Consider the following 45,249-nt stretch of genomic DNA (forward strand, 5'->3'; position numbering starts at 1 on the left):
TACTGCACTCGTGAGGGTGTGGGAGAGTAGGACGCCGCCGAACATTCTTTCCCTTCGGGGCACCTGGTTTATCCGGGTGCCCCGAAGGGCTTTTTTGCGTTGATGGCCCGGCGGAACGCCGCGGCGGCGTTCCTAGGCCAGTTTCTCGGCCAGCGCGCGACCCAGCAGGGTGCCGGAGAGCCAGGCCGTTTCCACCTTCGGCGAACCCCACGCGTCGCCGGCCACGCCCACCAGGTCGTCGCCGAGGAAGAACGGGGCCGGGTTGGGGGTGGTCGGGGTGGCGAAGGTCCACCGGTGCACGTGGACGCGCGCGGCCGCGGGCAGGGTCAGCAGCTCGCGCACCGCGCCCTCGATGTCGGCCGCGGCCTCCGGGGCGTCGGCGACGAAGCTTTCCGCGAACTCGTGGCCCGTGTGGGCCACCAGGACCGGCGCGCCGTCCCCGCGCCTGCTGCCGTCGTCGAAAACGGCGCGCAGCACCGGGTGGTCGTTGACGAAGACGCCCTTGAAGTCCTCCCAGGAGCGGTCCGGGTACTCCAGGGTCGCCACGAGCGCCGGACGCCAGCCCTGGCCGTCCACGGCGTCCCGGACGGCCGTCAGCCGGGGGTCGAGGAGGCGCGCGGCCTGCGGGCCCGGCATCGCCAGCACCACGGCGTCGACCGCGGTGCCGTCGACGCGGGGGCCGGGCTCCACCCACTCCACGGCGGACCGCACCCGGACGTCCAAGCCGGACGCCAGGTGCTCCACGAGCGACCGCAGGCCACCGGGCGCCGCCCACCGGGCCGGACCCGTGGTGCTGCTCCACCCGGAGCCGTCGTGCACCGCCAGGGTGTCCGTCCACTCGCGCGCGAGGCCCGCCTCGCGCCACTGCGCGACGACCGCGGCGAACCGGTCGTCCGACACGGTGAAGTAGCCCGCACCGATGTCCGCCCGCCGATCGCCGTAGCGCTTGCTCGCCATCCGCCCACCCGGCACGTGCCCGCGCTCGAGGACGCGCACAGCGACCTTGGAATCGACCAGGGCACGGGCGCACGCCGTTCCGGCGACACCGGCACCCACCACTACGACACTCACGGCCACCCCTGCTCGGTGAACGGTCACCGTCCGGCCGCGCCACACCGCTGTCCGGCTGACACCGGGCGGGCGTGCGGGTGACACGACCGGAGTGATCTGGTGATCACTCCTACGTTAGTCCCATGAGCAATGGGTTGTGGGAGGTCGCGGTGCCGTGGCGAGCGCGAAGACGCCCGGGCAGGCATGCCCGGTGCAGACCGCCGGGTCCGTCGCCGTGGGCGCCCGTGGTGCTGGCCGCGATCCTCCTGGTTTCCCTGATCCTCCTGCTGCTGACCTACGTGTAGGTCACTCGACGGGCTCCAGCGAGCCGGTCGGGAACCGCTTCTCGTTCCGCTCGATCTTCGCGAAGGCCGCCTCGACGAGGTCCACGTCGAGCTTGTCGGCCAACCGCACCAGGTAGTGCACGACGTCCGCGAGTTCGTCGCGCACGTTCCACGCCAGCTCCGGGTTCGCCATCGCGTTCGCCGCCTCCTCGGGCGTGAGCCACTGGAAGAGGTCCGTCAGCTCCCCGACCTCCCCGGACAACGCCATCACCAGGTTCTTCGGCGTGTGGTAGCGGTCCCAGTCGCGGGCGGCGGCGAAGCGGCGCAGCGCGTCGCGCAGGTCTTCGAGCGAGTTCATACCCGCACTGCTACCACACGCCGTTCGCTGGGCCGCACACCGCGCACCCTCTTGAACGCCGTGCTGAAGGCGAACCCGTCGCCGTACCCGACGGCGCGGGCCACCGCGTCGACCGTGGCGCCGGGTTCGTCCAGCAGTGCCGCGGCCAGGTCCATCCGGTACTCGGTGAGGTAGGTGAGCGGCGGCGCGCCCACGAGCGCCGTGAAGCGCTTGGCCAGCAAGGCCCTCGACACGCCGGCGACGGCGGCCAGGTCGGCGACCGACCACGCCCGGCCCGGTTCGTCGTGGACGGCGCGCAGGGCCGGTCCGACGACGTGGTCGCCCAGCGCGAGGTACCAGCCGGGCGCGTCGGCGCGGGTGTCGAACCACTCGCGCAGCGCGAACACGAGCAGCAGGTCCAGGATGCGGTCGAGCACGGTGTCCTGGCCCGGCCGGTCCTTGGCGATCTCCTCGGACAGCAGGTCGAGCGCGGGGCACGGCCCGTCGGCGCACGGCACGACGAACGCCTTCGGCAGCGCGTCGAGGAGCCGGTGCGGCACGCTGCCGTCGACCTCGTAGCTGCCGGTGATCACGGTGGTGTCGCCGCGGTCGGCGAGGCCGTAGGTGCGGGTGCCGCGCGCCCACCGCGCGCAGTCGTCGCGGGCGAGGTCGGCCTGCGGCGGGGTCGCGGGGTCGTCGGCGAGCACGAACCTGGTGCGCCCGCGGACGAAACCGACGTCGCCCGCGGTGAGCCGCTGCGGCTCGTGGCCCTCGGCGTGCAGCCAGCCGTCACCGCCGACCACGACGACGACGGTCAGCACCGCGGTGGGCGCGAGGCGCAGCGACCACGGCGGCGACGCGAACGAGCGGCACAGGGTCGCGCTGCGCGCGTGCACGCCGCGGAGCAGGTCGGTGAGAGCGTCCACGTGGACGATTGAACATGGAGTCGCGGGTTTCGACCATGGGCGGTCCGGATCCGCGTTGGTTTCCTTGGTGCATGACGATTCTGGTGGTGGGCGGCACGGGCAAGACGGGTCGCCGGGTGGTGGCGGGGTTGACCGACGTGCGCGCGGTGTCGCGGTCCTCGGAGCCGAGGTTCGACTGGTACGACCGGGACACGTGGGCGCCGGTGCTCGACGGGGTGTCGGCGGTGTACCTGGTGCCGCCCGCCGACTCGCTGTCCGACGCCGAGGTGAAGGCGTTCGTGCCGCAGGCGGTGGCGGCCGGCGCGCGGCGGATCGTGCTGCTGTCGGCGCGCGGGATCGACCCGGCCGACGGGCGCGAGGCGGCGGTGCGGGAGTCCGGAGTGGACTGGACGGTGCTGCGGCCGACGTGGTTCCACCAGAACTTCAGCGAGGACATGTTGCTGCCGCAGTTGCTCGCGGGGGAGATCACGTTGCCGGGCAAGGGGAACGGAGCTCATCCGTTCATCGACGCGCAGGACATCGCGGACGTCGCGGTGGTGGCGCTGACCTCCGAGGGGCACGCCGGTCGGGTGTACGAGCTGTCGGGTCCGGAGGCCTTGTCGTTCCAGGACGCGGTGGACGTGATCGGGCGGGAGTCGGGTCGGATCGCGAAGATCGTGGACAGCCCGCCGGAGCCGTTCACCGCGTCGTTGGCCGGGTACGGGTTGTCGGCGGAGTACGCGCAGGTGCTGACCTACTCGCTGCTGGCCATCCGGGAGGGTCAGGACGCGCACGTGTCGGACGTGGTGCCGCGGGTGCTGGGTCGGCCGGCGCGCTCGTTCGGCGACTACGCGCGGTCGGTGGTCGGCGCCTGGGCGTGATAGCCGGGTACCGGGGCGACGCCGGGCCTGGTCTCGCCCCACGGGCCGGCGTCGGGTGGGCGCGGCTGCTCCTCGACGGCGCGGGCCGGCCAGAGGGCGTCGCGCCAGGCGTCGAGGAGGCCGGCGACGCCGCGCTTGCGCTCGGTGCGGGTGACGTCCTCGGGGTTCGCGGGCGCGTGCGGCCACCACCGGGCGGCGGCCGCGGTCGGCCTGGTGGTGGCCTTGGCGCGGGCGGCGATCCGGCGGGTGAGGAACGCGGTGATCGGCTCGGTGGCGCCGTAGGTGGTCAGGAGCCACTGCTGGCCGGCGCCGACGATCCGGACGACCGCGCCGCGTTCCACGACGGTGGTGCTGGTGTTGGGCAGTCCCCACCGCGTGTGGTCGGTCATCGTGCCGGCCTCGACGAACTCGACGCGGTGGAACGGGATCACCAGTCGGGCGGGCGCGCGGTCGTCGCCGGGTGGGGCCAGCTGCTCGTAGAACAGCGCGCGGCCGCCGACCCGGAGCCTGCTGCCGTCGCGGGTGGGCAGCACGACCTCGACCGGGGAGCGGGCCAGTGCCGCGGAGCCGAGCGGGGTGACCAGGCCGCGCACCCGCCACGCCAGCGTGGTGGCGACGAGGACGGCCAGGAAGACGGGGTAGGAGTGGAAGGTGTAGGGCAGGGCGGCGACCAGGACGGGCAGCCACCACAGCTCGGGCTTGCGCCACGCGTACCCGAACAGCGCCACCGCGAGCCAGACCGGCCACGCGGCGGGCGTGCGGAGGTCGACGTCCGACAGCAGCGCCGGCGCGAGCAGCGCGGCCACGAGCACCGGCACGGCCACGGCCCAGCGGGCGAGCGTTCCCAACACACCCGTGACGCTATCGGGTGACGGCGGTCAGGGTTGCCACACCTGGACGGCGCGCACCACGAACGGCGCGTCCGGGACGTAGGTGCCGTGGCCGGGGTAGGTGGTGAAGTCGGCTTCGGTCGAGCACGTCGGGCCCTGGTACACCGTCACGTCGCGGGTCAGCCGGTTGACGAACGAGCGGGCGGGCGCGGCGAGCGGCACGCAGCTGCCCGGGTTCGCGGTTTCCACGTCGAGCACCTGGCGCGCGCCGGTGTAGGAGGGGCCCGTCCAGACGCAGAACTCGCCGCGCTCGCAGCCGTCCTGCTGCGCGGCGGCGGTGCCGGTGGACGCGAGCGCGCCGACCGTGATCGCCACCGCGCCCAGCACCGTCCGAGTCGACATCCCGATCACCTCCACGACCGCCAGGGTCGGGCTTCTCCGGCCGCTGTGGGCGCGCGGCCGTGCCGGTTCACCCGATTGTGTGGGCGCGTCGCGCGTCCGGCCAGTCGGGCCGGGTCAGGTCCGGCGCGGTGGCCCGACGTGGGCTGGCCAGCGCCGGGGCGCCGTCACCTTGGCGTCGTTGTCGAAGTGGGCGTGCACGTCGTGGGTCCGGGACTCCGCGCGGCCCAGGGCCTCGTCGGTGTAGCCGCCGGCGTACAGCTCGTCCTCGCCGTGCAGGCGGACGTGGACGAAGTCGGCGGTGAGGTGGGTCGGCCCGGGTAGCGGCCGGCGGTGTCGGCGACGACCAGGGCCACCCGGTGCTCGCGGAGCAGGGCGGGCAGGCGGCAGCACGGCGAAGAACGACGTCAGCGGGTCCGGGTCGAACGCGGGGGTCGGCGGCAGCTGCCACCGCACGGGCCCGAGCTTGGCGCCGAGTTCGAGCGCGCCCGAGGCGAAGAACGTGCGCACGGGCTCCTCGGCGTCGCGCAGGCGCTTCATGTGGGTGATGAACCGGCCGCCCTCGACCGCGGACACGAAGTCGTCGGGGGTCGCCGCGTGCCAGGCGCGGAAGTCGGCCGGCGTTTCGAGCGAGTGGAACGTGCCGTTCGGCTCGACCGAGTCGACCCGGCGGGACAGCTACTCGAGTTCGTGCCGGTGTGCCGGGCCCTCGGGGTAGAACACGCCGCGCCGCGGCGGGTACACCCAGCCCGAGGTGCCGATCCGGATCACCCGGCCGTCGTGCACGGGCGGGTGCGCGGCGCGAGTCACGTCGACGTGGACTTGACCTCCGGTGGGGTCCGGGGTGGATTGGGCACATGGACCAACAGGCTGTGGCCGCCTACCTCGACCGCATCGGGGCGACGCGGGCGGACGGGGTGCGGGAACTGCACGGGAAGCACCTGGCGGCGGTGCCGTTCGAGAACCTCTCGATCCACCTGGACGAGCCGATCGAGCTGACCCCCGACGCGGTGGTGGCGAAGATCGTCGACCGGGGCAGGGGAGGTTTCTGCTACGAGTTGAACGGCGCGTTCGCGCAGTTGCTGCGGGCGCTGGGGCACGACGCGGTGATGCTGAGCGGCAAGGTGCTGGGGCCCGCCGGGTTCGGGCCGCCGTTCGACCACATGGCGCTGCGGGTGGGCGACCTGCTGGTGGACGTGGGTTTCGGCCGGTTCGCGGTCGGGCCGCTCGACCTGGCGAGCCGGGAGGACCAGCTCGACCCGGCCGGGGTGTTCCGGCTGGTGGACACACCCGAGGGCGACGTGGACGTGCTGCACGACGGGGTGGTGCAGTACCGGCTCGAACTCCGGCCGCGCGCGCTGGAGGAGTTCCGGGCGGCGTGCTGGTACCAGCAGACGTGGCCGGGGTCGAAGTTCCGGGAGGGCGCGATGTGCTCGCTGCCCACCGACACCGGGCGGATCACGGTGGCCGGGTCGAAGCTCGTGGTGACCGACGGCGAGGTCAAGCACGTGGAGGACCTGGACGACCAGGGGGTCATCGACGCGCACGCGAAGTACTTCGGGATCCACCTGGACCGGGTTCCGCGGTTGGCGTGAGGCGGTCCGCGAGGGCGACGGCGTCGTGCGGCGCGGCGCCGTCCATCGTGTTGTCGAAGTACGCGAACACGTCGCCGTCGGCGGCGAGTTCCCGGATCCGGCCGGCCCAGCGGGTCAGCGCCACGTCGTCGTAGTGGCTCCGGTACAGCTCGCGGTCGCCGTGCAGGCGCACGTAGCCGAAGTCGGCGGTCGGCCGGTCGGGTTCCGGCCACCGGCCGCCCGACGACGGCAGCACGAGCGCGATGTTCCGGTCCCGCACCAGGTCCACGAAGGACTCGTCGGCGAAGCCCGGGTGCCGGGGCTCGACGGCGTGCCGCAGCGGGGGCAGGGCGTCCAGGAACGCGGTCACCCGGTCGCGGTGGAACGGCAGGCTCGGCGGAAACTGCCACAGCACGGGTCCGAGCTTCGGCCCGAGTTCGCGCACGCCCGAGTCGAAGAACTCGGCCACGGTCTCGGCGGCGTCGCGCAACCGGCGGGTGTGGGTGACCTCGCGGTGGCCCTTGACCGCGAACACGAACCCCTCGGGCGTGCGGTCGCGCCACGAGGCGTAGTCGGCGGGGGAGCGCAGGCCGTGGAACGGGCTGTTCAGCTCGATGGTGGTCAGGCGCCGGGACAGGAACTCCAACTCCAGCCGCTGTTGCAGCCCGCGCGGGTAGAAGTCGCCGCGCCACCCCGGGTGGTGCCAGCCTGAGGTGCCGATCCGGATTTCACCCACGGTGACGAGGTTGCCCGTCGGAGTGACCGTCAAACCGGGGTCAGAAGCCGGCACCGTCCAACGCTCCGGAGACCACGAGGTCCACCCGGACCTGTTGCGGGTCACGGGCCAGCGCCTCCGCGCACGGGCACTGCGCCAGGTCCGCGCCGCACAGGTACACGCCGAGCACCCGCAGGCTGCGCGCGGTGTGCCGCAACCGCGCCGCGCCGCGCAGGTGGACGTGCCCGTAGACGGCCTTCGCCAGCTGGTACGGCGCGCCCGGGCCGAGGTCGACGCACGCCTGGCTGTCCAACTGCTCGGCCACGTGCGCGATCGGCCGGCACCCGCACGACCGCACCGCCCGCACCAGCCGCTGGTCGAGCCGGGACACCAGGCGGGCGGCGACCTCCTCGCGCCACGACCGGTCCGCGCGCAGGAACGCCACCAGCTCCTCCACCCGCACGGGGTCGTGGTGGGCGCGGCGGACACGGGCTCTGCGACGTGCGGTCATGATCTCAAGATCAGGGTCGGGCCGCCGATGTGAGCGGCACTCACCCGGCTGCCGGGTCGTGACACTCGCTCGCAGCAACGTGCCCGTGACGCAGCGCGCCCGGCCACCGCGGTGACCGGGCGCGCGTCGAACCGGAACCGTCAGGCGGGGACCGACGCCACGCCGGGCGCGAGGAACCGCTTGCCGGTGACCTTCTCGGCAATGCCCGAGCGGTCCAGGTACGGGGTGATGCCGCCGAGCCAGAACGGCCAGCCGGCGCCTAGGATCATGCACAGGTCGATGTCCTGCGCCTCCGCCACCACGCCCTCGTCCAGCATGATCCGGATCTCCTCGGCCAGCGCCTCCAGCGCTCGCGCGGCCACCTCGTCGCCGGTGAGCGGGTGATCGCCGAACTTCCAGAGCGCCTGCACCTCGGGGTCGACGGTCTGCGCGCCCGCGGCGTCCCACTGCCACACCGCGGTCTTGCCCGCCGCCACGAACGCCTTCATGTTGTCCGACACGGCGAACCGGTCCGGGAACGCGCCGTGCATGGTGCCGGCCACGTGCAGCGCGACGGCCGGTCCGACCAGTTGCAGCAGCACCAGCGGCGACATCGGCAGACCCAGCGGCTCGGTGGCCCTGTCCGCGACCTCGAAGGGCGTGCCCTCGTCGATCGACTTCACGACCTCGCCCATGAACCGGGTCAGCAGCCGGTTGACCACGAACGCGGGCGCGTCCTTCACCAGCACCGAGGACTTCTTGAGCTGCTTGCCCACCGCGAACGCGGTCGCGAGCGTCGCGTCGTCGGTCTGCCCGGCGCGCACGATCTCCAGCAGCGGCATGACCGCGACCGGGTTGAAGAAGTGGAAGCCGACCACGCGCTCCGGGTGCTCGAGCCCGGCGGCCATGTCGGTGATCGACAGCGACGACGTGTTGGTCGCCAGCACGGCCTCGGCGGAGACGAACTCCTCCACCTCGGCGAACACCTTCCGCTTCACGTCCAGGTCCTCGAACACGGCCTCGATGACGAAGTCCGCGTCCGCGAAGGCGGCCTTGTCCAGCGAGCCCGACACGAGCGCCTTCAACCGGTTCGCCTTGTCGGGCGACACCCGGCCCTTGCCCAGCAGCTTGTCGACCTCGGCGTGCACGTAGCCGACGCCCTTGTCCACCCGCGCCTGGTCGATGTCGGTGAGCACCACCGGCACCTCCAGCCGGCGGGCGAACAGCAGCGCCATCTGCGAGGCCATCAGGCCCGCGCCGACGACGCCGACCTTGGTCACCTTGCGCGCCAAGGACTTGTCCGGCGCGCCGGCCGGCCGCTTGGCCCGCTTCTGCACCAGGTCGAACGAGTACAGCCCGGCGCGCAGCTCGTCGCTCATCACCACGTCGGCCAGCGCCTCGACCTCGGCCGCGTAACCGCGGTCCAGGTCGTTGTCGCGGGCGATCTCCAGCAGTGCCAACGCCTTCAGCGCGCCCGGCGCGGCGCCCTTGGTGCGGCCGTCCACGATGGACTTCGCCCGGGCGACGGCCGCGTCCCAGCCGGCGCCGCGGTCGATCTCCTTGCGGGAAGGGGAGATCTCACCCCGCACCACCTGGGACAGCCAGCGCAGCGACTGCTCCAGGTAGTCCGCCGAGTCGAACAGCACGTCCGCGACACCCAGGTCCAGCGCCTGCTTCGGGGTCAGCATCCGGTTCTGGTTCAACGCGTTCTCGAAGATCACGGTGACCGCGGCGTCGGGCCCGATCAGGTTCGGCAGCAGCTGCGTGCCGCCCCAGCCCGGGAAGAGGCCGAGGAACACCTCGGGCAGCGCGATCGCCGCGGCGTTGGACGCCAGCGTGCGGTAGTGGCAGGACAGCGCCAGCTCCAGGCCGCCGCCCATCGCCGCGCCGTTGACGAACGCGAACGTCGGCACGGTCGACTCGGTGAACCGGCGGAACACGTCGTGGCCGAGCTGCCCGATCGTCACCGCCTGGGAGCGCTCGGACGCGCCGCCCACCGCGGTGAGGTCCGCGCCGACGGCGAACACGAACGGCTTGCCGGTCACCGCGATCGCGACCGGCGACGCGGCGGCCGCCTCGTCGAACGCGGAGTTCAGGCTCACCAGCGACTGCGGGCCGAACGTCGACGGCCGGGTGTGGTCGTGCCCGTTGTCGATGGTGATCAGCGCGACCGGGCCGGTCAGCCCGGGCACGGTGATCAGCCGGGTGCGCGCGAGGGTCACGACCTCGTCGGGGAAGAGGGCCTTGGCCTCGTCGGCGGTCAACGTGGTCACTTGGCTTCTCCGTTCCAGTGGGGGTTCTCCCAGATGACCGTGCCGCCCATGCCGATGCCGATGCACATGGTCGTGATGCCGTAGCGCACGTCGGGCCGCTCGGCGAACTGCCGCGACAGCTGGGTCATCAGCCGCACGCCCGAGGACGCGAGCGGGTGGCCGATCGCGATCGCGCCGCCCCACTGGTTGACCCGGGGGTCGTCGTCGGCGATGCCGAAGTGGTCCAGGAACGCCAGCACCTGCACGGCGAACGCCTCGTTGATCTCGAACAGGCCGATGTCCTCGATGGACAGCCCGGCCCGCTTGAGCGCCTTCTCGGTGGCGGGCACCGGTCCGACGCCCATCACCTCCGGCTCGACACCGAGGAACGAGTAGCCCACGAGCCGCATGCCGATCGGCAGGCCCAGCTCCCGGGCGGTCTCCTCCTCGGCCAGGATGCAGCCGGTCGCGCCGTCGTTGAGGCCGGCCGCGTTGCCCGCGGTGACCCGGCCGTGCGGGCGGAACGGCGTCTTGAGCTTGGCCAGGTCCTCGACGGTGGTGCCGGGACGCGGCGGCTCGTCGGCGGTCGCGAGGCCCCAGCCGTGCTCGGCGGAGCGGGTCGCGACCGGCACGAACTCCGGCCCGATCCTGCCGTTCTTCACCGCGTCGGCGTACTTGGCCTGCGAGGCGGCGGCGTAGGTGTCCGCGCGCTCCTTGGTGATGGCGGGGAACCGGTCGTGCAGGTTCTCCGCCGTCGAACCCATGACGAGCGCGGACGGGTCCACGATCCTGTCGGACAGGAACCGGGGGTTGGGGTCGACGCCCTCGCCCATCGGGTGCCGGCCCATGTGCTCGACGCCGCCCGCGATCACCACGTCGTAGGCGCCGAACGCGATGCCGCTCGCCGAGGTCGTGACGGCGGTCATCGCGCCCGCGCACATCCGGTCGACCGCGTAGCCGGGCACCGACTTGGGCAGACCCGCCAGCAGCGCGGCCGTGCGGCCGATCGTGAGGCCCTGGTCGCCGATCTGGGTGGTGGCCGCGATCGCGACCTCGTCCACCCGGTCCGGCGGCAGCTCCGGGTGCCGGCGCAGCAGTTCGCGGATCACCTTGACGACCAGGTCGTCGGCACGGGTTTCCGCGAAGATCCCCTTGGGGCCGGCCTTGCCGAACGGCGTGCGCACGCCGTCCACGAAGACCACGTTCCGAACGCGTGCCGGCGCTACTGGTGCGGCCACGGCGTCTCCTCCGCTTGTGGTGACGTTCTGTCCCGACCGCGTGTGGCGTCCTACCGATCGGTAACCCCAACTCTAGTCCCTGTTACTGGTCGGTAACCACCGAGGTCGCCCTGTCGGGTGTGTCACAGCGCCACCGGATGACCAGGAACACCAGGAACCCGAAGGGGGACAGGATGATCGTGCCCAGCAGGAGCGGGCCCATCACCAGCGGGTGCACGCCCAGCCGCCTGCCCTCCCGGTACATCCACGCCCCGATCAGCAGGTCCCACGCGATCACCTGCGCCCACACCGCCGACGCGCCCCAGGACGAGCCCAGGAACTCCCGGAGCTCGCCGAGCTCCGGACTGCTCATGGTGGCCCACAGCTCCGGGAGGTGCCCGGCGACCAGTCCGGTGTAGAGGACCAGCGGCGGCACCGCGATGAGTGGCGACGAGGCGATCCGGAGCGTGCCCGACCAGGTGGGCGCGAAGATCATCAGACCCCAGAACGGCACCGTGAGCCAGAAGGTCAGCTCGAACAGGAACCCGGTCACGCCGCCACCGCCTGCTTCCTCCGCAGCCCCACCAGCACCGCGCCGGCGGTCCAGCCGACCACGACCAGCGCGCCCAGCAGCGTCGCGGTGTCCGGGCGGAGCAGGGCCTGGCCGCGCAGAGCCTGCCAGGTGACGAGCGCGGTCAGGCCGAGGTAGCCGATCGACACGCCCCAGATCAGCCGCGTGGTCGCGCGGCCGGCGAGCAGCAGCGCGATCAGCGGGATCACCTGGAGGGCGTGGATGCCGACGAAGTGGCCGATGCGCAGGTCGCCGCCGTCGGTGGCCCAGCCGGTGACGGCCATCGTCGGACCGCCGTCCGGCACGCCCACCACGTGCGAGCCGAGGATGCCCTTGGCCGGGTCCTGACCCGGCGGGACGTTGCGCGGCATGAACATGCCCAGCGCGAGGCCGATCAGGGCGACGAACAGGCCGAGTCTGATCGCGAGGCCGGCCACCCGGTCGGCGAACGGGGTGAAGACGAGGATGAGGGAGATGACCAGGTGCATCAGCCAGACCGTCACGATCGTGCCGGCCATCGCGTTCCACAGGGCCTGGTCGAAGGGGGTCGCCACGTTGAAGTGGCTCTGCTTGCCGCGCACGACCTGGCCGACGATGATCACCATCTCCACCGTGCCGCCGAGGGCGATCAGCGTGCCCGCCCACCGGGCGGTGCGGGTGAAGCGGGTGACGAACGTGAGCATCCAGGTCAGCGTCACCGCGTACAGGGCGAGGGACACCGCGAACTTGAACGGCTTGAGCCAGATCGGGTCACCGAGCAGTGTGCGGTCGTCGGCGACCAGGCCGACCACCGAGGCCAGCGTCAGGGCGGTCATGAGCAGCGCGAACAGCATCAGGGGCGGGTGGGACCGGAACAGGCGGACCATGGCGTCTCCCAGTTGTGGATAGCAGCACTTTCTACTATCGGATAGCTACAGTATCCATACTGAGGAAGCTCTCAGGGAAGGAGGGCGTGCCGTGCGCATCGCCGAACTCAGCCGCCGGACCGGCGTGCCCGTGCCGACGATCAAGTACTACCTGCGTGAGGGCCTGCTCCCCGCGGGCGAGCTGACGAGTCCGAACCAGGCCCGCTACGGCGAGGCGCACCTGCACCGGCTGCGGCTGGTGCGGGCGATGGTGGAGACTGGGGGCTTGTCGATCGCCGCCGTCCGGGACGTGCTCGGCGTGCTGGACGACCCGGACAAGTCGCTGCACAAGGCCATGGGCACGGTCACCGCCGCGGTCGCGCCGCCCAACCTGGACGACTCCGACGAGGTCGCCCGCGAGCAGGTGCGCGAGTTCCTGGAGTCCCGGGGCTGGCACTGCAACCCGAAGTCGTTCGCCTTCAAGTCACTGGTGAGCGTGCTGACGACGGCGCGCGAGGTCGGCCACCACGAGTTCTTCCGGCAGCTCGACACCTACGCCGAGGTCTGCCTGCGGCTGGCGGAGGCGGACCTGGACTACGTCTTGGGCGCGCCCAACCAGGACGCGGCCTTGGAGGGCGTGGTGGTCGGCTCGGTGCTGGGCGACGCGGCGGTGGCGGCCGTCCGCAGGCTGGCCCGCCGGGAGCTGTCCTCCCGCCTCACCGCGCCGGAGTGCTGACCGGGATCGGGCCCGGCGACGTGCGGACGTCGCCGGGCCCGCGCCGGGTCTAGTCGTTGTCCCGCAGCACGCGCAGGGCGTTGCGGCCGGCGAGCTTCGCGCAGTCCGCCTCGCTCCAGCCCCGGTCGAGCAGCGCGCCGATCAGGTTCGGGTAGGTCGACACGTCCTCCAGGCCCGTCGGCAGCTCCTTCACGCCGTCGTAGTCGCCGCCGAGGCCGATGTGGTCCACGCCCGCGACCTCGCGCGCGTGCTCGACGTGCGCGACCACGTCGTCCAGCGTCACGGCGGGCGGCGGGTTGCGGGTTTCCCACTCGGCCGCGAACCGGTCGCGGGCCTCCAGGTCGTTGTGCCGCTCGCCGGCCTGGGCCATCGCCTCCTTCAGGTTCTCGTCCCACTGGGCGAGACGCGGCGACACGAAGGCGGGCACGAACGTGATCATGCAGACGCCGCCGTTGGCGGGCAGCCGCTCGAGCACGTCGTCCGGAACATTCCGAGGGTGATCGGCCACTGCCCTACAAGAGGAGTGGCTGAACACGATGGGCTTAGTCGACACGTCCAGGGCGTCACGCATAGTGGTCGGCGCGACGTGCGAAAGATCGACAAGCATGCCGATCTCGTTCATCACCCGAACGACGTCGCGGCCGAACGCCGTGAGCCCTCCGTGCACGGGCTCGTCGGTCGCCGAATCGGCCCACGGGGTGTTCTCGTTGTGGGTGAGGGTCATGTACCGGACGCCGAGCCGGCGCAGGGCCCGCAGCACGCCCAGCGAGCCGTTGATGCTGTGGCCGCCCTCGGCGCCGAGCAACGAGGCGATCCGACCCGAGGCGAACGCCGCCTCGGCCTCGTCCGCGGTCGTTGCCAACGCGAGGTCGTCCGGGTTCTCCCCGATCAGCCGGTGGACCAGTTCCACCTGCTCCAGCACGGTGGTGACGGCTGCGTCGCCCGCCAGCCGGCAGGGGATCCACACGGACCAGAACTGGATGCCCAAGCGGCCCTGCCGGGCGCGGGCGAGGTCGGTGTGCAGTCCGGGAACGAGGGCCCGGAGGTCGATTCGGGACGCGTCGAACGCTACGTCGACAGGCGTTGACTTTTCACCGATTTCCCGGCCCGCCACCCGGTCCCGGAGTGCCCACGGGAGGTCGTTGTGACCGTCCACGAGGGGGCTCCCGGCCAGCAGTTCCGCTGCACGATCTCGACCTGTGGTGCTCGCCACCCGCAACTCCTCTGTGTCGTCATGAGCGGAACTCGCGTTACCGCCCCTATCTGATTGTCATCCGATCGTGTGACAACGGAGGCCCGCAGTGACGACTCATTCGCGATAGATACCCGATTGATCGTCCCGTAGACCCGCTTGGGCGGCTACGCTGCCCCAGACGACACCACTTTCGGTCGATCAGTGGCGCGGCTGATTGGCCGAAAGTCCCGGTGCCGGTCGGGGGGCACGACCGACTCCAGGGAGGTAGTGACGTGGCTGCCGTCGGCTTAGGTCAGGCCGTTCGTACCACGCCAGCCGGCACGTTGCCGGCGAACATGGTCCCGCACCCGCGGGAGGAGCTTTTTTCGGTGTTGGTGGTCGACGACCACCCACTGCTGAGGGAGGCGATATCGGCTCGGCTCACCCAGATGGGAGCCGGGACAGTGCATGAGGCGGCTTCGGTCGCGGAAGCTCGGGCGCGGGCTCTCGCCACCGGACCGTGTGATCTCGCGATCCTCGATCTGGGTCTGCCGGACGGAACCGGCATCGACCTGGTCACGGAACTCCGTGCCCAGGGCTGGCCCCGCATCGTGGTCCTCGCGTCCTCCGACGACCCCTACGCGGTCAGGTCGGCCTTCCAGGCGGGCGCTCAGGCGTACCTCCTGAAGTCGGCCTCGCCGATGGTGGTCACCGACGGAGTGCGCAGGGTCCTCGACGGCGGCGTCTACGCGGACCCGAGCGTGGCTCCCGTGCTCGCCGCGGGAACGCGCGTGCCGGGCACCGACAACACGCCGCGGGAACTCTCCGCGCGTGAGGTCGAGGTCCTCCAGCTGGTCGCCGATGGCCAGAGCAACAAGGAGATCGGCGAGGCACTGAGCCTGTCCGCGCTCACGGTGAAGTCTCACCTGTCGCGGATCGGGCGCAAGCTGGGCACCGGGGACCGGGCTCAGATGGTGGCGCTGGCCATGCGTGCCGGCGTGATCCGCTGAGCAGGTCAACACACTGAACCGGCCGAACACACCCGCGAGTGGTGCGTTCGTCGTAGGGTCATCCGCCGTGGATGTATCCGCCGACGAGCCAACCGAACCAACCGGAGCTGATCCGGTACCACTGACGGAACCCGCTGACGGGGTTCCGCCCGTGGTGGCCGACGCCCCGTCGCTGCAACGTGCCGCGGAAGCGCTCGCGGCGGCGACGGGACCGGTCGCGGTGGACACCGAGCGAGCCTCGGGCTACCGCTACTCGCAACGTGCCTACCTGGTGCAACTGCGCCGGGAAGGCGCCGGGACCGTGCTGGTCGATCCGATCGCCCTGGGTGGTCGGATCGACCCGCTGATCGCGGCACTGGACGGGACCGAGTGGGTGTTGCACGCGGCGTCGCAAGACCTGCCGTGCCTCGCCGAACTGGGCTTGAGTCCGAGCGCGTTGTTCGACACCGAGCTGGCGGGCAGGCTGGCCGGTTTCGAACGGGTGGCACTGGGCACGCTCGTCGAGCGCCTGCTCGGCTATCGACTGGAAAAGGGGCACGGCGCGGCCGACTGGTCGCGCCGTCCTCTTCCGGCCGACTGGCTGAACTACGCCGCGCTCGACGTGGAACTGCTGGTCGAGCTGCGCGACGTGCTCGAACAGGAACTCAAGCGGCAGGGCAAGCTGGAGTGGGCGCTCGAGGAGTTCGAGGCGGCCAGGCTGGCTCCCCTGCCGCGTCCGCGCGCCGAGCCGTGGCGCCGGACGTCCGGCATCCACAAGATCCGCAGCCCGCGCCAGCTGGCGTCGGTGCGGGCGCTGTGGGAGGCCCGGGACTCGGTGGCCCGCGAGCGCGACATCGCGCCCGGCCGGGTGCTGCCGGATTCCGCGCTGGTCGAGGCGGCCGTGCGCAACCCCCCCGACGAGGCCACGCTGTCCGCGCTCCCGGTGTTCCGGGGCCGGGCGCAGCGCCGGATGGTGGGCGTGTGGCTGGGCGCGTTGCAGAAGGCCGCCGCGCTGCCGCGCGCCGAACTCCCCGAGCCGTCCCAGCAGCACGACGGCCCGCCGCCGCCCAACCGCTGGGCGGACAAGGACCCGGCCGCCGCCGCCCGACTGGCCGCGGCCCGCACGGCGCTCGCCGCCGTGGCGGAGGCGAACACCCTGCCGGTGGAGAACCTGCTGCTGCCCGACCTGGTGCGCCGGACCTGCTGGCAGCCGCCGGCGGACACCTCGCCGGAGAGCGTGGCGGCCGTGCTGCGCGAGGGCGGTGCGCGGAACTGGCAGATCCGGCTGACCGCGTCGGTGCTCGCGACCGCGCTGGACACCCCGCCACCGCCGGAGCCGGTCAAGAAGGCCGAGCAGGTCAAGAAGTAGGCGCTCGCTCCGGCACCCGAACGCAGGACCCGGGGTGCCGGAGCGCCCGACCCGCACGCAGGACTCGCGTGACCCGACCGGACGACTCGCCGGTCCCGACCGCGCGACTCGTGGTGCCCGGGTGGAGGACTCGCCCGGCCCGACCGCGCGGCTCGCGGGTCAGCGGAGGGTGGAGATGCCCACCGGTGGCAGGCCCACCGCGGTCGCCATCAGGTCGTAGAAGGCCTGGGCGTGCGGGGACAGGTCCGCGTCGGCGGCGGTCCAGGAGGCGCGGAGTTCCAGGTCGTCGGTTCGCGCCGGCCCCGCGATGTCGCCGAAGCGGGCCGAGGAGGTCTGGGTGACGGTGCCGCCCAGGGCGCGGAAGGCCGCGCCGGTCTCCTCGAGCGATTCCGCGAGCCAGGACCAGCCGACCTCGGGCAGCAGCGGGTCCGAGGCCAGTTCCGGGTCGACCTCCACCCGCACGTACGCCACCACCCGGAACACGCCCGACCACGCCTCGACGCCCTCGGGGTCGTGCAGCAGCACCAGCCGGCCGGTGGACAGCTCGTCCCCGGGTCCGGTCACCTCGGCGGTCAGCGCGTACGCCCACGGCGCGAGCCTCTGGGGCGGTCGCACCTCGGTCAACTCCAGTTCCGGCCGGACCCGCACCGACCGCAGGGTCGCCACCGCCCGCCGGAACAGTTCGGGCTCCGCCGCCACTCCGGTCACACACGGACTGTATGCCTCGAACCCCGTCGGGTGAGGCACGGCACGCCGGTACCGGAAACTGCGCGCATCGCGCCCGTGGGACGATGAAAGGGACATGAGCGACTACACCGAAGCCCCGCTGCTGGTCGCCGCACGCGGTGGCACGCCGTCCCGCACGCCGGTCTGGTTCATGCGCCAGGCGGGTCGTTCGCTGCCCGAGTACCGGGCGCTGCGCGCGGGCACCGCGATGCTCGACGCCTGCTTCGACCCGGACCTGGTCCGCGAGATCACCATGCAGCCGGTCCGCCGGCACGACGTGGACGCGGCGATCCTGTTCTCCGACATCGTCGTGCCGCTCAAGGCGGCGGGCGTCGACCTGGACATCGTGCCCGGCACCGGTCCGGTGGTCGCGAAGCCGGTCGCCGACCGGAACGACGTGGACGCGCTGCCCGACCTGGCGCCCGAGCAGGTGCGGCCGGTGGTGGACGCCATCGGGCTGCTGCTCAAGGAGCTGGACGGGGTGCCGCTGATCGGGTTCGCGGGCGCGCCGTTCACGCTCGCCTCGTACCTGGTCGAGGGCGGCCCCAGCAAGAACCACGAGCGCACCAAGGCGCTCATGCACGGCGACCCCGACCTGTGGCACGCGCTGCTGGACAAGCTCGCGGGCGTGACCGGCGCGTTCCTGCGCGCCCAGGTCGACGCGGGCGTGCAGGCGGTCCAGCTGTTCGACTCGTGGGCGGGCGCGCTGTCCGAGCGCGACTACCGCGAGTTCGTGCTGCCGCACTCGACCAAGGTCCTCGAGGGCATCCGCGAGGTGCCGCGCATCCACTTCGGCGTCGGCACGGGCCACCTGCTGCCCGCGATGCGCGAGGCGGGCGCGGACGTGGTCGGCGTCGACTGGCGCACCCCGCTGGACGAGGCGGTCCGCCGGCTGGTCGAGGCCGCGCCGGACGCCCCGGCGCCGGTCGTGCAGGGCAACCTGGACCCGGCGCTGCTGTTCGCGGGCCTGCCCGCGCTCGAGCGCGAGGTCGACCGGATCAAGGCCGAGGGCCGGGCCGCCGCCGGGCACATCTTCAACCTGGGTCACGGCGTGCTGCCGGACACCGACCCGGACGTGATCACGAAGGCCGTCGAACTGGTGCACCGGGCGGGATGAGACCGATGCGCGTCGCGGTGGTGGGTGGCGGGATCTCGGGTGTGGCCGCGGCGCACCGGTTGCGCCTGCTGCTCGGCCCGACCGCGACGATCACCGTCGTCGAGCAGTCCGACCGGCTCGGCGGCAAGCTGCGCACCGCCCAGGTCGGCGGTCGGTCCTACGACCTGGGCGCCGAGGCGTTCGTGCACCGCAGGCCCGAGGCCACCGACCTGATCACCGAACTCGGGCTGGCCGAGCGGATCGCGCACCCCACCGGCGTCGCCGGGAGCATCCGCGCGGGGGGTGACGTGCGCGCCATCCCGGCGCACACCCAGATGGGCGTGCCGGCGAGCGTCGAGGCGGTCCGGGCGGTGCTGTCGGAGGAGGGCGCGCGCCGGGTCGCCGCGGAGCCCGGGCTGCCGCCGATCAGCCTGTGCGGCGCGGACGTGTCGGTCGGCGCGCTGCTGCGCGAGCGGTTCGGCCCCGAGGTGGGCGAACGGCTCGTCGGTCCGCTGCTGGGCGGCGTGTACGCGGGCCGCGCGGACTCGCTCGGCCTGCGCGCCACGCTGCCCGCCCTGGCCACCGCGCTGGACTCGGGCATCGGCTCGCTGCTCGCGGCCGCCGCCACGACGCTGCCCGCGCCGCCGCAGCCGAGGTCGCCGCGCGCGCCGGTGTTCGGCACCCTCACGACCGGGCTGTCCACGCTCGTCCAAGCGCTCGTGGCGGCCGCGAAACCCGAGCTGCGCCTGGGTTTGCCGGTGCGCAGGCTGATCCGGCGGGCCGGCGACTGGCGGCTGGAACTGGGCACGCCTTCGCGTCCGGAGTTCCTCGACGTGGACGGCGTCGTGCTGGCCGTGCCCGCGCCCGCCGGGCGCAAGCTGCTGGAGCACGTGGCGCCGCGCGCGTCGGACGGGTACGGCCGGGTCGAGCTCGCGTCCATGGCGGTCGTCGCGCTGGCGCTGCCGGCGGGCACCGTGCTGCCCGAGCGGTCCGGCGTGCTGCTGGCCGAGCACGAGCGGCACGCGGACGGGACCCCGTTCAGCGCCAAGGCCTTCACCTACTCCAGCCGCAAGTGGGCGCACCTGGGCGGCGAGCCCGTGCTGGTGCGCGGCAGCGTCGGCAGGCACGGCGACGTGCGGTCCCTCCAGCGGGACGACGAGGAGCTGGTGGCCGCCGTGCGGGCGGACCTGGCCGAGTTGACCGGCATCACCGCACCGCCGGTCGACGCGGTGGTCCAGCGCTGGGGCGGCGGACTGCCGCAGTACGGCGTCGGGCACCTGGACCTGGTGCGGGACATCGAGGACGCGGTCGCCGCCGTGCCCGGACTGGCCGTCGCGGGCGCGACCCTGCACGGAGTCGGCATCCCCGCCTGCATCGCCACGGCGGACGCCGCGGCGGGCCGGGTGGCCGCCCACGTGCTCGGCCGGGTGCGCGTCGCCGAGTGAGAGGATGAGGGGCATGGCCCGCCTGAACTACACCGAGCTCAACGACACCATCCGCTACACCATGTGGTCGGTCTTCCGGGTGGAGTCCGGTCGCCTGCCCGACGACCGCGGCCCGGCCGCCACCGAGGCGCAGGAGTACCTCGACGGCCTGGAGTCCAAGGGCGTCGTGGTGCGCGGCGTGTACGACGTGGCGGGGTTGCGCGCCGACGCCGACTACCTGATCTGGTGGCACGCCGAGGAGATCGAGCAGCTCCAGGCCGCCTACTCCGGGTTCCGGCGCACCGCGGTCGGCCGCGCGTCGACGCCGGTGTGGAGCCAGGTCGCGCTGCACCGCCCGGCGGAGTTCAACCGCAGCCACGTCCCGGCGTTCCTGGCGGGCGAGGAGCCGCGCAAGTACGTGTGCGTGTACCCGTTCGTCCGGTCCTACGAGTGGTACCTGCTGCCCGACGAGGACCGCCGCAAGATGTTGGCGGACCACGGGAAGGAAGCCCGCGACTACCCGGACGTGCGCGCCAACACGGTGGCGTCGTTCGCGCTGGGCGACTACGAGTGGATCCTGGCGTTCGAGGCGGACGAGCTGCACCGCATCGTGGACCTGATGCGCCACCTGCGCGGCACCGAGGCGCGGTTGCACGTGCGCGAGGAGATCCCGTTCTACACCGGCACCCGGGTGCCGGCCGCGGAACTCGTCACCTCCCTGCCCTGAGCCGCCGGCCGTCCACAGTGGATCGGTCCACTGTGGACGGCCGGTCCGGTCAGCCCAGTCGGTAGGTGTGGATCACGGTGTGCGCGAAGGTGTTCCCCTTCGTGTCCGCGCCCTTCACCCGCAGCGAGGCGAACGCGCCGGGCCGGTCCGGGTTGCGGACCAGCGCCGTGCGGCCCGCGACCGGGACCTTCGACCACGTGGCGCCGTCGTCGAACGACACCTCGACGGCCACCTCGCGCACCCTGCCCGCGGTCGGGCTCTCCTGCTGCTCCACCACGAACGGCACCGCCAGCAGCCGACCCGCCGGCGTCGCGCCCGTGTCGGTCAGCTTCGGCGTGAACCGCACCACCGACAGCGGGAGCGGCGTCGCCCGGCCGGTGCCGGGCGTGGTGTCGGAGCGGAACGTCCACTCGCCGGTCACCTTCGTGGCGAAGTCGGACGTGCCCGCCACCCGCTCGCCGCCCGCCTCGATCCGGAAGTCGCCCGGTCCGGCCGGGACGGTGAACACGCCGGAGGCCGGGTTCGAGGCCTCGCGGACCTTGACCCCGTCGCGGTACAGGGCGGTCCGGGCCGCCGTGACGTCCGCGCCGCCCGGGTGGCCGTCGCTGTCACCCCACAGCGCCATGCCGAACGAGATGGTGTCGCCGCTGCGCGAGAGGTACGGGTAGGCCTGCTTCGGCAGCGTCGGGCCGTAGTTGGGGAAGTTGTACCGCTCCCGGTACTCCCGGCCCGGCCGCAGGGACTGCTCGCCGCTGCTGAACTGGAACGCGCCCGGACCGTTGTCGGCGAACCGGAGGTACGCGCTGATCCACTTCGTGCCGGTGGTCAGGTGGTCGATGGACGCGGTGCGCACCGGCGCCACCCACGACCAGCCGCCGTCGCCGTTCGCGAGCGGGTTGAAGGCGTGGCCCTGGTTGGCGGTCGGCGAGCCGTAGGAGGTCCGCACGGTCGCCAGGTCGCGCCGGGCGGGTGCCCGGGTGAACCCCTTCGGCACGCCCTTCTCCTGCCACGCGAACCGGTACGCCACCGACGCGTCGCCGACCGGTGTGCCCTCCGCCTGGAGGCCGACGACGGTGGTGACCTGGTCCGGGACCGGGCCGGTCGAGCCGAACGACGTGCCGGCGAAACCGTCGGGCAGCAGCGTGCCGAAGCTGTGGGCGTACCCGCCGACGCGGCGCGTGACGGTGAAGTCGCCGAGCCGGGTGATCGCGGCCGGGTCCGGCACGGTGATCTTCACCGGTGCGGTCGAGCGGGCGTCGACCGCGGTGGTGGTCGGACCGCCGACGGTCAGCGCCGGGGCGAACACGAACGCGGTCCCGGTTTCCGGCCTGCCCAGCTGCGACTGGGCGAAGTACTCGCCCTTGGGCACCCGCACCGTCACGCTGCCGTCCTCCTCGTAGGGGAACAGCACCTGCGAGTTGTCCAGGCCCAGCACCAGCGTCGTGTAGTCCCGGGTCGGCCGCCCGTCCGCGCCCACGTGGTTCAGCGTGAGGTCGTAGCTCTCCACCTCGCGGGTGATCGAGACGGGGGTGCGCACCGCGGCGGCGCCGCTCGCCACGACCACGCCGGAGTACGCGCCGTCGAGCGCGGCCTTCCGGGTGTCGCCGGTGACCGACACCGTCGCCTCGCCGCCCGCGGGCACCGTGACCGACGACGGGCTCACCGCGAACACCGACGCGGGCTTGCCGTCCGGTCCGGTCGACTCGACGGTCAGGGTCAGCCCGAGCGGCGTGCCGCCCGGGTTGCGGTAGGTGATCACCTTGCTGACCGGCACGTCGTCGGTGTGCGGGTACTGCTGCACGCCGAGCCCGACGCTCACCGGGTCGGCGGTGACCGCGGTGGTGATCGCCTTCGCCAGGTCGATCCGGCCCGCGCCCTGGTCGAACGCGGTCGCGCCGGCCGAGGGCTTCGCCGAGGCGGTCAGCGCCGCCTTGATCCGCGCGCCGGTCCAGTCCGGGTGCTGCTGCGCGAGCAGTGCCGCCGCGCCCGCCACGTGCGGTGTCGCCATCGAGGTGCCCGAGAGCGCCACGTGCGTCGGATCGACGGGGTCGCCGATCGTGCCGGCGCCGGACTTGGCCGCCACGATCCCGACACCGGGCGCGGTCACGTCCGGCTTCACCGCGTCGTCGCCGGCGCGCGGGCCCCGGCTGGAGAACGAGGCGACCGAGTCGTCCCGGTCGACCGCGCCGACGGTGAGCGCGGCGTCCGCGCTGCCCGGTGAGCCGACTGTGCCCGGCGCGCCCGAGTTGCCCGCCGCGACCACGAACAGCGTGCCGGAGGACGCGGACAGCGCGTTGACCGCTTCCTCCAGCGGGTCGAGGCCCGGCCGGTCGGCGCCGCCGAGGCTGAGGTTCACCACGTCCGCGCCCTGGTCGACGGCCCACTGGAGGCCCGCCAGGATCCACGACTCGGCGCAGCCGCCGCTGAAGCACACCTTGCCGTCGAGCAGCGAGGCGTCCGGCGCGACACCGCGGTACTTCGCGTCCCGGCTCGCGATGGTGGCCGCGACGTGCGTGCCGTGGCCGACGGAGTCGGTGTTGTCGGGATCGGTGGTGAAGTTCTTCTCGGCGATCTCCCGGCCCGCGAGGTCGGCGTGGGCGCCGTCCACCCCGGTGTCGAGGACCGCGACCTTGACGCCCTTGCCGGTGTACCCGGCGTCCCACGCGGCGGGCGCGCCGATCTGCCTCGTGCTGCGGTCGAGCGAGGGCTGCCGGAGGCCGTCCAGCCACACCTCGCGCACGCCGGCGTCGGCCAGCAGCGCGTTCCACGTCGCCGTCGCCCGGGACTTCTCCGCCGTGGCCGCCACGGCGCCCGCCGCGGGCAGGTCGGCCGTCACGCTCGCGCCGGCGGTGCGGACCGGACCCGGCGCGCCCTGCACGATCAACGGCACCGAGTCGCGCGCCGCGTCGTCGTAGCCGGCCTGGACCAGGCCCGTGACGTCGAACAGCCGCAGGTCGACCCGACCCGCGGCGAGCGGTCGGAGCGCGTCCTCGGGCACCACGTGCAGGTGGCCCTCCCGGGTGAACGTGCGGAACCCGATCCTCTCCCGTCCCGGGCCCGGTGTCAGCGAGCCGACCCGGGCACCGGTCAGCGCCACCCGGTCGCCGGTGATCAGCGTGACGCCGACCGCGCCCGGTGTGACCTCGTCCGGCGTGGCGGCCGTGCCCGGTGCCGCCGTGCTGACCCCCGTGCCACCCGTCACGAGCCCGATGGCCAGGATCGTCGCCCCCCAGGCGACTCTCCGGCCGGAATTCGCAGAACCCAACGCAGACACCTCCCGAATCCGGTGGTTCGCGCGTGCGCGCCGTCGGAAGGGCGCCGTCGGCTCCGGCGGCGGCGGTGTGAACCCGAGGTGATCTGCCCCCCAACACAGTCGACGCTAACCACCCGTGCGGGTGAGGACAGCGGCTCTTCGGGGGCCTGGCGCGTTCCCGGACGGCCCAGCGCGGTCACGGTGTGCCGCGAGTACCGCCGTTGGGCCGAAAGGCCTTGTGCCACAACGAATCGGTTGGCTGCCGGGCGTTGCGGGGCGGTGCGCCCGGTAGTCCGCGCGACGGGGCCGGCGCCAGTCGAGACGGGTTCGGCCGTCCGGGTGGAAAGGTCGGATCGTCCCCGACCCGCCCGGTCCGCCGGATTCCGCGCGGGCGCGCTTCCCGGTGCCGCGGGCACGGGTGCCGCGTCAGCCGCGGAGGTTCGCGCGTCGTGTGCCGCGACGGGCGTGGACGGCCGGCCTGTCGCGTGGAGTGTCGGCGCCCGGCCTGTCGCGTGGGGAGTCTGGTGCTCGGCGCGCCGTGCGGTGGGCAGGTGCCTGGTTTTCCTCGCGGTGGGCTGGGTGTCGGGTGCCTTGCGGTGGGGGCAGGTGTCCGGCCTGCCACGCGGCGGGCCGGTGTCGGGCGCGCCGAGCGGGGTGGGTCAGGGCTTGCGCTGCCACCACCGGCGTTTGCGGGGTGGTTCCAGTTCGCCCTGGGTGACCAGCCACTCGGCGAAGGCGGCGGCGTACTGGCGCATCCTCGTGTCCTCGTGCTTCGGGTTGGCGCGGCTGTAGGCGTCGAACAGCGGGCGGAAGCGGTCGCCGAGGGTGTCGGCGAGGTCCGGGCGCACCATCCGGACCACGCCGCGGCGCTTGTTCAGCAGCGCGCGGGCCTCGATGGCGACGCGGTCGCGGTCGAAGCCCTCGGGCACGGCGCCGTCGGCCAGCAGGGCGCGCAGCAACTCGGTCTGGGCGCGGGCCAGTTCCGCGCGCTGCGGCGCGGTCACCGGGCCAGCACCGCGCGGATCGCGGCCAGTTCCGCGGCCAGTTCCGCGTCGGCGGGGTAGTCGTCGTCGCGCTCGAGCAGCACCCCCGGCGGGTCGACCCGGTCGCGGAGCTTCGCCAGCACGTCCAGCACCTCCGGCAGCACGGCGTGCGCGTGCGTGTCGTGGTAGACGCCGTGGTGCTCGACGCCGCCCGCGACGTGCACGTAGGCCAGGCGCTCCAGCGGGATCTCGTCCAGGAAGCGGTCGACGTCGGTGCCGAGGTTGCGCGCGTTGGCGTACAGGTTCGCCACGTCGATCAGCAGGTGGCAGTCGGTCCGCTCGACCAGGTCGGCCAGGAACTGGCCCTCGGTCAGCTCGCCCGCCGGCCACTCCAGCAGCGCGGCGACGTTCTCCAGCGCGAGCGGCACGGGCAGGTCCCGCTGCGCGGCCTTCACGTTGGCCACCAGCACGTCGAGCGCGTCCCTGGTGCGGGGCAACGGCATCAGGTGCCCGGAGTCCAGCCCGCCCGCGCGCACGAAGCACACGTGGTCGCTGACGAACGGCGCGTCCAGCGCCTCGGCGAGCGCGCCCAGGTGCCGCACCCGCGCCGGGTCGACCGGGTCCGCGCCGCCCAGCGACAGCGACACCGCGTGCGGCAGCACGGGCACACCGCGTTCGCGCAGCAGCAGCACCGACTCGGGCAGGTGCTCCACGTGCAGGTTCTCCGCGACGACCTCGACGAAGTCGACCGGGAGGCTCTCCACGGTCAGGTCGATCTCCGCGCGCCAGCCGATGCCGACACCCAGCTTGTCCACGTCCGTCCCCTCTCAGTCGCCGCCACCGCCGCCGCAGGAACTGCCGCACGAGCTTCCGCTGCTGCACGAGCTGCTACTGCTGCACGACGACCCGCTGCTGCACGAACTGCCGCTGCCGCACGACGAACTACCGCTGTCCGACGAGCTGCACGTGCTGCCCGCCGAGCAGCTGTTGCTCGCACAGCTGCTGCACCCGCCGCACGTGCTGCCGCCGCAGGAGGCGTCGGACACCGCCGTGTTCGCCCGGGCCCGCCGGTGCAGCGTGGCCGCGGCCTCGTCGGACAGGCCCAGGTACTTCCACACCGGCTGCCGGTTGTAGCGCCCGAGCAGACCGTAGCTCGCGACCAGCACGACCCGGTCGCCGCTGGCCGCGTGGGCGCGCAGCCGCTTGACCGCCTCCCGACCCTGGCGGGTGAGCGGACCGCGGAACTTGCCGGCGACGTAGCGCGCGATCAGCGCCACCACGAAGAGCAGGATCGAGTAGCCGATCGGGAACCGGGGCAGCACGGCGCTGACGATCGCGGCGACCGCCAGCGCGAGCAGCACCGCCCGGATCCAGCCGATCGCGACCCGGCGTCCGCGGGAGACCAGGAAACCGCGGTCGACCAGGTGCTTGCGCAGGGTTTGCGCCTCCGTGCTGCCCGCGGTGGCGTTCACGACCTGGCCGAGCGGCCTCGGCAGGACGCGCAGCACGAACGCCTGGAGCGGACTCCACTGCCGGGTCGGACCCTGCACCGGGCTCACCAGGCCGTCGCGCGAGACGCGCACGGCGTTCGCCTCGACCAGTGACACCACGGCCACCTCGGCCACCCGACCGGCGCCGCCCGCGAGGAAGGCCGCCTCCTCGGGCCACAGCTCGGCCGTCGAACCCGCCGAAGCCGGCGTCCACGAAGTCGCCATCGTCCCCGTCCTCCCACTGCTGTGCCGCCGAGCGCCGCCGGCGAACCGCTCGCCCGCACCGGGGAAGCGGTGCCTGTGACGGTGCGGACCGGCTGATCGGTTCCACCCGTCCGCCGCCGGACACCGACGCCTCCACGTGGTGTTTTCGTGGCGGCGTGGAAAGCGTTACCGGCCCGGTCCACCCCGCCGGGCAAGCCGACGACGAGGCGTGGTCGCCCGACCCCGCTCCGCTGTCGAAGGACGGCCCACCACGCGATTCCCGCGGCGTGGTGGGCGGATTCCGGAAACGGCGTGGTGAACACCGGATGGCGGGCCGGAGGAATTCGGGATCGAATTCCGCAGAAATCGTGTTGCGGATCGGGTGATTCGCGGATCAGGAACCGCCGCCGCCGCACCCGCCGCCGCCTCCGCAGGACGAGCCCGAGGAACACGACGAGCCCGACGAGCAGGACGACACCGACGCGCAACCCGACGAGGCGATGAACGCGCCCGAGTCGGACGAGGACCGCGCCGACGCGCGGGGCCGGCGGTTGCGCGCCCGGGGATGCGGGTGCACGGCCGCGCGCAACGGGATGTTCGGGTGGACGGCGAACCCCCCGAGGGCGACCAGCTCGGCCTCCGGGACCGAACCGGTCGCCCTCCTCCCCCTGGCCCGGGCCTCGCCCACCGCGCTGGTCCCCCTGGCGGTGAGCGTGACCGGAGCGGCCTTGAGCAGCACGCCGACCAGGACACCGGTCAGGGCGAGCTGCAACGTCAACCAGCCGACCGGCGCGCCGATCGCGATCCCGTTGACCCAGCGCACGACGCCGATCGCGAGCAGGGCCGCCATCGGCAGCACGCCCCAGCGCAGCGAGCGCTTCACGGCGCGGGTCGTCATCAGGAAACCGTTGGCGCGCAACCGGTCCCCGACCTCCACGACCGCGTCGTGGGTGGACACGGCGGTGATCAGCAGCGCCAGCGTGCGGTACTTGTAGCGCTTGGCGTCGGCCAGCACGGCGGCGTCGACGGCGTTCGCGGGAGTCGGCGAGCCGGCCACCCGCACCGAACCCTGCCTGGCCGCGACCAGCACGCCGGACGAGATCAGCGCGGCGACGGCGGTTTCCACCACCCGGCGCGGTCCGCCGGTGAGGTACGCCAGTTCGTAGAGGTCCGGTGGGCCCGCGGGCACGCCTCCCCGCGTGCCACGCAGGCCCACTCGGACGACGATCGCGACGGCTGTGGTCACCGCCAGTGCGATCCAGTACAGCTCCAGGAATTCCGGGCCGGACAGGCCCCACGGTCGCTCCACGGTCCACCCCCTGCGGCCGACGGCGGAAACGGGTCCCGCCGTTCAGGAGGCAATCGTGTGCGCCGCTTCACACTCCGACAAGAGTGCTTGGGCAAACCTTAGGGTTTGCGGTAGAGGGGCCTCAGGACGACGACGCGCCGTCGACGCCGCCGGAGCCCTCGCCGTCAGTGCCCTTGAGCATGCGCATGTTTCCTCCCGGTGTGGTTGTCGTCATCGTTCGGAGTAGCGCCTTCAGTCTGCGTGACCGGCGGGGCTTTCGACCAGACGCAAACTGATCGAATTGATGCAGTAGCGCTGATCCGTCGGGGTCTCGTAGCCCTCACCCTCGAAAACGTGCCCGAGGTGGCTGTGACATGTGGCGCAAAGCACTTCCGTGCGCACCATGCCGAGGGCCCGGTCCTCGCGCAGGATCACGGTGTCCGCCGCGAGCGGCGAGAAGAACGACGGCCAGCCGCAGTGCGAGTCGAACTTGGTGTCGCTGCGGAACAACTCGGCCCCGCACGCGCGGCACGAGTAGACGCCCTCGGTCTTGGTGTCGGTGTACTCGCCGACCCAGGCCGGCTCGGTGCCCGCGTCCCGCAGCACCTTGTACTCCTTGGGCGTCAGGATCTCGCGCCACTCGAGCTCGGAGTGGACCACCTTCGGGGTGGCGCCGACGACAGGTTCCATACCTCCACGTTAAACGAAGAGGACGGACAGGATCTCGCCCAGACCGAACCACACGCTCACGGCCACGCCCAGCAGGATGAGCAGCACGATCAGCACCGCGGTCTGCCGGCGCAGGCCGCCCGCGCGGTTCGCCGAGTCGGCGAAGTCCGCCACGCCCGCCAGGTAGCCCTCGACGGTGAACGCCGGGTTCTCGCGCCGCATCCGGTCGAGGTGCTCGGCGAAGGCCCTGGTCTCCGGGTCGTCCGGGTCGAGCCCGATGAGTTCGTCGTCGATCCGCCCCTGAGGGCCGTCGTCCGGGGAGTCGGCGGCTCTGGAACTGGCCATGGCGACCAGGGTAATGGGTGGTTCAACCCGTGAGAGCGGCCGCGGGACGCACGCCGCCGACCTTGCGGCCGTGCCCCAGCACGGGGAACTCGGCCAACTCGGCCGGTCCCGTCACGCCCAGTTCCCGCAGTGCCGCGAGGAGTACCACGGCCCGGGCCCGCGTCGACCCGTCGGCGATCTTGCACGCCGCGGCCGAGCCGTCGGGCAGTCCGATCGCGTACACGCCCTCCGCGCCGTCCTTGGCCACCGAGCCGGTGACGCCGCGCATCAGGGTGGTCACGTCGCGTCCCTCGCCGCCGACCCACTCCGGGTACGAGCGCATGGCGTGCGCGACGCGGTGTTCGGACGTGCCGGGCTCGGCGACGGCCAGCCGGCCGAACGCGCGGGCCAGCCCGGTGAGGCTGATGCCGTGCAGGGGAGCGCCGCAGCCGTCGACGCCCTCGGCGGCGACCCGTTCGCCGGACAGGTCCTCCAGGGTGTCCCTGGCGGCCTTCTGCACGGGGTGCGACGGGTCCAGGTAGTCGTGCGTCGACCAGCCGTTGCGCACGGCGGTGGCGAGCATCGCGGCGTGCTTGCCGGAGCAGTTCATGTACCGGGGCTCGGGTCCGCCGCCGGCCGCGAGCAGCGCGGTGCGGGCGTGCTCGCCCAGCGGCAGGTCGGGCGTGCACCCCAGGTCGGCGAACGACAGGCCGGCCGCCGCCAGGATCCGCGCGACGCCGTCGACGTGGAACGGCTCGCCGGAGTGGCTCGCGCAGGCCAGCGCCAGCAGCTCGTCGGACGTGGTGAAACCGTTGCGCACCAGGGCGAGCGCCTGGAACGGCTTGTTGGACGACCGCGGGTAGCACGTCGCGTCCGGCTGGCCCGCGGCGCGCAGCACCCGGCCCTCCGGGTCGAGGACGACGACCGAACCGTGGTGCACGGACTCCAGGAAGTCGCCCCGCCAGACCTCGGCGACCACGTCGTGAGCCATGCTCTCCTCCTCCGGGAGTACGCTGTCTACTGTCGACAGTCAACAACACCGGATCGATAAGGTGCCAGGAGACGTTGGTGACACCACCGCTGCACTTGAGCCTGGCCGGCCAGGCCGTTGACGTCCTGCGCGATCTCGTCCTGACCGGTGAGATACCTCCCGGCGAGCGGGTGAACGAGGTCGAGGCCGCCCAGCGGCTGGGCATCTCGCGCGGTCCGCTGCGCGAGGCGATCAGGCACCTGGCGTCCGAGGGCCTGCTGACGTTGGTGCCGCACCGGGGCGCGTACGTGCCGTCGGCCGACGCGGACGAGGTGAAGGCGCTGTTCGAACTGCGCGCCGCGCTGGAGTGCGCCGCCGCCGAACTGGCCGCGACCCGGCGCACCGACGCGGACGTGCTGCGGCTGCGGTCGGTGTGCGCGGAGTCGCGCCGGTCCTACTCGGCGGGGGAGAAGTTCCCGCACCGGCTCGACCTGGCGTTCCACCAGACCCTGCTCGACGCGGCCCGCTCGCCGCGGATCGCCGAGCAGGTCCGGCTCGTGCAGCAGCGGGTGATCCTGCTGCGCAGCGCCCTGCACGACGACCCGCCGCACCAGCACGCGTCGCTGGACGACCACGACGCGCTGGTCGCGGCGGTGGAGGCGGCCGACCCGACGCGGGCGGCCGAGGTGATGCGCAAGCACCTGGCGCGGGTGTGCGCGCAGATGCTGACGAGCCTGTCGGTGGCGGGCCCGGTCGCCGAGTAGCGCCCGGGTGGTGGTGCCGCCGGGCGGACGCGCCGGAGTCGGGCGCGGTACCGGGCCGGACGCTCGCGGCACGGCGGTGGCGTGGACCGCCGGCGAGCCGTGCGGTCGAGCGGGTGTGCCGGCCGCGCACCGAGGCCGTGTCCTCCGGGGCTCCACCGACCCCGGCCGTGGTGCGCAAGCGTTTGGCGCGGTCGCGGGGTCAGTGCGCGGACAGGTGGTCGAGCAGGTGGTCGGTCGTGGCGCCGGCGGCTTCCTCGGGCGCGAAGTGGCCCACGTCCGGCAGCACCGCGAACCGGTACGGGCCGGTCGCCCACTCGGCGGCGGCACGGGCGGTGCGGTGGTTGATCCACTCGTCGCGCTCGCCCCACACGAACCGCGTCGGCACCGGCACCGGTCGGTACTCACCGGTGAAGTCGTTGGCGCGGTACCAGTTCAGCGCCGCGGTGAGCGCGCCCGGCTCGGCCAGCCGGCGCAGGTAGCGGGTGACCCGGTCCGCCGGCACGCTCGGCGGCCAGCCGCGCGCCAACCGGCCCGAGGTGAGCGGGTCGTGCTCGGCGTCCGGCGCGCGCAGGTGGTCCAGTTCCGACCACCGCCGCCGCTGGTCGGGATCCGTGCGCAGGGCGTGCGCGAGCGCGCCGGGGTGCGGCGCGGACACGGCCGTCAGCGTGCGGATCCGCAGCGGGTGGCGGGCGGCGGCGAGCCAGCCGGCCAGCGCGCCGAAGTCGTGGCCCACCAGGTCGAAGCGGCCCCAGCCCAGGGAGTCCGCGATGTCCACCACGTCCTGCACCGCGTGCTCGAGCCGGTACGCCGCGACGCCCGTCGGCCGCACGCCGCTGGAGTAGCCGCGCAGGTCCGGCGCCACCGCGCGGTGGCCGTGCGCGGCGAGCGAGCGGAGCTGGTGCCGCCACTCGATCCCGGACTCCGGCGCGCCGTGCAGCAGCAGCACCCGGCGTCCGCTGGTCGGGCCGGTCGCGACCGCGTCGAACGTGCCGGCCGGTGTGCGCAGGCGCAGTCGGGTCAGGTCGGATTCGATGAGCGCGGTTCGTCGCATGGCCTCCATGGTGGTGGCGCGACGCGGGTGTCGTCCCTGGGGCGCGCTCCCGGAGCGCCGGTGGGGGCAGCCCTACCTCCGCCGGGGTGGTCAGCCGAGCGTTCCGGTCACCTTCGCGTGGCCCTTCAACAGGTTGCGCGCGATGGTGCGGCGCTGGATCTCGTCGGTGCCCTCGTAGATGCGCAGCAGGCGCAGTTCCCGGTACCACCGCTCGATCGGCAGTTCGCGGGTGTAGCCCATGCCGCCGTGGATCTGGAGCACCCGGTCCACGATCTCGTTGGCCTTGACGCCGCCGTAGAGCTTGGCCATGGACTGCGCCTGCCGGGAGTCCGCGCCCTGGTCGACCAACCACGCCGCGTGCAGCACGAGCCACCGCAGCGCCTCGATCTCCACGGCCGAGTCGGCCAGCATCCACTGGATGGCCTGGTACTCCGCGATCGGCTTGCCGAACGTGACCCGGTTGCGGGCCTGCTCCACGGCCATCTCCACCAGCCGTTCGCACGAGCCGAGCGCGCGGGCGGGCAGCAGGTAGCGACCCTGGCCGATCCACTGCATGGCGAGGTCGAACCCGCGGCCCACCTCGCCCAGCACGTTCGCCTCGGGCACCCGCACGTCCTCGAACACCAGCGCGGCCGGTCCCCACTGGCCCATGGTCTGGATCGGCTCGGAGCGCCAGCCCATGTCCCGGTCGACCAGGAAGCACGTGACGCCGCCGTTCGCGCCCTTCTCGCGGTCGGTCACCGCGAACACCATCACGAAGTCCGCGTCGTTGCCGCCGGTGATGAAGGTCTTCTCGCCGTTGACGACCCAGTCGCCGCCGTCCTTGCGCGCGGACGTGCGGATCGCCTTGGCGTCCGAGCCCGCGCCCGGCTCGGTGATCGCGAAGCAGGACGCCCGGTCGCCCGCGATGGTCGGCAGCAGGTACCGGCGCTTCTGCTCCTCGTCGGCGTGGAACAGGATGTTGTCCGCCTGGCCGCCGAACCGGAACGGCACGAAGCTGCGACCCAGCTCGGCCTCGATAAGCGCGGCCATCAACGCGCCCAATTCCATCCCGCCGTACTCCTGCGGGGTGAGGATTCCGAAGAACCCGGCGAGCTTCGCCTTGTCCTGCAACTCCTTCAGCTCGTCGCGCGTGACGCCGGGCCGCCCGAGCCGTTCGCGGCGCAGGACCTCCGCCTCCAGCGGCGCGATCTCGCGGCGGACGAACGTCCGCACCCAGTCCCGGATCTCCCGCTGCTCCTCATCGAGCGTGAAGTCCACGTCGTGCCTCCTCTACGCGAAGGCGCTGACCCCGGTCAGCGCCCGGCCGATGAGCAGCTTCTGGATTTGGCTGGTGCCTTCGTAGAGCGTGGTGACGCGGGTGTCCCGGAGGTACTTGCCCACCGGGTACTCGTCCACGTAGCCGTAGCCGCCGAACACCTGGATCGCGTTGTTCGCCGCCCTCACCGCCGCCTCGGAGGCGTAGAGCTTGGCCATGGACGCGGCCGTGCCGAACGGCTCGCCGCGGTCGGCCAGGTCCGCGCACCGCCACGTGAGCAGCCGCGCGGCCTCGGTCTCGACCGCCATGTCGGCCAGGAGTTCCTGCACCAGTTGGAAACCCGCGATGGGACGGCCGAACTGCTCGCGTTCGCCGGCGTACTTCAGGGCCGCCTCCAGCGCGCCGCGGGCCGCGCCCACGCACCCGGCCGCCACGGACATCCGCCCGCGGTCGAGCGCGGCCATCGCGAGGCGGAAGCCGGTGCCCTCGGCGCCGAGTCGGGCGTCATCCGGAATTTTCACGCCGTCGAGGGACAATTCCGCCGTTGCCTGACCACGCATGCCGAGCTTGCCGGTGATCTCGGTGGCCTGGAAGCCCGGGCTGTCGGTCGGCACCAGGAACGCGGTGATCCCCTTCGGGCCGGGACCGCCGGTGCGGGCGAACACGAGCGCGACGTCCGCCCACGTCCCGTTGGTGATGAACACCTTCCGGCCGGTGAGCACCCAGTCGTCGCCGACGCGCTCGGCCCTGGTGGCGAGCGACGCCGCGTCCGAGCCGGTGCCCGGTTCGGTGAGGCCGAAGCAGCCGATCGCCGTGCCGGCGCACAACCCGGGCAGCCACCGCCGCCGCTGCTCCTCGGTGCCGTGCCCGGCGATCGTCTTGGCGACCAGACCCAGCGACACCGACACGATCCCGCGCACCGCCGAGTCGCCGCGCGCCAGTTCCTCCAGCACCAGGCAGTAGGCGAGGTTGTCGCCGCCCGAGCCGCCGTGCTCCTCCGCGACGCCCAGACCGAGGAAGCCGACCCGGCCCAGCGCGGGAACCAGGTCGCGGTCGACGGCCTCCTCTCGGTCCCAGCGCGCCGCGTGCGGCACGATCCGCTCCTCGGTGAACCGGTGGGCGAGCTGCTGGAGCTGCCGGTGCTCGTCGGGGATTCGCAGGTCCACGATTCTCCTAACGGTGTTAGGTTTTCACCGTAGGCGCACGGTCGAGTCGAGGGCAAGGGGAGCGGACATGCCGAGGAACCCGGTCCTGAGCGCGTCGCGCATCCGGGGCGCCGCCCTCGACATCATCGACCGGGACGGGCTCGACGGCCTGTCGATGCGCAAGCTGGCCGCCGAGCTGGGCGTGCAGGCGGCGTCGCTGTACGGGCACGTGCGGACCAAGGAGGACCTGCTGCACGAGATCGCCACCGGGATCCTGGAGACGGTCGACGTGAGCGGGTTCGCGGCCGACTGGCGCCACGGCCTGGTGGCCACCGCGCGCTCGTACCGCGAGGCGCTGCTCGAGCACCCGAACATCGTGCCGTTCCTGGCCTACGGTCCCGCCAGGCGCGAGGCGTCGCTGCGCCGGCTGGACGCGGTGCACGGCGGTCTGGTGCGCGCGGGGTGGTCGCGGCGGGAGGCGACGATGATCGCGGCGGGGTTGATGTACCTGGTGTTCGGCTCGGCGCTCAGCTCGTTCTCCAGCGGCTGGGACGCGCGGACCGACTACCGGGCCGACTACCCGAACCTGGACCGGGCCCACCTGCTGCCGGCCGCGGCGGCCGAATTGGACCACGACAGCTTCGAACTCGCACTGCGCGCGTTCGTCACGGGGTTGAGCCGACCGGGTTAGGCTGCGATCCGTGCCCAAGAAGGCGGAAGAACTGACCGTAGGCTCGCGGGTGGTCCGGGTGTCCAACCCGGACAAGGTGTACTTCCCGGCGCGCGGGATCACCAAGATCCAGGTGGTCCGGTACTACCTCGCCGTCGCCGCGCCGTTGCTGTCCGTGCTGCGGGACCGGCCCACCACGCTGAAGCGGTACGTCGACGGGGTGGAGGGCGAGGCGTTCTACCAGAAGCGCCTGCCGAAGGGCGCTCCCGAGTGGGTGGAGACGGCCCGGGTGAAGTTCCCCTCCGGGCGGCCCGCGGACGAGGTCTGCCCGACCGAGGAGGCCGTGCTCGCGTGGGCGGCGAACCTGGGCACGTTCGACTTCCACCCGTGGCCGGTGCGCCGGTCGGACACCGACCACCCCGATGAGCTGCGCGTCGACCTCGACCCCCAGCCGGGCACCGACTTCCGCGACGCGGTGGAGGTCGCGCTGGTGCTGCGCGAGGTGCTGGCCGAGCTGGGCATGACGGGCTACCCGAAGACCTCCGGCGGCCGCGGCGTCCACGTGGCGGTCCGGATCCGCCCGTCGTGGGACTTCGTGGACGTCCGCCACGCGGTGATCGCCCTGGCCCGCGAGGTGGAGCGGCGGGTGCCGGAGCGCGCGACCACGTCGTGGTGGAAGGAGGAGCGCGGCGAACGCGTGTTCCTGGACTTCAACCAGGCGGCCCGGGACCGGACCATCGCGTCGGCGTGGTCGGTGCGCGGCACACCCCGTGCGACCGTGTCCACCCCGGTGACGTGGGACGATCTGTCCACTGTGGACCCGGACGACTTCGACGTGCTGTCCGTGCCGGGCTACCTGGCCGAGCACGGCGACCCGCACGCGGCCCTGGACTCCGAGTCGTTCGGCCTGGAAACCCTGCTGGAGTGGTACGAGAAGGACCCGCGCGGCGAACTCCCGTACCCGCCGGACTACCCGAAGATGCCCGGCGAACCGCCGCGCGTGCAGCCGTCGAAGGCGCGCAAGGTCGACTGAGCCCTGCCCGGTCCTACTTGAGGTCCAGTCGCATGCCGACGCGGTGGTCGGCGGGGACGTCGCGGACGACGAGGGTGGCCACCGGGCCCTGCGCGGTCGTGTCGAGGTCGAGCGCGAAGTCGTCGACGCCCTTGCGGAGGCCGATGACGTCGCAGCGGGAGCGGGTGCCCGGTGGCAGGGTGACGCGGTAGGACAGGTAGGCCAGCGGCAGGCCCATCATGGTGATGTAGTCGTCCGGGTCGCCGTGGCGCATCAGGGGTGTGGCCTTGCCCGGCCACGAGACGTCGAAGCGCAGGCGGATCTCCTCGCCCTTCACCGGTGGCGTCGGGCGGAAGTGGACCAGGACCTCCAGGCGGCCGTCGGCGAGCCAGCTCGACGTGCGCTCCCAGCGGGTGCCGCCGGTGCCGTCGACCTCGACGCTGCTCACCCGGACGTCGACGCGGCGGCGGGCGCGGCGGGGTTGGCGCCAGTTCGGGCCCAGGCGGACCCGGCAGAACGCCAGTTCGTCCGCCAGCACGAAGGCGTGCACCACGATCGACGCGGTGACGTCGCCGTTGCGGGCGATCACCACGTCCTCCTCCCACCGGTCGATCCGCCACAGCGGGTCGATCTCGGTGTAGATCAGGTTGCAGTACGAGGTGAGCAGCGACTCCAGCCGCTCGATCCGCCTGCCCTGGACGCCGCGGCCGCGGGCGAGCAGCACCAGGGCGGCCACCACGTACAGGGACGCGAGCACGAAGCCGACCGCCTTCACGGCCACCACCCCGAAGATGGAGCCGAGCGCGCTGCCGAACGCCAGGATCCCCAGCGTCGCGGTCAGCAGGCCGCTCGGCCCCACGTCCGCCAGGTGGTCGTCGAGGTAGTCGACGAACCCCTTGAGCATCGAGCCCCCTTCCCGTCCGGTGGGTCCGGGAACGGCGGCTCGTCCCGTCGGTGAACCGGTTCCGGTGCATCGACTGAAACAGGGGTGCCGGCGCGCGTCAATCCATTCTGGATGGCGTCGACTATGCGCCTGCTGCATGAGGGGTCGTGCGCCCCTCGGCTATTCGGGTCGGACCTTGCTGCTACTTGTCGCCGCTTTCGCCGCCGACATTCCGCTTCACCATGGTTTCCTCCACGGCCGGGCACGGTCGATCGCGACGACCTCGGTGCGGTGGCACGGCGAAAACGGATCGCTGGACAGGCGCCCTCGGTGGTCGAAATGAGTGCCGCACCCTGCCAAATCGATCGGATATGAAAGAACCGGACCCGTAGTCCCGGCGAGTGCGAATGGTACCGACGGTGGCCGGGCCGGGCAAAACAGGTCGCTCGATGGGGTGGTGCGATTTGTATCGCGCGAGTGGGGCGGTATTCGGGGTGTGGCGAGGACGGGGCGACTCCGCCGGTCACGTGTCGTCGGGCGGGAAGTTCCGGGTGCCGCCGCGGCGTTGGGGGTGTCGCGGGGCGTCGGTTCGGCACTGGGCCGTCCGGTTGGTAAAGCCCGCAGATCGGCGGCGTTCGGAGTGGGGCTCTCGTACCATGGTCGGCGACGAGAGGGAGGCACTGACATGACCCACGCGTACGTGGTGAGGTTCGTCGGCGGTCCCCTCGACGGTCGGGTCGACTCGGTGGCCAAGGCGCCCGAGACCCCCAAGCCCACGGTGACCCACGTGCACCTGCACGGCGGGCCCAAGATCGTGCACCACTACGACCTGCGGTACGCGGTCGAGTACGGGTGCGAGTACCACCTCCGGGTCGAGGACCCGTCCTGACCGTCCACTGTGGACTGAACGGCTGATCCGCCGGGTACCGGGCCGACTCCGCGGCGCGGTGTTCTTCCCGGGGGAGTGGGGAATTGTCGGTGCCGTAGGGCAAGCTTCCCCACGACGGATCTTGATCGGCGGTCGTGGAGGTACCGATGGCGAAGGCGAAGCAGGGCTTGTCACCGCAGGATGTCGACCACCTGCGCACGGAGCTCGCCGAAGGCCGACCGCCCGCGGTGTGGTTCACGTCCGCCGCGGTCGGCGTGGAGGCGGGGCGCTCGGCGAAGGTGGTGTCGTTCACCGAACCCGAGGAGGGCGACTTCATCCAGGTCCGGCCGACGGGCGCGAAGGACGAGTTGTCCTTCTCCCCGGCGGAGTTGACGCTGGAGAAGCCCGCGCCGCGGCGCAAGCCCGCCGTCGTGGAGCCGCCCGCGCCGGCACCCGCCGCGCCCGCGCCGGTCGAGCACATCTACACCCCGGCGCCCGCGCCCGCCCCGGAGCGCAAGCCGCAACCGGAGAAGCCCGCGCCCGCGCGCCAGCCCGCCGCGCGCAAGGCGAAGCCCGCCGAGGTGACCGTGACGCTGACGTCCACCGCCGAGGGTGAGTGGACGGTCGACGTCCAGACGGGCGCGAAGCGGACCCTCAAGTCCGCGCCCATCGCCGCGTCCGCGGTCGGGCAGGCGGCACGGCTGCTGCTGCCCGAGGTGTCCGAGGCGGTGGAGGCGGTGCTCGACGCGGCGAGGGAACGTCACCTCGCGAGAGTCGAGCAGCTCAGGGCCGAGTTGGAGGAAGCCCAACGGGCGCTTGATGATCTGGGCTCGTGACCCGCGGCCACGATGTGCGACTTCCATCGAGCGGAGTCGGTTCCATCGGGTGACCGGACTTCCCACGCGTGGCGGTAGAGCGTGTCGCGGGACACACCTACGTTCGTAGTCCTGGATGTCCGCTCGATCCACGGGAGGCCGAGATGGTTGTGGAGCCGAAGACCCCGGAACCCGCTCTGGACGGTTGTGGCTGCTGCACCGGCTGCACGGGCCCGGGCTGCGGCTGCTGTTCGAGCTGCTAGCGCGGTTTCAGTCCACCTGGGAAGGCCCCGGCGTCCGCAGACGTCGGGGCCTTCGTTCGCCGGTGTCACCCCGGGGTGATCGCCGGAGTGGACGGGGTCACGGCGGGCAGACGGTGCCCGAGGTCGGGGTTGTGCCGTTCACCAGGAACTCGGTGGCGGCGGCCGTGGCGCAGGCGGAGACGGGGATCGCGGAGTGGCCCGCGCCCTGCCAGCCGATCGCGATGCCGGCCGGGAGGGCCTGCGCGGCCCGCTCCGAGCCGGACTGCGGGGTCACCGGGTCGCCCGAGGTGGTCACCACGACGATCGGCGGCGCGCTCGTCAGCTGCGGCACCTTCGCGGGCTGCGGCACCGGGAACGGGCCGCAGGACAGCAGCTGGCGGGCGAAGTACGCGCCGAACAGCGGGTGCTTGCCGCGCCAGTCCTGGGTGATCGTCGCGACCCGCTCCGGCGGGATCCGGACCACCGTGTCATTGCACCCGGTGATCAGCCCGGCGTCCAGCCGCGGCGGGTTGTCGTCGCGTTCGACCACGTAGGAGCGGATGAGGTCGCCGAGCTTCGCGCCGTCGCCACCCTCGGCCGCGACCAGCGCGTCGGCCAGCGCGGGCCACGCCGCCCGGTCGGCCAGACCGGCCAGGACGGCCACCGTCGCTGTGCCCGGGGTGAGATCGAAGTCGTTGCCCCGCAACGGTTTCACCCGGAGTTTGCTGAGCAGCGCGGTGAACCGCCCGGTGGCGTCCGCGCCCAGCGGGCAGGAGCGCACCACGCAGTCCTTCCCGAACGCCTCGAACGTGCTCTCGGCCGCCACCGCGCGGGACTCGGCCACGCCCTGGGAGTCGAGCGTCGGGTCCGGCGCGCCGTCGAACACCATGCGCCCGATCCGGTCGGGGTAGCGCGAGGCGTACAGCGTCAGCACCTTCGAGCCGTCGCCGACGCCGAGCGCGTTGAGGTGGGCGACGCCCAGCTTGTCCCGCAGCTGCTCCAGGTCCGCCGCCGTGCGCCAGGAGTCGACCGCGGTCAGCCGGTTCTCCAGGTCCAGCACGCACTCCTGGCTGGCCCGGCCGATGTCCTCGAGCAGCGCGTCCTGCGTCTCGGAGGCGGGGTCGGACTCCACGATCCCGACCCGGGCCAGGTCCGGCACGCACTGCACGCCGTCGGACTTGCCGGTGCCCCGCCGGTCGACCCCGATCAGGGTGAACGTGCTCAGCACGGACGCGGGCAGCGACGCCGCCAACCGGGCGGCCTTGAGCGTGCCCGGCTCACCGCCCGGGTCGCCGACGACGACCAGCGGGCTCGCGCCGGTGCCGACCCGCAGCACCGCGATGCCCAGCGTGCCGCGACCCGGCCGCGACGGCGCGTCCAGCCGCACGTTCACCCGCGCGCACTCGTAGGTCGAGGAGCCGGCGGGCGCGGTGTCGCCCATCCGCAGCCGGGTCGCGTCGGTGCAGTCCGCCCAGTCGAGGGCGTTCCGGTCGTACTCGTCCAACGGCGGGATCTCGCGCGGTCCGGTGGGCGCGGCGGCCTGCGCGGACTCCTCGTCGCCACCGTGCACGGCGATCACCGGCCGGTTCGACGGACCCGCGCTGCACGCCGCCAGGGCGCTGAAAGCCACCACCAACCAGGCGGCGTGACGCCGAAGCGGCACAGTCGTCCCTCGCTCTCTCCCATCGGCTGGTGGAGAGCCTCACACAGTCCAGGTGAGACTTCGGTGAGCGGAACAGGGAGGATGGTCCACGTGGTGATGGCCAACGTCGAACGCGTCCCGAGCGGCCCGCTGTCCGGATCGGGCTTCCTCAAGGCTTCCGCCAGGGCCTTCGGCGCCGTCCCGCCACCCGCCCTGGTGATGCTCGGCATCGTCAGCGTGCAGGTGGGAGCGGCGGTCGCCAAGCAGTTGTTCACCCACGTGGGCGCGATGGGCACGGTCACGCTGAGGCTCGCGCTCGCGGCCGTCGTGCTGCTGCTGGTGTGGCGGCCGTCGCTGCGGCTCGACCGGCGCACCTGGGCCGTGGTCGCCGGGTTCGGCCTGGTCCTGGGCGCGATGAACCTGTGCTTCTACCAGGCGATCGTGCGGATCCCGCTGGGCGCGGCGGTCACCATCGAGTTCCTGGGGCCGCTCGCGGTCGCCGTGCTCGGGTCGCGGCGCTGGCTCGACGGGCTGTGGGCGCTGCTCGCGGCGACCGGCGTCGTGCTGCTGACCAGGGCGGACGGTGGGTTGGACCTGGTCGGGGCCGGGTTCGCGCTGGGCGCGGGCGCCTGCTGGGCCGGGTACATCCTGCTCGGCGCGAAGCTCGGCAGCCGGACCTCGGACGGTCGTGGCCTGGCGCTCGCGATGGCGTTCGGCGCGGTGCTCGTGCTGCCGTTCGGGGTGGCCGAGGCGGGGTCGGCGCTGCTGGACCCGGTGGTGCTGATCGCGGGTGGCGCGGTGGCGCTGCTGTCGTCGGTGGTGCCGTACTCGTTGGAGTTGGAGGCGTTGCGGCGCATTCCGCCCCGGGTGTTCAGCATCCTGATGAGCCTGGAGCCGGCGGTGGCCGCGGTCGCCGGGTTGGTCGTGCTGCACGAGGCGTTGCGGCCGGCGCAGTGGGTCGCGGTGTGCTGTGTGGTGCTCGCGAGCGTGGGTGCCACCCGGTACGCCCGTCCGGAGGTCTGACTCTTCGGCCTGAGGCCTGAGGCCTGAGGCCGGGGCCGTGGAGCTGGGCTCCGCGGGGGCCGAGTCGGGTCCGGACGGGCGTGGGCGTGTTCTATTTGGGTGGCGCCGCCTCGTCGGCGCTGAGCGCCCCGTCCACCAGGTCGCCGCCCCGGGCCTCGAACACGGTCGAGTAGGCCTTCGAGTATTTGTCGTAGACCTCCACCGCGTTGTCGCCCGCCTTGGCCACCTCGCCGCGGAACTCGTCCCGCAGGCGCCGCATCGTGTTCACGTCGCGTCGCCGCTTCTGGCTGTGCAGGTACGGCTTGAACGTCACGTTCAACCCGCCCACCACGGCCGCGAGCAGCAACAACGTCTTGCCCAGCACGGTTTCCGAGGTGGTGAAACCCACCGCGAGCACCGCCGGGACGAGGATCAGCACCACCGTGTAGAGCATCCCGGTGGTGCGGTGCACCTGCCGCCACACGGTCATCCGCCGGTAGTCGCGCAGCATCCGCTGGTCGAGTTCGGCCACCAGCGCTTGAACGTCCGCCATGGCACGACGGTCGCACACCGCAGTTCTGCGGTTACGCGGGGCGCACCTCTCCGCGCAGCACCGACTCCACGTCGTAGCGGGCGGGCTGGTCGAGTTGGTCGTAGCCGCACGACTCCGGCTCGCGGTCCGGGCGCCAGCGGCGGAACTGGCCGTTGTGCCGCAGTCGGGCCGGCGCGGCGCCCTCGGTTTGCGAGTAGGCGATCTCCAGCACGCGTTCCGGGCGCAGCGGCACCCACTCCGCGTGCTTGCCGCGCCACCGGTTGATCTCGCCGGGCAGCCGGCGGCCGTCCGGTTCGACCAGCCACGGGTGGTCGGTGTCGGTGATCAGGTCCGCGAACTCGGCGGCCAGCGCGCGGCGTTCGGCGGCCTTGAACGAGCCGACGACGCCCACGTGGTGCAGCACGCCCCGGTCGTCGTGCAGGCCGAGCAGGAGCGAGCCGACGGCGGTGCCCGGTTCGGTGTCCTTGTGCCAGCGCAGGCCCGCCACCACGCACTCGGCGGTGCGCTGGTGCTTGACCTTGATCATGGTCCGCTTGCCCGGTGTGTAGGGGCCGGACGCGGGCTTGCCGATCACGCCGTCCAGGCCGGCGCCCTCGAACAGCTCGAACCACTGGGTGGCGAGCGCCACGTCCGTGGTCGCCGGGGTCAGGTACAGGGAGTCGCCCGGGGTGATCAACTCCTCCAGGCGGGCGCGGCGGGTGGTGCCGGGCGCGTCGAGCAGGGTGTCGTCGCCCAGCGCGAGCAGGTCGAACGCCACGAAGCTGGCCGGTGTCTGCTCGGCGAGCAGCTTCACCCGGCTCGCGGCCGGGTGGATGCGCTCGGACAGGGCGTCGAAGTCGAGCCGGTCGTCCTTGGCCACGACCAGTTCGCCGTCGAGCACGATCCGCTGCGGCAGGGTGCGGGCCAGCGCGGCGACCGCCTCGGGGAAGTACCTGTTCAGCGGCTTGCCGCTGCGGGACTGGAGGGTGAGGTCGGCGCCGTCCCGGAAGACCAGGCAGCGGTAGCCGTCCCACTTCGGCTCGAACACCAGGTCCGAGTCGGTCGGGATCGCGTCGACCGCGTTGGCCAGCATCGGCTGCACGGGAGGGGTCAGCGGTAGCGCCACGTCGGCCATCCTGCCTGGTGGAGCGGCTTGGCGCAGCAGGATGGCCGGGGTGGAATCGCGCGGGCGGTGTGGATGGGGGGAGATCAGGCGCGGCGGTAGCGCAGGAGCAGGGCGCTGTCGTGCTCCAGGACCGAGTCGAGGCTCATGGCTCGCGGTGCGTCCGGGAAGGGGCCGAAGGCGATCCGGCCCGCGCCGCCGCCGGCGAGCAGCGGTGCGTAGGTGACGCACAGCACGTCCACCAGGTCCTCGTCGATCAGGGCGCCGAAGAGGGTCGGGCCGCCCTCGCAGTCGATCCGCCGCAGGCCGCGGTCGTCCAGGGCGGACAGGGCGGCGTGGAGGTCGACCCGGGAGTCGCCGGCGAGCACGACGTCCGCGCCGGCGTCGATCAGCGCGGTCAGGCGGTCGGGCGGCGCGGCGGACGTGGTCAGGATGATCGGCGGCGTGGTGGTGTCGGTGACCAGCGGCGAGGTCGGGGCGATCGAGCACCTCGCGGTGACCACGGCGATCGGGGGGACGGGGGACAGGCCGAGGCGGGCCCGGCGTTCGGCCCGGACCTCGGTCGCCTTGACGCCCCGGTAGCCCTCGGCGTTCGCGGTGCCGGCGCCGACCAGGACCACGTCGGCCAGGTCGCGGCCCAGGGCGAAGACCCGCTTGTCCGCCGGGTTGCCCAGGGCGGCCGAACGACCGTCGACGCTGACCGCGCCGTCCAGGCTGGACACGAAGTTCACCTGGACGAAAGGCCTGGTCAGGCCGGGTGGGTACGCGTAGAGGTGTTCGAGGTCCCGGTCACCGATCGGGGGGGTCTGGACATCTTCACGTGGTCGCCACAACATCCGCACAAGAACATCCCAGCACGCCGTTAGGCTGCGTCGCATGTCCGCCCCACCCCGCCTGTCCGATCGCGATCCGCACGTCCAGGCGGACGAGTTGGTCGACGCGATGGTCCCTCCGCCCCGGTTCGACCTGGTGCGGTTCGACACGTACGTGCCCAATCCGGAGGAGCCCAGTCAGGCTGCCGCCGTGAAGGCTTGTGCGGCGTTCGCGGCCGGGGTGGGTGAGACGCGGTCGGGGTGGCTCGGCGGGTTGTTCCGCAAGACGCCGTCGGAGGCGAAGCGGGGGCTGTACCTCGACGGCGGGTTCGGGGTGGGCAAGACCCACCTGTTGGCGTCGTTGTGGCACGCGGTGCCCGGGCCCAAGGCCTACGGGACGTTCGTGGAGTTGACGAACCTCGTGGGGGCGTTGGGGTTCGTGGAGACGGTGAAGCGGTTGTCCGGGCACCGGTTGCTGGCGATCGACGAGTTCGAACTGGACGATCCCGGCGACACGATGCTGGTGACCCGGTTGATCAAGGAGTTGACGGCGGCCGGGGTGTCGGTGGCCGCGACGTCCAACACGTTGCCCGACAAGTTGGGGGAGGGGCGGTTCGCGGCGGCGGACTTCCTGCGGGAGATCCAGGCGATGTCGGCCCGGTTCTCGGTGGTGCGGGTGGACGGGCCCGACTACCGGCACCGGGGGTTGCCCGCGGCGCCTGATCCGATGAGTGACTCGGAGTTGGTTGCTCGGGCCGAGGGGATGCCCGGGGCGACGTTGGACGATTTCGGGGAGTTGTGTTCGGCGTTGGCCCGGGTGCATCCGTCCCGGTACGGGCGGTTGGTGGACGGGGTGTCCGCCGTGCACCTGCGTGGGGTGGTGCCGGCTGCGGATCAGGCGGTGGCGTTGCGGTTGGTGGCGTTGGGGGACCGGTTGTACGACCGGGACATCCCGGTGGCGGTGTCCGGGGTGCCGTTGTCGGAGTTGTTCACCGAGGAGATGTTGCGCGGGGGGTATCGGAAGAAGTACCTGCGGGCGGTGTCCCGGTTGGTGGCGCTGTCCCGGTGAGGTGGGCGGGCGGGTGGCTTGACCGGTTCAGGGGTGATTCCACGTGCAACCGAATGAAGGTCGGGCACGTCGGAGCGGGTGGGACGGGTTTTCGGGGTACCCGGGGTGGGTAGTCGGGAGTGCCGGACAGGGCTGTGGGCGCGGGCAGGGTCGTGGGAGGAGCGGTCGATGTTGAGCGAATCCGAGCGCAGAACGCTGATCGAGATCGAGTCCCGGTTGGCTGATGAGGAACCTGCTCTTGCGACCGCCCTGGTCGCCGGGAAGCCTCGGCATCCGGTGTTGACGTACTCGTTGGCCGCGGTGTTCGCCGGGCTTGGGGTGTTGTTGCTGGTCCTGGGGGCGTACGGGCCGGCTTTGGGGTCGTTGGGGATGGCTTCGGTCGTGTTCTTGCTTCGCGGGTTCACCTGGCGGTGATGGGTGCGTCCGCTTGGGGTGCGTCCGCTTGGGGTATGGGGTGCGCTCGCTGAGGCGTGGGGTGCTGTCTAGGGATTAAGAGCGTCCTCGCCGGACGGGCAGCGCCTCCGGGGGTGAAGGGCGTCGTGTTCTCCCCGTATGGCCTGCCGGAGGCAACCACATGCGTCAAGGGGGC

At 72.7% G+C, this 45,249-nt stretch carries 48 protein-coding genes; 17 read left to right on the plus strand and 31 right to left on the minus strand.

Annotated features, from left to right (window positions below; translation table 11 throughout):
- Nucleotides 1-132 precede the first annotated feature (132 nt).
- Nucleotides 133-1,116, minus strand: coding sequence for an FAD-dependent oxidoreductase (locus tag AB0G50_RS31480; protein WP_360116150.1), 984 nt, complete (start codon nt 1,114-1,116; stop codon nt 133-135).
- A 77-nt stretch (nt 1,117-1,193) separates the two neighbouring features.
- Between AB0G50_RS31480 and AB0G50_RS31485 the strand changes: the two genes are divergently transcribed.
- A complete protein-coding gene (locus AB0G50_RS31485; RefSeq protein WP_360116017.1) occupies nt 1,194-1,355 on the plus strand; it encodes a hypothetical protein in 162 nt (53 codons plus the stop codon).
- A gap of 1 nt (nt 1,356) precedes the next feature.
- Here the strand turns inward: AB0G50_RS31485 and AB0G50_RS31490 are convergent, their stop codons facing one another.
- Both AB0G50_RS31490 and AB0G50_RS31495 read right to left on the minus strand, forming a co-directional pair.
- The gene (locus tag AB0G50_RS31490) at nt 1,357-1,692 is read right to left on the minus strand and encodes a nucleotide pyrophosphohydrolase (RefSeq protein ID WP_360116021.1); all 336 of its coding nucleotides are present in this window, start codon (nt 1,690-1,692) and stop codon (nt 1,357-1,359) included.
- Nucleotides 1,689-2,597 carry an AraC family transcriptional regulator gene (locus tag AB0G50_RS31495; RefSeq protein ID WP_360116024.1) on the minus strand — a complete coding sequence of 303 codons (909 nt, stop codon included), beginning with the start codon at nt 2,595-2,597 and terminating at the stop codon, nt 1,689-1,691. The genes AB0G50_RS31490 and AB0G50_RS31495 overlap by 4 nt, the downstream gene beginning before the upstream one ends.
- A 71-nt stretch (nt 2,598-2,668) precedes the next feature.
- On the opposite strand from AB0G50_RS31495, the gene AB0G50_RS31500 reads away from it, so the two are divergent.
- A complete protein-coding gene (locus AB0G50_RS31500; RefSeq protein WP_360116027.1) occupies nt 2,669-3,457 on the plus strand; it encodes an NAD(P)H-binding protein in 789 nt (262 codons plus the stop codon).
- On the opposite strand, the gene AB0G50_RS31505 is transcribed toward AB0G50_RS31500, so the two are convergent.
- The 4 genes from AB0G50_RS31505 to AB0G50_RS31520 form a co-directional block, all read right to left on the minus strand.
- Complete coding sequence (locus AB0G50_RS31505) at nt 3,424-4,308, minus strand: hypothetical protein (RefSeq protein WP_360116030.1); 885 nt, start codon at nt 4,306-4,308, stop codon at nt 3,424-3,426. The two genes, AB0G50_RS31500 and AB0G50_RS31505, sit on opposite strands and share 34 nt — an antisense overlap.
- Before the next feature lie 27 nt (nt 4,309-4,335).
- Nucleotides 4,336-4,689, minus strand: a complete 354-nt coding sequence (locus AB0G50_RS31510) for a peptidase inhibitor family I36 protein (protein WP_360116033.1) — start codon at nt 4,687-4,689, stop codon at nt 4,336-4,338.
- A gap of 114 nt (nt 4,690-4,803) precedes the next feature.
- Entirely contained in the window at nt 4,804-5,364 is a 561-nt protein-coding gene (locus AB0G50_RS31515) for a DUF72 domain-containing protein (protein ID WP_360116153.1), read from the minus strand.
- Complete coding sequence (locus tag AB0G50_RS31520) at nt 5,365-5,496, minus strand: hypothetical protein (protein WP_360116036.1); 132 nt, start codon at nt 5,494-5,496, stop codon at nt 5,365-5,367.
- 47 nt (nt 5,497-5,543) lie between these two features.
- Here AB0G50_RS31520 and AB0G50_RS31525 point away from each other — a divergent pair, with 47 nt between their 5' ends.
- Complete coding sequence (locus AB0G50_RS31525; RefSeq protein ID WP_360116039.1) at nt 5,544-6,281, plus strand: arylamine N-acetyltransferase; 738 nt, start codon at nt 5,544-5,546, stop codon at nt 6,279-6,281.
- Here AB0G50_RS31525 and AB0G50_RS31530 read toward each other — a convergent pair.
- The 6 genes from AB0G50_RS31530 to AB0G50_RS31555 form a co-directional block, all read right to left on the minus strand.
- Nucleotides 6,220-6,996, minus strand: coding sequence for a DUF72 domain-containing protein (locus AB0G50_RS31530; RefSeq protein ID WP_360116042.1), 777 nt, complete (start codon nt 6,994-6,996; stop codon nt 6,220-6,222). The two genes, AB0G50_RS31525 and AB0G50_RS31530, sit on opposite strands and share 62 nt — an antisense overlap.
- Nucleotides 6,997-7,036: 40 nt before the next feature.
- Complete coding sequence (locus tag AB0G50_RS31535) at nt 7,037-7,486, minus strand: hypothetical protein (RefSeq protein ID WP_360116045.1); 450 nt, start codon at nt 7,484-7,486, stop codon at nt 7,037-7,039.
- 140 nt (nt 7,487-7,626) lie between these two features.
- The gene (locus tag AB0G50_RS31540) at nt 7,627-9,738 is read right to left on the minus strand and encodes a 3-hydroxyacyl-CoA dehydrogenase NAD-binding domain-containing protein (protein ID WP_360116048.1); all 2,112 of its coding nucleotides are present in this window, start codon (nt 9,736-9,738) and stop codon (nt 7,627-7,629) included.
- The gene (locus tag AB0G50_RS31545; protein ID WP_360116051.1) at nt 9,735-10,955 is read right to left on the minus strand and encodes a thiolase family protein; all 1,221 of its coding nucleotides are present in this window, start codon (nt 10,953-10,955) and stop codon (nt 9,735-9,737) included. The genes AB0G50_RS31540 and AB0G50_RS31545 overlap by 4 nt, the downstream gene beginning before the upstream one ends.
- A gap of 82 nt (nt 10,956-11,037) precedes the next feature.
- Entirely contained in the window at nt 11,038-11,487 is a 450-nt protein-coding gene (locus AB0G50_RS31550; RefSeq protein WP_360116054.1) for an ABA4-like family protein, read from the minus strand.
- A complete protein-coding gene (locus tag AB0G50_RS31555) occupies nt 11,484-12,371 on the minus strand; it encodes a hypothetical protein (RefSeq protein ID WP_360116057.1) in 888 nt (295 codons plus the stop codon). The genes AB0G50_RS31550 and AB0G50_RS31555 overlap by 4 nt, the downstream gene beginning before the upstream one ends.
- Nucleotides 12,372-12,462: 91 nt before the next feature.
- Between AB0G50_RS31555 and AB0G50_RS31560 the strand changes: the two genes are divergently transcribed.
- Nucleotides 12,463-13,086: a MerR family transcriptional regulator gene (locus AB0G50_RS31560; RefSeq protein WP_360116060.1), complete on the plus strand. Its 624-nt coding sequence runs from the start codon at nt 12,463-12,465 to the stop codon at nt 13,084-13,086.
- A 49-nt stretch (nt 13,087-13,135) separates the two neighbouring features.
- On the opposite strand, the gene AB0G50_RS31565 is transcribed toward AB0G50_RS31560, so the two are convergent.
- On the minus strand, nt 13,136-14,299 hold the full coding sequence (locus AB0G50_RS31565) for a dipeptidase (protein ID WP_360116063.1): 1,164 nt from the start codon (nt 14,297-14,299) through the stop codon (nt 13,136-13,138).
- A 317-nt stretch (nt 14,300-14,616) separates the two neighbouring features.
- Here AB0G50_RS31565 and AB0G50_RS31570 point away from each other — a divergent pair, with 317 nt between their 5' ends.
- Together AB0G50_RS31570 and AB0G50_RS31575 are read left to right on the plus strand one after the other, a co-directional pair.
- Nucleotides 14,617-15,270, plus strand: coding sequence for a response regulator transcription factor (locus AB0G50_RS31570; protein ID WP_181320591.1), 654 nt, complete (start codon nt 14,617-14,619; stop codon nt 15,268-15,270).
- Between the two features lie 67 nt (nt 15,271-15,337).
- Nucleotides 15,338-16,618 carry a ribonuclease D gene (locus tag AB0G50_RS31575; RefSeq protein ID WP_360116066.1) on the plus strand — a complete coding sequence of 427 codons (1,281 nt, stop codon included), beginning with the start codon at nt 15,338-15,340 and terminating at the stop codon, nt 16,616-16,618.
- Nucleotides 16,619-16,777: 159 nt separating this feature from the next.
- Here AB0G50_RS31575 and AB0G50_RS31580 read toward each other — a convergent pair whose 3' ends face one another.
- Entirely contained in the window at nt 16,778-17,326 is a 549-nt protein-coding gene (locus AB0G50_RS31580) for a DUF3000 domain-containing protein (RefSeq protein ID WP_360116069.1), read from the minus strand.
- A gap of 94 nt (nt 17,327-17,420) precedes the next feature.
- On the opposite strand from AB0G50_RS31580, the gene hemE reads away from it, so the two are divergent.
- The 3 genes from hemE to hemQ are packed head-to-tail and all read left to right on the plus strand — an operon-like array spanning nt 17,421 to nt 20,591.
- A complete protein-coding gene (gene hemE / locus AB0G50_RS31585; protein WP_360116072.1) occupies nt 17,421-18,461 on the plus strand; it encodes a uroporphyrinogen decarboxylase in 1,041 nt (346 codons plus the stop codon).
- Nucleotides 18,458-19,885, plus strand: coding sequence for a protoporphyrinogen oxidase (gene hemG, locus AB0G50_RS31590; RefSeq protein ID WP_360116075.1), 1,428 nt, complete (start codon nt 18,458-18,460; stop codon nt 19,883-19,885). Before hemE ends, hemG begins: the two co-directional genes overlap by 4 nt.
- Before the next feature lie 13 nt (nt 19,886-19,898).
- Entirely contained in the window at nt 19,899-20,591 is a 693-nt protein-coding gene (hemQ, locus tag AB0G50_RS31595; protein ID WP_360116078.1) for a hydrogen peroxide-dependent heme synthase, read from the plus strand.
- Nucleotides 20,592-20,640: 49 nt separating this feature from the next.
- Here hemQ and AB0G50_RS31600 read toward each other — a convergent pair whose 3' ends face one another.
- From AB0G50_RS31600 to AB0G50_RS31635, 8 genes are all read right to left on the minus strand, one after another.
- Nucleotides 20,641-23,856 (minus strand): S8 family serine peptidase, encoded by a 3,216-nt coding sequence (locus AB0G50_RS31600; protein WP_360116081.1) that lies wholly within the window; start codon nt 23,854-23,856, stop codon nt 20,641-20,643.
- Nucleotides 23,857-24,503: 647 nt separating this feature from the next.
- Nucleotides 24,504-24,848 carry a hypothetical protein gene (locus AB0G50_RS31605; RefSeq protein ID WP_360116084.1) on the minus strand — a complete coding sequence of 115 codons (345 nt, stop codon included), beginning with the start codon at nt 24,846-24,848 and terminating at the stop codon, nt 24,504-24,506.
- On the minus strand, nt 24,845-25,642 hold the full coding sequence (locus tag AB0G50_RS31610; RefSeq protein WP_360116087.1) for a DUF692 domain-containing protein: 798 nt from the start codon (nt 25,640-25,642) through the stop codon (nt 24,845-24,847). The genes AB0G50_RS31605 and AB0G50_RS31610 overlap by 4 nt, the downstream gene beginning before the upstream one ends.
- A gap of 12 nt (nt 25,643-25,654) precedes the next feature.
- Nucleotides 25,655-26,542 (minus strand): TIGR04222 domain-containing membrane protein, encoded by an 888-nt coding sequence (locus tag AB0G50_RS31615; protein WP_360116090.1) that lies wholly within the window; start codon nt 26,540-26,542, stop codon nt 25,655-25,657.
- Nucleotides 26,543-26,915: 373 nt separating this feature from the next.
- Nucleotides 26,916-27,830, minus strand: coding sequence for a TIGR04222 domain-containing membrane protein (locus AB0G50_RS31620; protein ID WP_360116093.1), 915 nt, complete (start codon nt 27,828-27,830; stop codon nt 26,916-26,918).
- Between the two features lie 231 nt (nt 27,831-28,061).
- A complete protein-coding gene (gene msrB / locus AB0G50_RS31625) occupies nt 28,062-28,499 on the minus strand; it encodes a peptide-methionine (R)-S-oxide reductase MsrB (RefSeq protein ID WP_360116096.1) in 438 nt (145 codons plus the stop codon).
- A gap of 9 nt (nt 28,500-28,508) precedes the next feature.
- Complete coding sequence (locus AB0G50_RS31630) at nt 28,509-28,823, minus strand: hypothetical protein (RefSeq protein WP_360116099.1); 315 nt, start codon at nt 28,821-28,823, stop codon at nt 28,509-28,511.
- 22 nt (nt 28,824-28,845) lie between these two features.
- The gene (locus AB0G50_RS31635; protein ID WP_360116102.1) at nt 28,846-29,793 is read right to left on the minus strand and encodes an asparaginase; all 948 of its coding nucleotides are present in this window, start codon (nt 29,791-29,793) and stop codon (nt 28,846-28,848) included.
- A gap of 77 nt (nt 29,794-29,870) precedes the next feature.
- Between AB0G50_RS31635 and AB0G50_RS31640 the strand changes: the two genes are divergently transcribed.
- Entirely contained in the window at nt 29,871-30,536 is a 666-nt protein-coding gene (locus AB0G50_RS31640; RefSeq protein ID WP_360116105.1) for a GntR family transcriptional regulator, read from the plus strand.
- A gap of 199 nt (nt 30,537-30,735) precedes the next feature.
- On the opposite strand, the gene AB0G50_RS31645 is transcribed toward AB0G50_RS31640, so the two are convergent.
- From AB0G50_RS31645 to AB0G50_RS31655, 3 genes are all read right to left on the minus strand, one after another.
- Nucleotides 30,736-31,587: an alpha/beta hydrolase gene (locus tag AB0G50_RS31645; protein WP_360116108.1), complete on the minus strand. Its 852-nt coding sequence runs from the start codon at nt 31,585-31,587 to the stop codon at nt 30,736-30,738.
- 90 nt (nt 31,588-31,677) lie between these two features.
- Nucleotides 31,678-32,847, minus strand: a complete 1,170-nt coding sequence (locus tag AB0G50_RS31650) for an acyl-CoA dehydrogenase family protein (RefSeq protein WP_360116111.1) — start codon at nt 32,845-32,847, stop codon at nt 31,678-31,680.
- Between the two features lie 12 nt (nt 32,848-32,859).
- Complete coding sequence (locus tag AB0G50_RS31655) at nt 32,860-34,011, minus strand: acyl-CoA dehydrogenase family protein (protein ID WP_360116114.1); 1,152 nt, start codon at nt 34,009-34,011, stop codon at nt 32,860-32,862.
- 67 nt (nt 34,012-34,078) lie between these two features.
- On the opposite strand from AB0G50_RS31655, the gene AB0G50_RS31660 reads away from it, so the two are divergent.
- Both AB0G50_RS31660 and ligD read left to right on the plus strand, forming a co-directional pair.
- The gene (locus AB0G50_RS31660; RefSeq protein ID WP_360116117.1) at nt 34,079-34,681 is read left to right on the plus strand and encodes a TetR family transcriptional regulator; all 603 of its coding nucleotides are present in this window, start codon (nt 34,079-34,081) and stop codon (nt 34,679-34,681) included.
- A 10-nt stretch (nt 34,682-34,691) separates the two neighbouring features.
- On the plus strand, nt 34,692-35,693 hold the full coding sequence (gene ligD / locus AB0G50_RS31665) for a non-homologous end-joining DNA ligase (RefSeq protein ID WP_360116120.1): 1,002 nt from the start codon (nt 34,692-34,694) through the stop codon (nt 35,691-35,693).
- Between the two features lie 13 nt (nt 35,694-35,706).
- Here ligD and AB0G50_RS31670 read toward each other — a convergent pair whose 3' ends face one another.
- A complete protein-coding gene (locus AB0G50_RS31670; protein ID WP_360116123.1) occupies nt 35,707-36,576 on the minus strand; it encodes a hypothetical protein in 870 nt (289 codons plus the stop codon).
- Between the two features lie 664 nt (nt 36,577-37,240).
- Here AB0G50_RS31670 and AB0G50_RS31675 point away from each other — a divergent pair.
- Entirely contained in the window at nt 37,241-37,444 is a 204-nt protein-coding gene (locus AB0G50_RS31675; RefSeq protein WP_360116126.1) for a hypothetical protein, read from the plus strand.
- A gap of 146 nt (nt 37,445-37,590) precedes the next feature.
- The gene (locus AB0G50_RS31680) at nt 37,591-38,259 is read left to right on the plus strand and encodes a DUF6319 family protein (RefSeq protein ID WP_360116129.1); all 669 of its coding nucleotides are present in this window, start codon (nt 37,591-37,593) and stop codon (nt 38,257-38,259) included.
- Nucleotides 38,260-38,598: 339 nt separating this feature from the next.
- Here the strand turns inward: AB0G50_RS31680 and AB0G50_RS31685 are convergent, their stop codons facing one another.
- Complete coding sequence (locus AB0G50_RS31685; RefSeq protein ID WP_360116132.1) at nt 38,599-40,110, minus strand: alpha/beta fold hydrolase; 1,512 nt, start codon at nt 40,108-40,110, stop codon at nt 38,599-38,601.
- A gap of 129 nt (nt 40,111-40,239) precedes the next feature.
- Here AB0G50_RS31685 and AB0G50_RS31690 point away from each other — a divergent pair, with 129 nt between their 5' ends.
- Complete coding sequence (locus AB0G50_RS31690) at nt 40,240-41,145, plus strand: EamA family transporter (protein ID WP_360116156.1); 906 nt, start codon at nt 40,240-40,242, stop codon at nt 41,143-41,145.
- Between the two features lie 91 nt (nt 41,146-41,236).
- Here AB0G50_RS31690 and AB0G50_RS31695 read toward each other — a convergent pair whose 3' ends face one another.
- The 3 genes from AB0G50_RS31695 to AB0G50_RS31705 all read right to left on the minus strand — a co-directional run bounded on the left by AB0G50_RS31695 (nt 41,237) and on the right by AB0G50_RS31705 (nt 43,615).
- On the minus strand, nt 41,237-41,677 hold the full coding sequence (locus AB0G50_RS31695) for a hypothetical protein (protein WP_360116135.1): 441 nt from the start codon (nt 41,675-41,677) through the stop codon (nt 41,237-41,239).
- 31 nt (nt 41,678-41,708) lie between these two features.
- On the minus strand, nt 41,709-42,791 hold the full coding sequence (locus AB0G50_RS31700; protein WP_360116138.1) for an ATP-dependent DNA ligase: 1,083 nt from the start codon (nt 42,789-42,791) through the stop codon (nt 41,709-41,711).
- 74 nt (nt 42,792-42,865) lie between these two features.
- Nucleotides 42,866-43,615: a pyrimidine reductase family protein gene (locus tag AB0G50_RS31705; protein WP_360116141.1), complete on the minus strand. Its 750-nt coding sequence runs from the start codon at nt 43,613-43,615 to the stop codon at nt 42,866-42,868.
- A 40-nt stretch (nt 43,616-43,655) separates the two neighbouring features.
- On the opposite strand from AB0G50_RS31705, the gene zapE reads away from it, so the two are divergent.
- Together zapE and AB0G50_RS31715 are read left to right on the plus strand one after the other, a co-directional pair.
- Nucleotides 43,656-44,660: a cell division protein ZapE gene (zapE, locus tag AB0G50_RS31710; RefSeq protein ID WP_360116144.1), complete on the plus strand. Its 1,005-nt coding sequence runs from the start codon at nt 43,656-43,658 to the stop codon at nt 44,658-44,660.
- A 168-nt stretch (nt 44,661-44,828) separates the two neighbouring features.
- Nucleotides 44,829-45,074: a DUF3040 domain-containing protein gene (locus AB0G50_RS31715; RefSeq protein WP_360116147.1), complete on the plus strand. Its 246-nt coding sequence runs from the start codon at nt 44,829-44,831 to the stop codon at nt 45,072-45,074.
- Nucleotides 45,075-45,249 lie beyond the last annotated feature (175 nt).

The sequence above is a fragment of the Actinosynnema sp. NPDC020468 genome (assembly GCF_040642015.1).
Lineage (GTDB): Bacteria > Actinomycetota > Actinomycetes > Mycobacteriales > Pseudonocardiaceae > Actinosynnema.

What these genes read in the sequence shown, in the direction of transcription:
- AB0G50_RS31700 (WP_360116138.1), bottom strand. Translation starts at nt 42,791, where the DNA reads ATGGCCGACGTGGCGCTACCGCTGACCCCTCCCGTGCAGCCGATGCTG.
- AB0G50_RS31630 (WP_360116099.1), bottom strand. Translation starts at nt 28,823, where the DNA reads ATGGCCAGTTCCAGAGCCGCCGACTCCCCGGACGACGGCCCTCAGGGG.
- AB0G50_RS31535 (WP_360116045.1), bottom strand. Translation starts at nt 7,486, where the DNA reads ATGACCGCACGTCGCAGAGCCCGTGTCCGCCGCGCCCACCACGACCCC.
- AB0G50_RS31615 (WP_360116090.1), bottom strand. Translation starts at nt 26,542, where the DNA reads ATGGCGACTTCGTGGACGCCGGCTTCGGCGGGTTCGACGGCCGAGCTG.
- AB0G50_RS31670 (WP_360116123.1), bottom strand. Translation starts at nt 36,576, where the DNA reads ATGCTCAAGGGGTTCGTCGACTACCTCGACGACCACCTGGCGGACGTG.
- hemE (WP_360116072.1), top strand. Translation starts at nt 17,421, where the DNA reads ATGAGCGACTACACCGAAGCCCCGCTGCTGGTCGCCGCACGCGGTGGC.
- AB0G50_RS31570 (WP_181320591.1), top strand. Translation starts at nt 14,617, where the DNA reads ATGGTCCCGCACCCGCGGGAGGAGCTTTTTTCGGTGTTGGTGGTCGAC.
- AB0G50_RS31705 (WP_360116141.1), bottom strand. Translation starts at nt 43,615, where the DNA reads ATGTTGTGGCGACCACGTGAAGATGTCCAGACCCCCCCGATCGGTGAC.
- AB0G50_RS31680 (WP_360116129.1), top strand. Translation starts at nt 37,591, where the DNA reads ATGGCGAAGGCGAAGCAGGGCTTGTCACCGCAGGATGTCGACCACCTG.
- AB0G50_RS31695 (WP_360116135.1), bottom strand. Translation starts at nt 41,677, where the DNA reads ATGGCGGACGTTCAAGCGCTGGTGGCCGAACTCGACCAGCGGATGCTG.
- AB0G50_RS31645 (WP_360116108.1), bottom strand. Translation starts at nt 31,587, where the DNA reads ATGCGACGAACCGCGCTCATCGAATCCGACCTGACCCGACTGCGCCTG.
- AB0G50_RS31525 (WP_360116039.1), top strand. Translation starts at nt 5,544, where the DNA reads ATGGACCAACAGGCTGTGGCCGCCTACCTCGACCGCATCGGGGCGACG.
- hemG (WP_360116075.1), top strand. Translation starts at nt 18,458, where the DNA reads ATGAGACCGATGCGCGTCGCGGTGGTGGGTGGCGGGATCTCGGGTGTG.
- AB0G50_RS31490 (WP_360116021.1), bottom strand. Translation starts at nt 1,692, where the DNA reads ATGAACTCGCTCGAAGACCTGCGCGACGCGCTGCGCCGCTTCGCCGCC.
- AB0G50_RS31500 (WP_360116027.1), top strand. Translation starts at nt 2,669, where the DNA reads ATGACGATTCTGGTGGTGGGCGGCACGGGCAAGACGGGTCGCCGGGTG.
- AB0G50_RS31660 (WP_360116117.1), top strand. Translation starts at nt 34,079, where the DNA reads ATGCCGAGGAACCCGGTCCTGAGCGCGTCGCGCATCCGGGGCGCCGCC.
- AB0G50_RS31485 (WP_360116017.1), top strand. Translation starts at nt 1,194, where the DNA reads ATGAGCAATGGGTTGTGGGAGGTCGCGGTGCCGTGGCGAGCGCGAAGA.
- msrB (WP_360116096.1), bottom strand. Translation starts at nt 28,499, where the DNA reads ATGGAACCTGTCGTCGGCGCCACCCCGAAGGTGGTCCACTCCGAGCTC.
- AB0G50_RS31690 (WP_360116156.1), top strand. Translation starts at nt 40,240, where the DNA reads ATGGCCAACGTCGAACGCGTCCCGAGCGGCCCGCTGTCCGGATCGGGC.
- hemQ (WP_360116078.1), top strand. Translation starts at nt 19,899, where the DNA reads ATGGCCCGCCTGAACTACACCGAGCTCAACGACACCATCCGCTACACC.
- AB0G50_RS31715 (WP_360116147.1), top strand. Translation starts at nt 44,829, where the DNA reads ATGTTGAGCGAATCCGAGCGCAGAACGCTGATCGAGATCGAGTCCCGG.
- AB0G50_RS31555 (WP_360116057.1), bottom strand. Translation starts at nt 12,371, where the DNA reads ATGGTCCGCCTGTTCCGGTCCCACCCGCCCCTGATGCTGTTCGCGCTG.
- zapE (WP_360116144.1), top strand. Translation starts at nt 43,656, where the DNA reads ATGTCCGCCCCACCCCGCCTGTCCGATCGCGATCCGCACGTCCAGGCG.
- AB0G50_RS31510 (WP_360116033.1), bottom strand. Translation starts at nt 4,689, where the DNA reads ATGTCGACTCGGACGGTGCTGGGCGCGGTGGCGATCACGGTCGGCGCG.
- AB0G50_RS31635 (WP_360116102.1), bottom strand. Translation starts at nt 29,793, where the DNA reads ATGGCTCACGACGTGGTCGCCGAGGTCTGGCGGGGCGACTTCCTGGAG.
- AB0G50_RS31675 (WP_360116126.1), top strand. Translation starts at nt 37,241, where the DNA reads ATGACCCACGCGTACGTGGTGAGGTTCGTCGGCGGTCCCCTCGACGGT.